Raw genomic sequence first — 57,671 nt, forward strand, 5'->3', positions numbered from 1 at the left:
GGCGAAATGTACTAACCGGATGTCGCCCATGTAGAACAGGTAAGTGGCCTCGCCGTTGACCGACGGCAGTGGTCGGCCAATGAAGTATCCGGTTACCATCAAAACCAACATGCAGCCCACTGTCAGCCAGTGCCACAAGCGTACGGGCGCTTCAAACACATAGTGGCTGACGGCGGTATCACGCGCCTCCCCGACGCGTGGGGATATCTTTCCAGTCATCGTTCCGTTCCTTAACGCTTAGCGAACCTGGACTGCGATAAGTTCGCTGCCGTCGTCGCCGAGGACGTGGGTTGAACATGCCAGGCAGGGGTCGAAGCTGTGCAAGGTGCGCAGGATCTCCAGTGGTTGATCCGGTATCGCCATTTGGGTGCCCATCAACGCCGCCTCGTAGGCGCCAATTTGCCCCTTCGGATCGCGCGGGCTGGCATTCCAGGTGGTCGGCACTACGCACTGATACACGTCGATCTTCTGGTCGCGAATCGACGCCCAGTGACCGAGTGCTCCGCGCGGCGCCTCGGTAAAACCGATCCCACGGCACTGCTGCGGCCAGCTTGCAGGCTCCCATTTTTCGGTATTCGCCGTAGCCAGATTGCCGTTTTTCAGATTGGTCATCAGCTTGTCGAAGAAATATTGCAGCTTGCTCACGGCCCACTGCGCCTCGTGCGCGCGGCATAAAATACGCCCCAGCGTCGACTGCATACCCGACAGCGGCAGTTTGAGTGCGGACATCATGCGATCGACGGATTCAATCGTGGCGGCATCCCCTTTGTGATAGGCAATCAGCGTACGCGCCAACGGTCCAACTTCCATGGCGTGTCCGCGCCAGCGCGGGGCTTTAATCCACGAGTAGCGTTCCTGTTCGTTGAGCTGCTGGATATCGGTATCGCTGCCTTTGACATCGCCGGGGTTGTACCAGGGTTCAGTAATCCCCTCGAACGGGTGACGACCTAATTGATCGTCCGGATAACGGTACCAGGCATGATCGACAAACTCCTGAATTTGCTGCTGATCGGCCAGATCCACCGGCATGACGTTGTTAAAATCACCGTTAATGACCGCGCCGCCAGGCATCAACAGGCTCTTCGCGCTGAAGTCGTTGGCAATATCCGGGAACGCGCCGTAGCTTAAGACGCATTTATCAGACAGCCCGGTGCCAATCTGGCTCCAGGGTTTGTTGAACTGGCCGATAGCCAGCGCGTCAGGAACCATGACGTTGTTGATGAAGTCGGCGGTGCGGGTGATGATCGACTGTACCAGGTTAAGGCGTTCTATATCGACCGCGCCAACCGCGCCGCTCTGATCGATATTGATAGCGCATGGCATGCCGCCGACAATCCAGTTAGGATGCGGATTCTTGCCGCCAAACACCGTATGGATTTTGATAATCTCGCGCTGAAAATCGAGCGCTTCCAGATAATGGGCAAAGCCCATCAGGTTAGCCTCTGGCGACAGTTTGTACTGCGGATGTCCCCAATAACCGTTGCGGAAAATCCCCAACTGACCGCCGTCGACAAATTTCTTCAGGCGGTTTTGTACGTCAAAGAAGTAGCCCGGGGAGGACATAGGCCAGGCAGAAAGGCTTTGTGCCAACTGCGAGGTTGCGCGCGGGTCGGCTTTCAGGGCATTCAGAACGTCAATCCAGTCCATTCCGGCTAGCTGGTAAAAGTGGACCAGGTGGTCGTGGCACCACAGCGTCGCCAGCATAATATTGCGAATGATGTTGGCGTTGTCGGGCACCTTGATGCCAATGGCATCTTCAATGGCATAGACCGATGCGAGCGCATGTACGCCAGTGCACACTCCGCAAATTCGTTCGACAAACGCCCAGGCATCGCGCGGGTCGCGCCCTTGCAGAATAATTTCCAGTCCACGGAACATGGTGCCGCAGGACACCGCGTTGGTGATGATGTTCTGCTCATCAATGTTCACCTCACAACGCATATGGCCTTCAATGCGCGTAATGGGGTCGACAACCAGGCGGCGGCCGGCATTATTGACCGTATATCCCTGGGTTTGATACGAATTGCTCATGCCTGTTTATCCTCATTGTCTGGCGACTGTTGTCCGGCGTCGGCTAATTGCTGTTTGTGGCGGTTATGTTGATTGACGGCGCTGGCGACTGCGTGGACACCGACGCTGGCGGCCACCACGCCAAGCGCGGTGAGGCCCACGGTATCGGCGGTTGAATGCGTCCCCATCTGCGGGATATCGACCACGCGGCTATAGAACGAACCGCGATCCCAGAAGCCGTTCTCTGAACATCCCAGACACCCATGACCGGACTGGATGGGGAAAGAAACGCCGCCATTCCAGCGGGTGGTGGAGCAGGCGTTATAAGTGGTAGGCCCTTTGCAGCCCATTTTGTACAGGCAATAGCCTTTTCGGGCAGCGTCATCGTCCCAACTCTCAACGAACTCCCCGGCGTCAAAGTGGGCGCGGCGGTAGCATTTGTCGTGAATACGCTGACCATAGAACATCAGCGGACGCCCCAAACGATCGAGTTCAGGCAGACGATCAAACGTCACCATATAGGTAATGATGGCGCTCATGACATCCGGAATCGGCGGGCAGCCGGGCACTTTCACGATTGGTTTATCGGTGATCACCTTATCGATCGGCGTTGCCTGGGTTGGATTAGGCCGTGCGGCCTGCACGCAGCCCCAGGAGGCACAGGTTCCCCAGGCGATAATCGCGCTGGCGCCTGCCGCGGCTCTTTTTAGCTTTTCAATAAACGGTCGCCCGCCGCTGATGCAGAACATTCCTTGTTCACCCAGCGGAGGATTGCCCTCGACGGCCAGAATGTATCGGCCGTGGTAGCGGCTCAGAATGTCTTCAAATACCTCTTCGGCCTGCGTTCCGGCGGCGGCCATCAGGGTGTCGTCGTAATCAAGAGAAATCAGGGAGAGGATGACGTCTTTGGCGAGTGGGTGAGAGGAGCGGATAAATGATTCAGTGCAACAGGTGCATTCCAGCCCGTGGATCCAGACGACCGGGATCCGGGGTTTGTTTTCCAGCGCCCAGGCTATTCTGGGCGTCATTGCGGCTCCCAGCCCAAGCGATGTTGCTGCGAGGCTGCAATATTTGAGAAAACTGCGTCGACTCACCCCTTTGCGGCGCATCGCCTGATAAAAGGTCTCCTCGTTATTCGTATTCATAACACGCGTTTCTTCCCCCGTTGAGTTCTGGCCACGTCGCCAGCGATAATCTAAAAAAGCCTATCCGATCAGCAGGGAGAAACAATGCAAAGTGTAGGGTTATGTCCTATTGCGATATTTTCGTGCCCGTTACCTGTTTTTCACTGTCCGGGAATAAAAAAACGCACAGGGGAGACCGCCCTGTGCGTCGGGTTTATTGCGGAAGAACTTAAACCCCAAGGCGATCGCGTAAGCTGTAATATGCCGCCCCCATGGCGGTAAACGGAATGCGCAGGCTGCGCCCCCCCGGGAACGGGTAGTGCGGTAGTTTGGCGAAAGCGTCAAAGCGCTCGGCATCCCCGCGCAGCAGTTCAGAAATCAGACGTCCTGCCAGGTGGGTACAGGTCACGCCGTGGCCGCTGTAGCCCTGCATATAGTAAATGTTGGTATCAAGACGGCCAAACTGCGGCATGCGGGATAGCGTTAACAGGAAATTACCGGTCCAGCGGTAATCAATTTTTACCCCCTGCAATTGCGGGAAGGTTTTCAGCAGTTTCGGCATTACCAGACGTTCAATATCGTCCGGATCGCGGGCGCCGTAGACAACGCCGCCGCCGTACAACAGGCGGTTATCGCCGGTCAGACGGTAGTAATCCAGCAAATAGTTACAATCTTCTACACAGTAGTTTTTTGGAATCAGCGAGCGTGCCATCTCCGCAGACAACGGTTCGGTGGTTAACACCTGTGTGCCGCATGGCATGCTGCTTTTTGCCAGCGCAGGCTCCAGTTTGTCGCCGAGGTAGGCGTTGCCCGCGACGATCACAAAGCGGGCCGTAACCTGACCTTTTTCGGTGCTGACCACCGCCGGGCTGGTGTGCTGGATACGGGTGACCGGCGACTGTTCGAAGACGCGCCCGCCGTTCAGACGAATGGCGTTAGCTTCGCCAATCGCCAGGTTCAGCGGATGAATATGACCACCGCTGTGGTCGAGCAGCGCACCGACATAACGATCGCTGCTGACTTCGCGACGAATTTCGCTGCTGTCTAACAGTTCAAGCTGCGTGTTGCCGTAGCGTTCCCAGTTCGACTTCTGCTCCTCCAGCGTTTCCATCTGCTTGTGGTTCAGCGCCACAAACAGTCCGCCGGGGCGATAGTCGCATTCGATCTGATAACGCTTGATACGTTCGCGGATGATATTACCGCCTTCAAACATCATGCTGCCAAGCATTTTGGCGGCGTCCGGGCCATAGGTGCGCTCGATGACGTCGATATCGCGACTGTAGGAGTTCACCAACTGACCGCCGTTACGTCCGCTGGCCCCGAAGCCGATACGCGCGGATTCCAGTAGCACTACGTCGTAACCCATCTCCGCTAAGTGCAGGGCGGAGGAGAGTCCGGTATATCCACCGCCCACGACGCAAACATCACAGCTAACCGACTCGCTAAGGGTGGGAAACGGTTCGTACTGATTGGCGCTTGCGGCGTAATAACTGCTGGTATGTTCAGTCATGATTAAGGCTCCAGGGAGATCCAAATGGTTTTCAGTTCGCTAAATTTTTCCAGCGCATGCAGGGACTTATCGCGCCCGTTGCCGCTTTGCTTATAACCGCCGAACGGCACAGTCATATCACCATCGTTGTAGTTATTAACGAAGACCGAACCGGCCTTCAGGCGACGACTCATGCGGTGGGCGCGCGACAGATCGCGGGTCCAGACCGCGGCCCCCAGGCCGTAGTCACTGTCGTTGGCCAGCGCCAGGGCTTCGGCTTCGCTGCTAAAACGGGTGACGACCAGCACCGGGCCGAAGATCTCATCGCGGCTGACGTGGGCTTGCGGGGCTGTATCGACAAAAATAGTCGGGCCGATAGCCGCTGGGTGTACGTGGCTGCGACCATCCAGCGCCAGCGTGCCTTGCGCTTCACCGTCGCGAATAAAACCGTGCACGGTGTCGGCATGCGCGTTGTCGATAAGCGTGCCCATCGTGGTTTCCGGATCCAGCGGGTTGCCCGGCTGCCAGTTTTTCGCCTGCTCTTTCAGCAGGGCGATGAACTCGTCGGCAATACTCTCTTCCAGTAACAGACGCGTACCGGCGATACAGACCTGACCCTGGTTATAGAAGATGCCTGCTGCAGCATTGGCGGCGGCTTTCGGCAGATCCGGGCAGTCGGCAAAAACGATGTTGGCACTTTTACCACCGGCCTCCAGCCAGACGCGTTTCATATTGCTGTCGCCAGCGTCTTTGAGCAGTTGCTTGCCGGTGCGGGTCGAGCCGGTAAAGGTGATCACATCAACATCCGGATGCTGCGACAACGCCTGGCCCGCTTCGTGGCCATATCCGCTCACCACGCTGAGAACGCCATCTGGCAAACCGGCTTTTTTTGCCAACGCAGCAAGGCGAATGGCGGTCAGCGGTGATTTTTCTGAAGGCTTGAGGATCACGCTGTTGCCTGCAGCCAGTGCCGGGCCAAGTTTCCAGCAGGCCAGCAGCAGGGGAAAATTCCACGGCACGATGGCCGCAATGACGCCTACCGGCTCGCGCACAATCAGCGCCAGATCGCTCACCGAGGTGGTGGCCACTTCGCCATAGACTTTATCTATTGCTTCGGCGTACCAACGGATGGCGCGTGCCGCGCCTGGAATATCATCACGCAGGCTATGGCGAATCGGTTTACCGGTGTCGAGCGTTTCCAGTAGCGCCAGCTCCTCGTGATGCTGCTCCATTAAATCGGCGAACTTGTGCAGGACTGCCTTGCGCTCTGCGGGTGATGCTTGCGACCAGTCTCCGCGTTCAAACACGGTGCGGGCTGCGGTGACCGCGCGGTCTACATCTGCTTTTTTGCCGCGGGCGACTTTGGCGAGCGGACGTTGTCCTGCCGGATCCTGCGTAATAAAGGTTTCGTTATCGGCGGCTGCGCAATATTCGCCGTTAATAAATAAACGGGTCTCCGGCGAATAATGGCTGGCTTTTTCACGCCAATATTTAAGATTCTGAAAGTTCATAGCTACTCCTTTTATATCAATAAGATAAAGTTCGTTGCTGATCTTTTTCAGGCAAAATCAGGCTGCACGATGCCCCAGGGATGTACCCTGTTAATGCGCGTTATTTAAGAAGGCCTGAGAAACTCAGGCCGCTACTTATTAGAAAGTGGTAGGAGTGTGGGCACTGATGATGCGGCAGATCCCTGCCGAGGTGTTGCTGAAGCTATGTGGTATACCGGTGTTAATGGCATAACTTTGTCCTGCAACAAGATGATACGTTTGACCGTTGATGGTCAGTATCACTTCACCTTCCAGTATTGTCCCAATCTCTTCACCCTGGTGTTTAATTCTCTCCCCGGTTGTCGTACCTGGCTGATAGGTTTCAAACATCATGGCCAGCGTACGATTCGGATTTCCGTTGTGTACCAACTTCATGGATACTCCCTGACTCCCGATCTCAATCAAATCATCCTGATTGATAACCACCTGCGGTTCGTCAGGCTTTTCCGGTTCCGCGAAGAACTCGGAGAGCGACAGCCCATAAACTTTCAATAGCTTTTGCAGCGTACTGATGGCAGGACTGACTTTATCCTGCTCTATGGTGCTGATGGCGCTATGCGTTAACCCAGACAGTTCGGCGGCACGACGCTGTGAAAGACCCAATTGCTGGCGGATCTCTGACAAACGTTTACCCGGCGCCAGGCCGTCATCGCTCATAATTGCATTTCCTTAACTGTAGTGGTCAGAGTCGCTGTTTTTCAGCGAGGTGGTTCTGACAAGCGGTGATAAAACCTTCAAGTAACAAACGCGACAGGGCGTATTCGCTACTGTTCCATTCCGGGTGCCACTGCACACCAAGCGCGAAAGGATGGTCGTGAACGCTGGCTGCTTCCACTAATCCATCCTGCGAGCGTGCTTCCACGCGCAGTTGCGGGCCAAGGTTTTTTGCGCCCTGACCATGCAAGGAGTTAACCCAAAACGTGCTGCAACCTGGTATTAGCTGAGATAGCAATCCTCCCTGTTGAACCTGGACTTCATGAGATGGCGCATATTGCTGCTCCACCGGGAGTTCCGCATCTTCACGATGTTCCAGGAACTGTGAGTGATCGCACAGGCGACGATACAGAGTCCCGCCAGTGGCGACAACTAATTCCTGTAAGCCCCGGCAGATGGCGAAAATGGGAATGCGCCTTTCGAGCCCGGCGGTAATTAGCGCCATGCTCAGAAGATCACGCCCGGGATCGGCGTCAGACTCATCGCCATTTTCACCATAAAGGTGCGGCTGCACATTGCTTGGGCTTCCTGGCAGGAAGATACCATCCAGTTTCGGTAACAGTGCGTTCAGTAATTCGGGTTCCGCAAGCGCATGGGGAATCGCTATCGGTAATCCACCGGCGTTCAATACTGCATTCAGGTACTTTTCTTGCAGAGTCTGGGTCTCGTGACCCTTAAGCCTGTTCCTACACATCACTACACCAATAACTGGCTTGTCAAATATATTGCCCATGATCGACCTCACGTTTTGGAATAAATTATTGCCAAACGGTTCCTTGTTATGCCATTCCGTTCATTATTTTCTCAATCTAGCAGCGGAATAACCTTCTAGCAAACTTAATTTAACATTTGACAAACAATTTGTTTGCATCCAGAGTCGAAGGGTGGACATTATATTTAACAGTCAAATCACAGAACAGCTTACAGGCCAACGGCGGTGAATCATGGAAACCAATATCGTAGAAGTTGAGAATTTTGTTCAGCATTCTGAAGAGAGACGAAGTAGCGCGTTTGCGCGTGAAGTTAAGCAGTATCTGGAGCGCTATCCCAACACGCAGTTCGTGGATGTGCTGTTAACCGACCTGAATGGTTGCTTTCGTGGTAAACGCATTCCCGTTGCAGGGTTACACAAGTTAGAGAAAGGCTGCTATTTCCCGGCATCCGTTTTCGCGATGGATATTCTTGGCAATGTGGTCGAAGAGGCGGGATTAGGCCAGGAGCTTGGCGAACCGGATCGGACCTGTGTCCCGGTGCCTGGCACGTTAACACCTTCGGCCGCCGATCCGGAATGTATTGCGCAGATGATGCTGACGATGCTGGATGAAGATGGCGCTCCCTTTGACGTTGAGCCGCGGAACGTACTTAACCGACTCTGGCAGAAACTTCGCCAGCGCGGTCTGTTCCCCGTCGTAGCGGTAGAGCTGGAGTTCTATTTACTCGATCGTAAGCGCGATCCCGAAGGTTATCTGCAGCCGCCGTGCGCGCCGGGAACGGACGATCGGAATACGCAAAGTCAGGTTTACTCGGTTGATAACCTGAACCACTTTGCTGATGTGCTAAACGATATCGATGAACTGGCCCGTTTGCAGCTGATCCCGGCTGACGGCGCGGTGGCTGAAGCCTCCCCTGGGCAGTTTGAAATCAACCTCTACCATACCGATAACGTACTCGACGCCTGCGATGACGCGCTGGCGCTGAAACGCCTGGTACGGCTGGTGGCGGAGAAACATAAGATGCATGCCACGTTTATGGCAAAACCTTATGAGGAGCATGCCGGTAGCGGAATGCATATCCACATCAGCATTATGAATAATAAAGGCGAGAACGTGTTGGCCGATGCGAATGGCGATGATTCCGCGTTACTAAAGCGTGCGCTTGCCGGGATGATTGATCTGATGCCCGCGTCAATGGCGCTGCTGGCGCCGAATGTGAACTCTTATCGCCGCTTCCAGCCGGGGATGTATGTTCCGACCCAGGCTTCCTGGGGGCACAACAACCGTACGGTGGCGCTGCGCATTCCCTGCGGCGATCGTGATAACCATCGGGTTGAATATCGCGTGGCGGGGGCTGACGCCAACCCGTATCTGGTGATGTCGACCATTCTGGCGGGGATCCTGCATGGGCTGGATAACGAGCTGCCGTTGCAGGAAGAGGTGGAAGGCAACGGCCTGGAGCAGGAAGGGCTACCGTTCCCGATCCGCCAGAGCGATGCGCTGTGGGAGTTCATGCAAAATGACAGTCTGCGTGAGTTGCTCGGGGAGCGTTTTAGCCATGTGTATCACGCCTGTAAACACGATGAACTGATCCAGTTTGAACGCCTGATTACCGACACTGAAATTGAGTGGATGCTGAAAAACGCCTGACAGGAAAGTGGCCCGGCGGCGGAATGTTTGTCGGGCCTGTCGCATTGTTTAGTCATTGAAAAAAAGAAGTCGCATCATGCGGTCTGAGCGGAGCCAGCCCGTCAATATTGCAGGATCACCTGCCATTTCCCGGATGTCGCGTAATGGAGCGGCTTGCGACAACGGGTCTTCAGATAACCGACAGAGTTTGTGACGAGGAAATGTGATGATGCCAATGTTTAAAAACCCGCCCCGCGTGAGCATCCATGGCTCCCGCAGTAAGTACGGACCGCATCTGTGCCGTGCAACATTGACGCCTTTCTTTTGGCTTTCCACCCCGACACGACCCAGGTCTGCAGTACCCACGTTTCGAACGCAGATCTGGGCCCGTGGCGGGGAGGAAAGCTATGTCGACTAATTCTTCTGTGGATCTCGCGGCCCAGCCGGGCAAAGCACAGTTGCGTAAATCCCTCAAGCTGTGGCAGGTGGTGGTGATGGGGCTGGCCTATCTCACACCGATGACGGTGTTTGACACCTTTGGTATTGTTTCGGGTATCAGCAATGGCCATGTTCCGGCCTCCTATCTGCTGGCCCTGGCGGGCGTGCTGTTTACCGCCATCAGTTACGGAAAGCTGGTTCGCCAGTTTCCACAAGCCGGTTCGGCCTACACCTATGCGCAAAAAGCGATCAATCCGCATGTGGGGTTTATGGTCGGCTGGTCGTCACTGCTTGATTACCTGTTCCTGCCGATGATTAACGTCCTGCTGGCGAAAATTTACCTTTCCGCGCTGTTCCCGGGCGTTGCGCCATGGATTTGGGTGGTGATGTTTGTAGCGATCCTTACCGCGGCCAATTTGAAAAGCGTTAATCTGGTGGCGAACTTCAATGCGCTGTTTGTACTGGTGCAGGTCGCGATAATCGTGGTGTTCATTGTTCTCGTGGTGCAGGGGCTGCACAAAGGCGAAGGGGTCGGGACCGTCTGGTCGCTGCAACCGTTTATCAGCCAGAATGCGCATTTGATCCCGATTATCACCGGGGCGACCATCGTCTGCTTCTCGTTTCTCGGTTTTGATGCGGTAACCACGCTCTCTGAAGAGACACCGGATGCCGCGCGTACCATTCCAAAAGCAATTTTCCTTACCGCGCTTTACGGTGGACTGATCTTCATTGCTGCCTCGTTCTTTATGCAGCTGTTTTTTCCAGATATTAGCCGATTTAAAGACCCGGACGCGGCGCTGCCGGAGATTGCGCTGTACGTTGGCGGCAAACTGTTCCAGTCTATTTTCTTGTGTACGACCTTTGTGAATACGCTGGCGTCAGGTCTGGCGTCCCATGCCAGCGTTTCGCGTCTGCTGTACGTGATGGGCCGCGATAACGTCTTCCCGGAGAAGTACTTCGGCTATGTCCATCCGAAATGGCGTACACCCGCGCTGAACGTCATTATGGTCGGGATTGTGGCACTCTCGGCCCTGTTTTTTGACCTGGTAACCGCCACGGCGTTGATTAACTTTGGCGCGCTGGTGGCCTTTACGTTCGTTAATTTGTCCGTGTTTAACCACTTCTGGCGTCGTGAAGGACGTAAGCATACCTGGCAGGAAAAGTTGCACTACCTGGTATTGCCAATGGTCGGCGCCGCCACCGTTGCCGTACTGTGGGTGAACCTGGAGGTGACATCGCTGACGCTGGGACTGGTATGGGCTGGCGTGGGGTTGGTGTATCTCGCCTACCTGACCGGACGTTTCCGCAAGCCGCCGCCGCAGTTTGACGCCGCGAAATCTGAGCAAGCCTGGGAGTGATAGAAACTTCAGGTATTAACAACAGGGCGCGCCGTCAGGGGCAACCACCTTCAGACGTCCGGTGATGGCGTGTCCTGCGGTATTTATTAATGTCGTGAAATGCGTGGGCTATAGTAAAGATGGCCGTTATTTCTCATCATTAATAACCGTGAGCGGGGGATGTGAATGAAGAAGATACTGATGCTGGTCGGCGATTATGTCGAAGATTATGAAACGATGGTGCCTTTTCAGGCATTGCAGATGCTGGGCCATCGTGTTGATGCCATCTGTCCGGATAAAAGTCAGGGGGACTACGTTCAAACCGCTATTCATGATTTTGATGGGGCCCAGACCTACAGTGAAAAACCGGGTCATCGTTTTACGCTGAATGCGAATTTTGCCGAGGCGCGGGCCACCGATTACGACGCGCTGCTGATCCCCGGCGGACGTGCTCCGGAATATCTCCGGCTGAATCCGGATGTCATTAAGCTGGTGCAAGATTTCAACGCTGCCGGTAAGCCTATCGCCGCGGTCTGTCATGGACCTCAGCTGTTAGCGGCGGCGGGGGTGTTAGAAAACCGGACCTGTAGCGCCTATCCGGCCTGTGCGCCAGAAGTTCGTCTGAGCGGCGGGCATTACGCAGATATCGGCATTGATCAAGCCCACGTGGATGGCAATCTGATTACCGCGCCTGCATGGCCCGCGCATCCGCAATGGCTGGCTAAATTTGTTGAAGTATTAATGAAGTAAGCGATGAAAAAAGTCGGTATAACCTGCCTGGCTATACCGACTGTAGATATTACCTCTGTATGAGTGCGAACACGCCCCAACCAATGTACTCCCGGGTGAAGGCTACGTGGCGTGCTGGTGAACTCCTCAGTTGCTCTCTGACTTCCGGGGCAAATTCATCGTCCGGATTTGCCTCCAGCCACCGGCGCATCGTCAGCCATTTGGCCGCCTCGTATCTGTCCCAACCCTCCTGGTCAGCCAGTACCATTTCAACCACGTCATAACCGAGCAGGTCGAAAGATGAAACGAGCTCTGGCAGAGAAAGAAAATCGGTCACTGAAGTCGCGCCGCAAGCCTGGGCGATGCTCTCCGTTGCAGGCGTCTGACGCCAGTACGGTTCGCCGATGAGTATGATCCCACCTGGTTTGAGACTTAGTTCCAGTTGTCTGATCGTTCCAGCGACGCCGCCGGCAATCCAGGTCGCACCAACGCAGGCGGCAATATCGAATTTTTCTTCGGCGATATAACCTGTTGCATCGGCATGAATAAAACGCACGTGCTCATTGACACCCAACTCTTTGGCCCGCAGGGTGGCTTGCTCACTGAACAGCCGGCTCATATCGATACCCACGCCGGAAATACCGTGATCGCGTGCCCAGGTGCACAACATCTCACCCGAACCGCTGCCGAGGTCCAGAATGCGTGTTCCCGGTGCCATCCGTAAAACCTGGCCTAACGTGGCGTATTTCTGTGCGGTGAACGGATTATGAATGCGATGTGCGCTTTCGCTGATGGTAAAAATCTTCGGGATATCCATCTCTCTCTCTCCTTTAGCGATTATCAAGTTGGGCGCGAACGTTGTTCAGGCCGGTCGTATTAATACGGTAGGGCTGACCATTGACGGATTTGATCAGTTTCTTGGTTCTGAGCTTTTTGAACACCTCGAGCGTGCAGTCGCAGAGCAGCAACCCTTCACGGCTATAGCATTCGACGGAAGTGACGCGGCCAGAGGCATCGCGGACGTGAGCAATACGGCCACCTTTGGCGAGAACGTGTAAGGTACGTTGTTCCTGACGGGATAAATTCATACTGGAAAACCTGTTTAATCATCATGTGCAAAACGTGCAAACACACAGCGGTGTCCGCATTCGAATTCGGCGCATTGATAACCAGTCCGGCCTGAAAAGGTCGGGAAGCTGATTATCAGATGATTACATTCTCCAGCATCAAAGCCTCGGGTTGAGTTGAAAGGTATTTACATGCTGAATCATACCTGCAAGAAACAGTAGGGGAACTTCCTTGTAGTGGAAGTGTGATCTGTAACGAAAAATTGTATTTCTTTTATTTAATGACTTTTTAATTCTCGTTATGTAAATCGCATTTGTTCATTAAATTAATTTAATGTTTCAGCGTCGCCAGAAACGCTATCGGTAGCCATACAGCATTGCTATTCTTTTTTTATCACCTCATTGATTAGTATGATTTACTCTTTTTGCTGGTTAATTTTGTTCTTTGATAAATGCTCCTTTATCATAATTGTGGTTTTAAATGAAATTTGCAATTTAATGTTTTTAAGAATTTTCTTAACGTGGCTAAGTGTGTATAATCGGTCCTGCAAGAAGCGCTTCTGTTATCATTAAAACTATAAGTATGTCCTTAACACCCGTATTACCTCTGCCCTGAATCTCTTCTCGGGGGAGAGGTTTTTTTTGCCTGCATATTATTTAGCTTATCGTCATAAATAGAATTTTTAATATTATCGTTATTGATGTTAAACATTATTGATTACGACGATTTAGCTCTACTGACCCCTACGGCAATATTGAAATAGTATCAGCCTGAATCTATTTCATAGTGAATAGTATAATTCTGGCTATGTTTATGTGGGTATTATATAGCTTTCCTTATAACTGCCTTTTTTTCAGCACGATAGAAGTTTTTTGCTTTTGAGGTAATTGTGATTTTGTTCACGGATTTTAGTGCGCGAAGTGGCTATTTGTAGAGAGGTGCAAACGGTTGCATGTTGCTGATACAGTATTCGTTCATTAAAAAAATATAGCGATGGTATGTCTTATGCCAGTACAGAGTACAGGAATCTAAATGATTTCTATTATCTCATAGGTATAGGGATGCCGTTTATGACTTCTGTTAGCTTAACACCATGGGAAATAGCAGTAAAAACAGACAGGGAATATGATTTTATCAATCAGAAAGGAGTTTTTTAATCGCAGGTATAATCACTGGCCTTTTTATCTTCCTTTATATAAATCGTTGTCGTAATGCCCATAAAATCAGCGTTCTGGGATGAGCGCTGATTTTATTTGGTTCTCAGATTACTTACCCCACGCTGCATGCAGAACACCTCTCGCAGTACCTCATAAATGATACATTAAAGGATCTCCTGGAATGGATATTGTTGAACGCTTTATTAACTACACGAAAATCAATACCACGACATCAAGGGAAAACGGCGCTAATGGGATAATGCCTTCTTCTCCTGGTCAAATGGAACTGGCAAAACTGCTTGCAGCAGAACTTGAAGCATTAGGAATGGAAAACATTGAGGTCAGGGATACCGCTATAGTGACGGCAACCTTACCTGCAAATACTGATGACACGATCCCGGTGGTCTCTTTTTTTGGTCATCTGGATACCAGTGCGGAACAGACGGCAGACACCAAAGCACAGCGCCTGCATTATCACGGCGGGGATTTATGCCTGAACAAAGAGCTGAATATTTACCTGCGCGAAAGTGAATTTCCGGAACTGAAAAATTATATCGGTGATGACCTACTGGTGACCGACGGGACCAGTCTGTTGGGCGCTGATGATAAAGCAGCCATCGCCGCGATTATGAATGCTCTTGAGTATCTGGTCGCACACCCGGAAATAAAACATGGGCCGGTAAAAGTGGGTTTTGTCCCGGATGAGGAACAGGGCTTGCGTGGCGCAAAAGCGTTTGATGTTGCCGCGTTTGGTGCTGATTTTGGCTATACCCTGGATTGTTGCGGTATCGGTGAGTTTGTTTACGAGAACTGGAATGCGGGCGATGCGGAAATCATCTTTACCGGCCAGTCCGCACACCCGATGTCGGCCAAAGGTAAGTTAAAGAATTCGCTGCTGATGGCGCATAAGTTTATTGCCATGCTCCCAGGGGGAGAAGCGCCTGAATATACGGAAGGGCGCGAAGGGTATTACTGGGTAAAACAGCTACAGGGTAACAGCGCCCGCACGGTACTTAAGCTGGATATCCGCGATTTCAGTGAAGAAGGTTATAAGGCGCGTATGGCGTTTATTCGCCAGCTTGCCGTCAGCACCTGTGCCCTGTGGGGGGAAAACAGCGTGGTCTGTCATTTAGCCGATCGCTACGCGAATGTGTTGAACAGTTTGCAGGGGGACGCTCACTACCCGATTGATATTGCATTCCGCGCGTATCAGAAATGCGGCATAACGCCCGCACCTGTCGCCATGCGTGGCGGGTATGATGGCGCGGTACTGTCGCAGAAAGGATTGCCGTGCCCGAATATTTTTACCGGTGCTCATAACTTCCATTCAATTTATGAGTATCTGCCGGTGCGTTCTCTGCGGGCTGCCAGTGATGTGGTGGTGGCGGTGATTGAGGAAACTTATACTGAGTTCGCGCAGCGGAGAGCTCAGTCATGATTCAGGTGTTAATCGCACTTCTGGTGATCGTGGTGGTCGCGCGTCTGATTCTGAAAGGTTACCGCGCTGAACCGGTGCTCTTCATTGCGGGCTTAGTCTTGATGATTTGCACCGCGTTAACCGGATGGGGTTCCGTATTACCGAAGGGGGTTGCCAGTACGGGAATTTCCTTTCTCGATCCTTTCGAGGTAATGCGCGATCTCTTCAGCACGCGCGCCGCCGATCTCGGCCTGATGATCATGGCGTTAATGGGATTTGCGCATTACATGGATCATATCGGCGCAAATGAGGCGGTCGTGCGGGTAGTAACGAAACCCTTACGGGCGCTGCGTTCGCCCTATGTGCTCCTCTTTTTCTCCTACCTGCTCGCCAGCCTCCTGCAGTTGGCCATTCCTTCTGCAACCGGGCTTGCCGTGTTGCTGATGGGGACGATGTTCCCCATTATGCTGGGGTTAGGGCTCTCAGCGGCCTCGGCTGCCGGGGTCATTGCTACTTCGCTTGGCGTGGCTTACACCCCGACGGCAATCGATGCTATCAGGGGCTCTAAAGCAGTGAATATGGATGTAGTGGAATATGTTGTTTACCACCAGGGACCCGCCGCGCTGGCAACGGTTCTGGTTGTCGGCGTGTGCCATTTTTTCTGGCAGCGGCATTGCGACCGTAAAGCAGGGACGTTACCGCGGGAAATCGGTAGCGCAGAAGTGACTGATTCAGGACAATCCCCGGCTTTTTACGCGCTGCTCCCCATGCTTCCGATACTGATGGCAGTAGGGTCATCCGAAATGTTCGTCAGGGGTATCAACCTGAATATTATCACCATTGTCCTCATTTCAATGACCATCTGTATGCTGATTGAATGGCTGCGGGTGCGTGATTTAAAGTCGGTCTGCGAAGGTTTCAGCCATTTCCTGAAAGGAATGGGCACTGCGTTTACCGGTGTGGTTGGACTGTTGGTTGCGGCAGGGGTTTTTGCTCACGGAATTAAAGTCATCGGTGCGATCGATCAGCTCATTCTGATGGCCGAACACGTGGGATTACCGCCGTTTGCCATGGCGGTAGTATTTGCGCTGGTGACGCTGGCCGCGGCTATCATTATGGGGTCGGGGAATGCGCCATTCCTCGCCTTCGTTGAGCTCATCCCGCAAATTGCCGCCAGTATGGGCGCTAACGCCGTTGCCATGATCCTGCCGATGCAGCAGGCATCGCATATGGGACGGGCCATTTCACCGGTATCCGGCGTCGTGATTGCCGTTTCCAGCGGAGCGAAAATAACCCCATTCGATGTGGTGAAGCGTACCGCCGTACCGCTGATTGTGGGGTTCGTTACTCACACCCTGATCATCGGTATTTTCTATTAACCGTACCAGCGACAAGCCAACTTCCGGTTCATTGAATCCGGAGGTTGGCTTTTTGAATTAGGCGAAATTTAAAAGCGTTAATATTACTGATACCTGTATAAAAAGCCTTGCCTGCTACTGTGAGGCTGACTGTCGCTCAGCGGAGGATAAAATGCGATTTCATTAGGATGTTTAATGGCTGTTTAGCGTTGAAATGGGTGTTTGTCTGGTGTGTCTGGTCAAAACTATCAGGATATTTCTTCTAATCAGCAATTTTTGAAGTTTTATGGTGATCATATTTTTAACAGTAGGTGGAATTGATAACCTGTGAGTATTATTAGTTTTTATCTTTATCGTATAATTCTTATTATTTATCGCTGAGCCACCCGGGCATCAATTATTAATAAGAGTGATGTGTTAAGTTTGCAATTTTATTACATAGGGATAAATTAATCTGGATCATATTTTGATGTTTTTAGTTGTAGTATTTTTTAAAATGAAATAATGCAAGATTTACATGTAATAATGATTTATTTGGGCAGGTTTAAGTGGTAAGGGATTCAGGAAAAGTTAGTACGTTACGACACCATTATCAGGATGACCTGGAAGCGTTTACCTGGAGTGCATTGGTAGCAATTGGTATCGCAATACGGGACCGTAAGATTCATTCTAAAATGTCAGAGCATCTTTTTATTATGCAATGGCTGGCCATCGCTAAAAAAAGAAAGCTCTTCTCAAGGAATGTAATCAATGAACTTCAATGGCTAATAGATGAAGGGAAGAAAAAAAGCCTCAATGCACAACTTAAATTTAAAATAGAATATCTATACTCGACTTCGAGTGGCGATGTATCGATGCAAAACGACTATTTTAAGTTTACTCATACGATTGAGGTGTTGAGAAATAATGGCTGGGAAAGCTTTCTGCTTACGCCAGAGAAATGGCGAGATCTGCATGAAAAGATTAAGGTAAGAGAAGGTAATTTTATTTTTATGGATGACACTCGGCTGCAGGCGTGTTTTGGCGTGCAGGGTGAGATTGTCAAACCCTTCTGTATCCGGGTATATGGCGATGTTGAGTTTGCAAAGTTAACGTTCATTAAACATAACCTTCCGGCTGAATTTGTAAAACACGTTTCAAATGAGTTTTATCACTTCCATTTTCTTCTGGTAAGTAATGCTTAACTGACGATGTGGACAATGTGCTGTTAATGCAAAGAATAGATTGATCAACTTGTAAATTTATCGGATAGAAACCACGCGCCAAGGACAGCGAATGTTTACTCGAAAGTTAGTGATTGCCAACGAATGGATAAGGTTGTCTGATATTCCAGACAGTGTGTCCATTTCTTTTCGGGGCGTTCTCGAGATAACTGAAAGTACAGGTGTGCCAGACGCCAGCACGCCGTTGTTACGTTTAGAAAATGAAATGGCACCGATCACCGTCGATTCGTTGTCCTGGGTGCGGGTGCCTGTCGATAGTCAGAAAGACATTACCGTTTATATCCATAAATAATATTAATGTTGAATAGTTTTGGCCTTATTTTTGCCAATGTTAGAGGGCTGCTGTTTATCGCAGTATGTCCCCCTGAGTAATTAATTTATTACCTAAGAATGAATGCGGAAACTTTCTAATAATTAACCATTTTACAGGTTAAGGTATTGCGTGATGTGTCGATAACAATTAAGTCGTAGAGGATTTTTATTGTTATGGAGATGTTTAAATGTTAAAAAATATGAGAATTAAAACCAGCCTGTTATTATTACTGTTGTTATTTACCTTCATGCAGTTCTTTTCCAATGGATTTGAGTTAGTTGATCTCAAAGGAAATCAAAAAAATACGTTATTACTACATAACATCATTAAGGAGCAGGATACCCTGCATAAGGTCGTTGAGGCTGTTTATAAAGTCAGAAGCGTTCGTGATAATATTCAACAACATAATGCGACCGATGCCCGACAGACAGTGAATCAAATGCAAGAGCAGATGGCGTATGCCAGAAAACAGTTCGATATTTTCTGGGGTATTCCTGGATTGACGGCTGACGATCCGCAAATCGGTAAAGTCATCAGAACGGCTTTTGAGCAACAAATGAATGCTGAGCAAAAGTCTATTGATACATTAAATCAGATGCTTTCCAGCAACAGTATTATTAATGCACAAGAAAATGCTAATGCGGAACTGCTCGCGGCTCGCAAAAATTTCGATAACGAAGTGACGAATTATTACAAATCAACAATGCTGATTGGTGAGAAGATCGTTGCACAAACACACGTTCAGTTTAATACCTCGATCCTGAAAGTATCCGTGATCCTGGTCATTACGGTACTTATCTTCTTTATCTGTAATTTCTGGTTGAACCGGACCATCATTCAGCCTTTAAAAATCGTTTCTGAGCATTTTGCGCGGATTGGTAAAGGCGATCTCAGCCATCCTGTTAAGGTGTCGGGTAACAATGAAATCGGCGTACTGTGCTTAAATTTGCATAATATGCAAAAAGGCCTGCGGGAGACTGTCAGCACTATTCGCGATGGCGTTGAGTCTATTAATATCGGTATGCAGGAAATTGCTTCCGGTAATTCCGATTTATCAACCAGAACGGAACAGCAGGCTGCGGCAGTCGTTGAAACGGCGGCCAGTATGGAGCAGATTTCAGTCACAACAAAAAATAATACTGATAAGTCACATCAGGCATCCGTCATGACCAGCGAAAGCACGGAAATGGCATTGCGTGGCGAGCGTTTAATGAGTGATATGGTTGAGAAAATTCACCTGATCAGCCGTAATGCGCAAGGCGTGAACGAAATATCCAATGTTATTGATAGTATTGCTTTTCAAACCAATATCCTGGCATTAAACGCGGCGGTGGAAGCCGCACGCGCTGGTGAGTCCGGGCGTGGGTTTGCCGTTGTGGCGAGCGAAGTCCGAACGCTTGCTCAGCGCAGCGCCTCCTCGGCGAAAGAAATCAGTGAACTGGTTGCCAAAGCGGCAATTAGCGTCAAGGAAGGGGTAGAGATAGCCGAAAACAGTGGCGCCATGATGGCGGATATTGCGAAGGCAATACGCAACATTAATGTCTTAATGGAAGATATCTCTGGAGCCTCGGGGGAACAGAGTCGCGGCATCGAACAGATCCGGGTTGCGGTAACGCAAATGGAGCAAGTGACTCAGCAAAACGCCTCGCTGGTTGAGGAGATAGCCGCCACGACAGGCAGTGTGGAAGAGCAGTCGGCAATGCTATCCCAGGCTGTGGCGGTGTTCCAGGTGGAGGAAAACCAGCCTTCAGCATAATAAATAGAGTACAAACTCGGCGGGTATCGAGGTGCGTTTGACGTGCCCGTTTATGACAGTGAGAAAGGTTGAGCTGCACACGGCTCACAGACCGCAGTTCATCAGGTGTCAATGTTGCCTGATGAGCTGCGTGAGAAAAATATCGGGAATGACGTTCTCCAACGCGATTTGAAATCGCATACGTCATGTTGATAATAATTCTCATTATTATTGTTGTGTTGTACAGGTAATGGTAATGTTGCTTCAGTTATCAACCGTTAATCCCATTTCCTGTGCAGAAGACAGCATGAACAACACCACCGCCCTGAATACGTCCAGACGCGTAGCCCGCACCTTCTCCGTCAGCGAGTTTATGGATTTTGGTGAGCGTTACGGGATCGATTACCGTTTTCCCCTGCTGGCGCAAAAGCCGGATTTGTCGTCTTGCAGCCCCGTTCTGCAGGGGGAGGTTGAGGAGATGACGCTCCCCTGCGGGATGTGTGTCACGCACTCTGATGTGCAGGTGCTACAACCCTACGAAACCACCTCCCGCCACAGCAGTCCTCTGTATATGCTGGTGGTTCTGGAAGGCTGCGTCATCCTGACGCTCAACGGGCAGGAGCATGTGGTACGTTCCGGGATGGCGTTTAGCTCACGCCTGAGCGAGCATCAGACGATGCGTGCCCGCCATCATGCTGACTGCAAACTGCGCACGTTATCGCTCGGTCTGTATCCCGACGGCGCGTGGCGCACGGGGTTGCTCGAATCGTTGATGCGTGAGTGGGAAAGATGCGAAACGCCGACGCTTATCTGGCAGGTGCCGGGGTTTTTACTCAGCGGCCTGCAGTATGCGCAGCGGAGCACGATCGGCCATGTTTCTCGCCAACTGATGCTGGAAGGGCTGATATTACAACTGTTCGGCCATGGCCTCAGCGTGTGTCAGGTTGAGAGTGGCAAGCGGCTTGCGGCAAGCGGTGAACAGCAGCGGCTGGAGGTCGTTCGTCGTCTGCTGGAGCAGAGTCCCGAAAATGACTACACCCTCAATGCCCTGGCCCAACGCGCGGCGATGAGCCCCAGCAGCCTGCGCAGCAAGTTCCGTGCGGCCTATGGCTGTTCCGTCTTTGACTACCTGCGTGATTGCCGTCTGGAACGCGCGCGCGGCTATTTACTGGAAGGATACAGCGTACAGCAGGCGGCCTGGATGTCGGGTTATCAACATGCTACCAACTTCTCTACCGCATTTCGGCGTCGTTACGGCTTTTCGCCTGGCGATGTGCTCAAACTTTGCTAATCCATTTTTACGTTTTTCGCACGTGCCTTCCCGACAATTTGGCACTGCGCATAGGCAACCTGGCATCCTGCATAGCTATCTCCGTTAGCAAAAAGGTAATAATTCTCACTTACAATTAGACATGCCTTTGGAGATATTCATGTTCGCGAAGACTCGGTTGGCGCTATTGGTGGGATGGGTGACCGGTAGCGTGGCTTTTCCTCTGCTGGCGCAGGAAACAACAAAAAACGATACGGTGGTTGTCACCTCGCAAATGCAAAGCGGGGCCACGAAGCTCGCCACGCCGGATATTGAAACGCCTCAGTCGGTATCGATCATTACCCGTGAACAGTTTGAAGAGCAGGGCGCCACCAGCGTGCGCCAGGCCGTGAGCTATACGCCGGGGGTGTACAGCAATCAGATTGGTGCCTCCAACCGCTTTGACTATATTGTGCTGCGTGGTTTCTCGGATGGTAGCCTGGACAACGTCTATCTCGATGGCCTGAAGATGATGGGGGACACCAACTCACACAGCTCGCTGGTGGTCGATCCGTGGTTCCTCGAAGATATCGAAGTGGTACGCGGCCCGGCTTCCGTACTGTATGGCCGTTCTTCTCCGGGCGGTATTGTCGCGCTGACATCACGTAAGCCGTCGTTTGATGCCGGCGGAGAAGTGAAACTGTTTGCTGGCAACAATAACCAGCGCGGCGCGGCGTTTGACGTCACCGGGGCGCTGGATGATAACGATCGCGTGGCGGCACGACTGAGTGGAATGACGCGTTACGCGGACTCGCAGTTTGGCCCATTGAAGGAAGAACGTTATGCGCTGATGCCCAGCCTGACCTGGCGCATCACCGACCAGACGCGTCTGGATCTGATGGCCTATCTGCACCGTGACCCGGAAGGCGGAAGCCACTCCGGTCTGCCGTATGACGGCACTGTAGTTCCGCATTACGGGCAAAAGATCTCCAACACCTTTTACGAAGGCGAGGATGATTACGACAAATACGATCGCCGTGAAAACATGGTGGGCTACAACGTTGAGCACCTGTTTGATAACGGCTGGTCGGTGCGGCAAAAACTGCGCTACCTGCATACCGACGTTGAGCTGAATCAGGTGTATGCGGCGGGCTGGCTGAATGAAACCGAGCTTAACCGCGGCTACTCCGGCTCCGATGAAAAAATGTCAGCGATTACGCTGGATAACCAACTCGACGGCAGCTTTGATACCTGGCAGGTCAACCACCGTGTGCTGGTGGGGATCGATTATCAGGATCGCAGCAACAATACCACCGGTTACTACGGTGCATTCCCGCCGATTGACGCCTTTAACCCGGTATACGGCGCGCAGCCTGATTACATCAACATGTATGCGCGTGAGAAGCACAAGCTGCGCCAGACAGGCTACTATTTGCAGGATCAGATGTCATGGGATCGCTGGCGTATTACGCTCGGCGGTCGCTACGATCAGGTCAGCGTTTCTAACATTGATAAGATCAACGATACCCGTAGCGATCTGGACAAAAACAACTTCAGCACCCGTGCTGCGCTGCTCTATTTGTTCGATAACGGCTTTGCGCCGTATGTGAGTTATTCCACCGCCTTTACGCCAACCAGCTTTGCCGATGAGAACGGCAATCTGCTGGATCCGATGAAAGGCAAGCAGTGGGAAGCCGGGCTGAAATATGAGCCGGAAGGACTCAACAGTCAGTTTAGCGCGTCGGTATTCCGTATCAATCAGACGAATATTGCCACCAAAGAAGAGCCGACCGATCCGTACCGCTCGATTGGGGAAATTGAGTCTGAAGGGGTGGAGCTGGAGGCCATTAGCCAACTGACGGAGAGCTTCCGTCTGCAGGCGGCGTATACCTATACCGACATTCGCTATAAGAAAAGCAGCCCGGAAGAGCAGGGTAAGCGCGCAGTGTACGCACCGCGTAACCAGGCCAGTACCTGGCTGAGCTACGATGTGAAAAGCGGTCCGCTGGATGGCCTGACGCTGGGCTCAGGCGTGCGTTATGTCAACGGTATTGCCAGCGATCGCCTGAATACTCACACTCTGCCGTCCTACACGCTGGTGGATATGGCAATTGGCTACGACTTAACGAATATCGGTATTAAAGGGTTGAGCGCTCAGTTGAACGTCAACAACCTGACTGACAAGCGCTACGTTGCGGCTTGTAATTCGCTCTCATACTGCTACTTCGGCGCCGAGCGCAGCATTGTCGGCAGCGTTTCATGGAAGTTCTAAGTATCGTTTTTTAGCCGGATGGCGGTGCTGGCGTCTTATCAAGCCTACAGATGCGTGCAAATTGTAGGCCTGATAAGCGCAGCGCCATCAGGCTGGGGGATTGCGGTTATTGTGTAAAACCGTTTTGCATACAAATCTGCGCGCTGGTTCTCAGGGTAAAGGCGACTTTGTCTGGGTACTGGCTGTAATAGTTATGCTCTTCTTCCAACCCTTTAGCCTGCGCCAGACGTACCGTTTCCAGCGAGCAGGTACGGTAGATCAGGTCTTTATTCATATTGGTCTGCTTTTCACGCTGTTTATCTGCGGACAGCGCCAGCCAGCTCTCGGACAGCGAGTAATCGTAGACCACCCGATTTCCTTTCGCCTGCACATTTTCAATGGTAATGAATTCGTCGATTTTAAGTCTTGGCTGCCCACGCATTTTTTTCTTATCTTCTGCTGCGGCATATTGGGCCAGCGCATTAATATCCATGCCTGCTATTTTCTGTTTATAGATATCGACATAAGCGGCGGGCTGTTGATAACGCTGAGCGTAAGCGTTTCTTAATTCTCCATCGCTTACCGTACAACCCGCCAGAAACAGAGGTAAAAGCAGCGCCAGTTTTATTTTAGTCATGATGTTATCCCGTTCATTATTGTGGTCCCAGTCGCCCATAACATAATAAAAAAATGATTACGGGTGATATTTAAGGTTGTATAAACGGGGGCACGATGACACAAGTGCAATAGTCTTAAAATGGCGTTACAGGCAGGAAACCCTGCCAGAATTGGCAGGGGTTTTGAGCATACTGGTAAAGCATTAATGGCCGATCATTTTTGCTTTCGGGATCAACTGGAAATACAGGTGGTCCGGTACCGGCGTATCCCAGACATTGGCATATACCGCGTAACCAATAGTGGCAAACAGAATCCCCAGCACCAGTATTGTCATGGCAACACCCGACAGTGCCGTTTGTCGCCATAACGCTTTACCGCTGCCTTTTGCACCCGGCGGTGTCTGCAGGGAAAAGCTCAGCGTTGAAGCCACCGGACAGGATTCAACACAGGTCATGCAGCCAGTGCATTCCACAGTACGCACCTGAATCAGTCTGTCTACCGGGATTTTCGATGGGCAATTTTTCGCGCATTTCCCGCAATCAATGCAACTGTCGGCGTTGCGGCGGATTTTAAACGGCGAGAACAGCGAGAACAGACCAAGCAGTGCGCCGTAAGGACACAGATAACGACACCAGGCGTTGCGAATAAACAGGCTCAGGAGACTGATAACCACCACAGAGATGAGCGTGGCGGAGCCAATATGGCGAAAGAAATCGAGCATCTTCACATCGATGATGATTCCATAGGCTGACGTCAGAAAGTACTGAATCCCCTGGGCGGGCATCGACAGGGCGATATACAAGAAAAACCCCAGCAGCAGATACTTCAGGCTGAGCAGCGGGATATCCAGCCAGCGCGGCAGCGTAAAGTTACGACCGAATAATTTTCTCCCCAGATTACCGAGCAGTTCGGAAAGCGTCCCCACCGGGCATAACCATGAACAGAAAGCTTTTTTTAACAACAGGCTAATCAGGATAAACGCAACTAACAGCAGCATAGAGGCGGCATGGATGGGCGGAAGAAAACCGGTCTCTAGCGTATAGCGGAAATTCATCAAACCCGCTATCGGCAGCCATCCCTCAATACCGCCGGGCCTTGGAATATAAACGCTGGTGCCGGCGGTTTCGAAATAGCGGACCCAATACCAGAACGCCACGCCAATATAAATATTGATAGCCAGCAGGAGAAACTGGGTGGCTTTTCGCCAGCTGCTGGCGTTGCGCCAGTCATTCCACGGCAGTTTGCCCCCGGTCGTGCCTGGGCGGCGCTGCCAGCGCGTTCTCATCTTCCCGTTCATGGTTTTATAGTATCCCTCATATTTCCCCTTCTGCATTCAGAAGGCGTCATCACCGGGATATGCTAGCGCTATTCAGATTTGGTGTATTTGATTTGCATCTTATTACGCGGCTGTTATTTTCTTCATGCCAATATGCCTGAAAAATAATAACAGCCCGATATTTATCACAGGTCAGATAAATACCCTGAACGGGGTATTTATTTCTCTGCAGGGCAACGATTATTCCTGATAAACCTCAACGCGGTCGCGGCCATTACTTTTCGCCAGATAAAGTGCGCGATCGGCTTTATCAACCAACTGTTTATAGTCGGGATGATAGTCATATTCGGCAATACCAATACTGACGGTAATAGAAAACGTTTCTGTCGCTGAGGCTGCCATGCGCATCTCGGCAATTTTCATACGTAGCGTTTCCAGAATAATACTGGCCTGTGATTCATCTGACTCGACGAGCAGAATCATAAATTCTTCGCCACCGTAGCGGAACACGTAATCGCTGCTGCGGATATGATCGTAAATGACCGCCGCGACGTTTTTGAGCGTCAGATCGCCAGTATTATGCCCGAAGTTATCGTTAATTTGCTTGAAGTAGTCGATATCCAGCATCGCCAGGGTAAAAGGCTTACGCGTATGTAACGCCAGCGAGATCTCGCGCCGCATGATGGTCGGAATAAAGCGGCGATTAAGCAACTGGGTCAGCGAATCTTTACCATTTTCCTGCTTAACCAGCGCGTCGAACATTGAGGCGAGCAGGAAATGGATTTTTGCCGATAGCTGGCGTACATCCTGCAATAAGCTCATCCGCTCGGGTTCTGTCGGCTGATGCTGATGCGACAGGGTTGTTGTCAGACGGCTGTCGATCTCTGCAATCAGTGATTCCATCTTATTCAGCAGATTGCTGTTGCCGAGGATATGTTTTCCCTTATGTGATAACCACATACCGAAGTCAGAATTCGCCAGAAACACCATCTCACCGAAAGGCATTCCGGTGGCGATGTTATAAATAAACTGGTTTTCCCAGTCGGTAAACGAACGGATTTGCCGCTCGCGCTCGACGTTAACGTCATCGTAAATAGTCTGTAGACGGTACTGCTCCTGCGTGTGCATAGAGTTTTGAAAACTGGGGGAATAGGAGACCGTCATGGCCTCCAGCGCAGTATCCATTGCCAGACTGCTGAAACAGATAGCATCGCTCAGCAAGGCGGGAGTGGAATCCGCCTTTGTTTTTAACACCCTGTACAGCTCATCTTTCAGCTTGCGCGCGCCGCGGTTGACCAGATCGATGGGCAGGCCGATACGGGCATGCACCACACCAATTTTGCGCTGTTTGGCCAGCAGTTGTGAGAGATCTTCGTGGGCGCTGCCAAGTACGCTGCGCAGCCAGTCAAACATGCTGCCGCTGAGGCGGGTACTGACCTGTTCTGTATTGAGGAACAATGCGCTCTCCGCATGGGAGAGCATATAGTCATAAAAAACGGATACTAAATGGCGGATCTCTTCATCGCTTAACGATGTCAGGAGCGTGTGAACTTCAGGTGATGTTTGACGTAACAGCGCCTGCCATTCTGTAAGGAGTAATGTGTCGTTTACCGGTTCAACCTGTTCCATCTTACTGCCACTCAACGTGCGATTAAAAATTCAGGCGGTATTACGGACAATTACCTCACGATGGTCAAGTTAAACTCTCTTATCGATGGCTAATACCTTCATAAATAAGCCTGAGCGCGAAGACACCAATAATGGCGCCAATCACCCGGCTGGCAACCCGTTGGATTCGGCCATACGCACGGCGCACGGCGGGCAACGAAAACGCCTGGCTGAGAAAAATACGCCAGATAACGGAAGACAACACAATGCCGGCCCAGGCCATCAACCTGGCCCACGTTGGCGTGTCTGCGCTTAAGGTGACCGAGAAGATACTAATAAAAAACAGCACGGTTTGCGGATTAGATAAATCCGTTAATAACCCACGGCGGAAAAACACATACCAGGGGGCGGAAAGCGGCTGCTGTAGCGTTGGCATTTGCGGTGTAGCCTGATGCCGGATGCTGTTCCAGGCGAACCACAGCAGATAGGCGCCGCCGACAATCTTAATCAACGAAAAAATCTCTTCACACTGAGTAATAAGCGTCGCCATGCCAAAGAGCCCGAGGCCGGAGTAGAACGCATCGCCTAAGGCGACGCCCAGACCGGTTATCACGCCCGCGCGTCGCCCTGACGCCAGGCTGGTTTGCACCACCACAAACAGGTTCGCGCCGGGGTTAAAAAAAGTTAAAACAAACAGGCTGACGGTGAGTACGACGGCGTGCAGAGGTTCCATAGACAACAATTCCTCAGATTCTCATAAAGTTAACACTATAATTTCAGTGCGCTGTCTGTTCTGAGGATCAACTCACACTGGCTATTGAAACTTTGAACAGGTTGACGCGCTGCTACCCGGTGACCGGTTTTTTCTGCGCCGCAAAATCTCTATATATTCCTGCTGAATGTGGATTTTTTATCCAGGCTGGACTAGTTATTAATCATCCTTGAATCGCGTTATGTACTGTTCAGGGATCGATGATGGCGTAATAACAAAACCTGGAGCTGGTCTATGAAAACTGGAATTAAAGTACTTATTGGTGCATTAGCTTTTGTCGTGACCAACGCATATGCCGCGGAATTTATGACAAAACTTGAATTTGAAAAGGTTGAGTCGCAGTACACAAAAATCGGTGATATCTCAACGAGTAATGAAGTTTCTGTCTCAGACGCTAAAGAAGAGCTGCTGAAGAAAGCAGAAGAGAAAGGGGCCGATGTGGTGGTATTAACCTCCGGTCAAACGGATAATAAAATCCATGGCACAGCCAATATCTACAAGAAAAAATAATACGCTACTGTAAAAATCGCGATACCCGCCGGTCATTGTATCGGCGGGTTTTCTTTTAATCTGCGCCAGAAGGTGGTTCGACTTACCCCGAGATATCGGGCAGCCGCGGTTTTATCGCCATTGAATTGCGCCAGCACCTGCTGCGGCGTCAGCGATGAGGATACCTGCGGCGCGTCAGCAGCAACGGCCAGTTCCGGTAACAGCTGCTGCAGGAATTGTACGTTCAGCTCCGGCTGCGGCTCGACGCTTAAAAACAGCGCCAGGCGCTCCATCATATTACGCAGTTCACGGATATTCCCTGGCCAGCCATAATTCAGTAACGTCGGTTGACTCAGACCCAGCCCTTTGCGCACAGGTTCAGAAAACGGCACCTCCAGTTCCGCCAGCGACTGTTTTAAAAAGCCTTCCGCCAGCGGCAGGATATCGGGCAATCGCTCGCGTAGCGGCGGTAGCGTGAGGCGCAAAATACTCAGGCGATAAAACAGATCGGTGCGAAATTCTCCCTGTTTTATCTCCTGCTCCAGATGACAGTGGGTGGCGCTAATCACCCGTACATCGACCGGAATCGGCTGATGTCCACCGACCCGGGTGACCTCTTTTTCTTCCAGTACGCGCAACAGTCGGGTTTGTAACGGCAGCGGCATTTCGCCTATCTCATCAAGAAACAGCGTTCCTCCGTGGGCGATTTCAAACAGGCCCGCGCGTCCTCCCCGACGGGAGCCGGTAAAGGCGCCATCCTCATAGCCGAACAGCTCCGCTTCCAGTAATGATTCGGTGATTGCCCCGCAGTTGACGGCAACAAACGGCGGCGAAGGTTTACCGCGCCGGTTCTCCTGACGGGTGAAAAACTCACGATGAATTGCCTGCGCCGCCAGTTCTTTGCCCGTGCCTGTTTCGCCCTGAATCAGCACCGGTGCACGCGAACGGGCATAAAGCATAATGGTGTGCCGCACCTGTTCCATCTGTGCCGAGTGACCGCGCATATCCCCCAGCGCATAGCGGGTGCGCAGCGTATCGCCGGAAACGTACGGACCGTTTCTGCGCAGCGTCAGACGAGTCATATCGAGCGCATCGACAAAGGCCTGGCGCACGGTGGCCGCCGAATAGATAAAGATGCCGGTCATGCCTGCTTCTTCTGCCAGGTCGGTAATCAACCCCGCGCCGACGACCGCCTGCGTGCCGCTGGCCTTCAGCTCGTTGATTTGACCACGGGCATCTTCTTCCGTGATATAGCTGCGCTGTTCAAGCTGCAAATTGAAGGTTTTTTGAAAAGCGAGCAGCGCGGGGAGGGTTTCCTGATAGGTAATGACGCCAATCGACGAGGTGAGCTTTCCCGCTTTGGCCAGCGCCTGTAGCACGTCAAACCCGCTGGGTTTAATCAGGATCACCGGAATCGATAAACGGCTTTTCAGATATGCCCCGTTGGAACCCGCGGCAATGATGGCATCACAACGCTCGGTGGCTAACTTCTTGCGGATATACGTCACCGCTTTTTCAAAACCAAGCTGAATAGGGGTGATGGTTGCCAGGTGGTCGAACTCCAGGCTGATGTCGCGAAACAGTTCGAACAGGCGCGTGACCGAAACGGTCCAGATAACCGGTTTGTCGTCGTTCACCCGCGGCGGAAGATGCGTATCAGCCATAACCATCCTAAAAAGTAAGGCACCGAGTATTAGGGTTTAGTTGTGTTTCATGAATGTTGCAATGAAACGTGAAGGAACGTTTCATGAAACGATAGCTGACACGCTTTTGTGCAACAAAGATACAAAAATTTAATTTAATATATTGTTTTTAAAGGTAAATATATAAAATAATTAAAAATTAAGGTCTTTGGCATACCACTTGCTTTAAATAAATCAACGAATGATAACAAGTTGATAACAAAGGACGGGATATGTCTCTACACTCCCCAGGGCAGGCGTTTCGCGCCGCGCTCAGCAAAGAAAACCCATTACAAATCGTTGGCACCATCAACGCCAACCACGCTCTGCTGGCCCAACGCGCCGGATATCAGGCGATTTATCTCTCCGGCGGCGGCGTCGCGGCTGGGTCTCTGGGTCTGCCGGATCTTGGTATTTCTACCCTTGATGATGTGCTAACCGATATTCGCCGCATTACTGATGTTTGCCCGCTGCCATTGCTGGTGGATGCGGATATCGGTTTTGGATCGTCAGCCTTCAACGTGGCGCGGACCGTGAAGTCAATTTCCAAAGCCGGTGCCGCCGCGCTGCATATTGAAGATCAGATCGGTGCCAAACGCTGCGGTCATCGCCCGAACAAGGCGATCGTCTCGAAAGAAGAGATGGTCGACAGGATCCGCGCCGCCGTGGATGCGCGTACCGATCCCAACTTTGTGATCATGGCGCGGACCGATGCATTGGCGGTGGAAGGGTTAGAGGCCGCCATCGATCGTGCCCAGGCGTACGTCGAAGCAGGCGCGGATATGTTGTTCCCGGAAGCCATTACCGAGCTTGCCATGTACCGTCAGTTTGCCGATGCGGTACAGGTGCCGATCCTCGCCAACATTACCGAATTTGGCGCTACGCCACTGTTCACCACTGATGAACTGCGCAGCGCGAACGTCGCGATGGCGTTGTATCCGCTGTCGGCCTTCCGCGCCATGAACCGCGCTGCGGAAAAGGTTTACAACGTGCTGCGCCAGGAAGGAACGCAAAAGAGCGTTATCGACATTATGCAGACGCGCAACGAGCTGTACGAAAGCATCAATTACTACCAGTTCGAAGAGAAACTCGACGCGTTGTATACCAAGAAGTAACCGTCGTAGGCCGGATAAGGCGTAGCTGCCATCCGGCAATAAATTTGTACCCTACATATTATAAAAATGACGAGGACAACATGAGCGACACAACGATCCTGCAAAATAGTACCCATGTCATTAAGCCTAAAAAATCGGTTGCGCTGTCAGGCGTCGCCGCCGGAAATACCGCGCTGTGTACCGTTGGCAAAAGCGGTAACGACCTGCACTATCGCGGCTACGATATTCTCGACCTGGCGCAGCAGTGCGAATTTGAAGAAGTCGCGCACCTGCTGATCCACGGGAAATTGCCCACCCGTGATGAGCTCACCGCCTATAAAAGCAAATTAAAAGCGCTGCGCGGGCTGCCCGCAAACGTGCGTACCGTTCTGGAAGCGCTGCCTGCTGCCTCGCACCCGATGGACGTGATGCGCACCGGCGTCTCCGCGCTGGGTTGTACGTTGCCGGAAAAAGAAGGGCATACCGTTTCCGGCGCACGCGATATTGCCGACAAGCTGCTGGCATCGCTCAGTTCTATTCTCCTGTACTGGTATCACTACAGCCATAACGGCGAGCGTATTCAGCCGGAAACTGACGATGATTCCATTGGTGGACACTTCCTGCATCTGCTGCATGGCGAAAAGCCGTCGCGAAGCTGGGAAAAAGCGATGCATATTTCGCTGGTGCTGTACGCCGAACACGAATTCAACGCCTCCACCTTCACCAGCCGCGTGATTGCAGGGACCGGATCCGATATGTATTCCGCGATTATCGGCGCGATTGGCGCATTGCGTGGTCCGAAACACGGCGGGGCGAATGAAGTATCGCTGGAGATCCAACAGCGCTACGAAACGCCAGACGAAGCGGAAGCGGATATCCGTAAACGCGTTGAAAACAAAGAAGTGGTGATTGGCTTTGGTCATCCGGTTTACACCATCGCCGACCCGCGCCATCAGGTGATAAAGCGCGTGGCGAAACAGCTTTCTCAGGAAGGCGGTTCGCTGAAAATGTATAACATCGCCGACCGTCTGGAAGACGTGATGTGGGAAACGAAAAAGATGTTCCCCAACCTCGACTGGTTCTCGGCAGTCTCCTACAACATGATGGGCGTCCCGACTGAAATGTTCACACCGCTGTTTGTCATCGCCCGCGTCACCGGCTGGGCGGCGCACATCATTGAACAGCGCCAGGACAACAAAATTATCCGTCCTTCCGCCAATTACACCGGCCCGGAAGATCGTGTCTTTGTCGCGATAGATCAGCGTTGCTAATGCAAAACCTCTAAATATAAAAACAGGAACCCTTGTTATGTCTGCACATATTTCGAACGTCCGCCCGGAATTTGACCGTGAAATCGTTGATATTGTTGATTACGTCATGAATTACGAGATCACTTCGACGGTAGCGTATGACACCGCGCATTATTGCCTGCTTGATACCTTAGGCTGCGGCCTGGAAGCGCTGGAATATCCGGCCTGTAAAAAACTGCTGGGGCCGGTAGTCCCAGGGACTGTGGTGCCGAACGGCGTGCGCGTTCCGGGCACCCAGTTCCAGCTCGACCCGGTGCAGGCGGCGTTTAACATCGGCGCGATGATCCGCTGGCTGGACTTTAACGACACCTGGCTGGCCGCGGAATGGGGGCATCCTTCCGATAACCTCGGCGGCATTCTGGCTACGGCTGACTGGCTGTCACGCAATGCGGTAGCAGTGGGGAAAGCGCCGTTAACCATGAAAAAAGTGCTCACCGGAATGATTAAAGCCCATGAAATTCAGGGCTGCATTGCGCTGGAAAACTCTTTTAACCGCGTCGGTCTCGATCACGTCCTGCTGGTCAAAGTGGCCTCCACGGCGGTGGTCGCCGAGATGCTTGGCCTGAACCGGGATGAAATCCTCAACGCCGTGTCGCTGGCGTGGGTTGACGGGCAGTCGCTGCGTACCTATCGCCATGCGCCAAATACCGGCACGCGTAAATCCTGGGCAGCTGGCGATGCAACTTCGCGCGCGGTACGTCTGGCACTGATGGCGAAAACCGGTGAGATGGGGTATCCGTCTGCGCTGACGGCGAAAACCTGGGGCTTTTATGACGTCTCTTTCAAAGGCGAATCGTTCCGCTTCCAGCGCCCGTACGGCTCTTATGTGATGGAAAACGTGCTGTTTAAAATCTCCTTCCCGGCCGAGTTCCACTCGCAGACTGCGGTAGAGGCAGCGATGACGCTGTACGAGCAGCTACAGGCTGCAGGGAAAACGGCGGCGGATATCGAAAAAGTGACCATTCGTACGCACGAAGCCTGTATCCGCATCATCGATAAAAAAGGCCCGCTGAATAACCCGGCGGATCGCGATCACTGCATCCAGTATATGGTCGCCATTCCGCTGCTGTTCGGGCGCTTAACCGCGGCAGATTATGAAGACGGCGTGGCGCAGGACAAACGCATTGATGCCCTGCGCGAGAAGATCAACTGCTTTGAAGATCCGGCTTTTACAGCCGATTACCACGATCCTGAAAAACGCGCCATCGCGAATGCCATCACCCTGGAATTCACCGATGGCTCACGTTTTGAAGAAGTGGTGGTGGAGTACCCAATCGGCCACGCGCGCCGTCGTAACGACGGGATGCCGAAGCTGGTCGAGAAGTTCAAAATCAACCTGGCGCGTCAGTTCCCGACCCGTCAGCAGCAGCGCATTCTGGATGTCTCCCTGGACAGAACTCGCCTGGAGCAGATGCCGGTCAATGAGTATATGGATTTGTTTGTTATCTGAAACCCGACTCATCAGGCGTAAGTTCAACAGGAGAGCATTATGTCTTATAGCGAGTTTTATCAACGTTCTATTACGCAGCCGGAGTCGTTCTGGGCCGAGCAGGCCCAGCGTATTGACTGGCAGCAGCCGTATACGCAGATACTGGACCACAGCAATCCGCCGTTTGCCCGCTGGTTTTGCGGCGGGACGACCAATCTGTGCCATAACGCCATCGACCGCTGGCTGGAGAAACAGCCCGAGGCGCTGGCGCTGATTGCGGTGTCATCAGAAACCGAAGAAGAACGCACGTTTACCTTTCGTCAGTTGTATGACGAAGTGAATATTGTGGCAGCGATGCTGTTGTCGCTCGGCGTACAGCGCGGGGATCGGGTACTGGTTTATATGCCGATGATCGCCGAAGCGCACATTACGCTGCTGGCCTGCGCACGCATTGGGGCGATCCATTCAGTGGTGTTCGGTGGTTTTGCTTCGCACAGCGTGGCGGCGCGCATCGATGACGCCCGACCGGTGGTTATCGTTTCGGCGGATGCCGGAGCGCGCGGCGGCAAGATCCTGCCCTATAAAAAGCTACTCGATGATGCGATCGATCAGGCTCAGCATCAGCCGCGTCATGTGGTGCTGGTCGACCGCGGTCTGGCGAAAATGGCGTGGGTGGAGGGGCGTGACCTCGACTTTGCCGCGCTACGCCAACAGCATCTCGGCGCACGGGTGCCGGTTGTCTGGCTGGAGTCGAACGAAACGTCCTGCATTCTCTACACCTCCGGGACAACCGGTAAACCGAAAGGCGTCCAGCGCGACGTTGGTGGTTACGCGGTCGCGCTGGCGACCTCGATGGACACCATTTTCGGCGGCAAAGCGGGCGGCGTGTTCTTCTGCGCGTCGGATATCGGCTGGGTGGTTGGGCATTCCTATATCGTGTATGCCCCGCTGCTGGCGGGGATGGCGACGGTGGTTTACGAAGGGCTGCCAACGTATCCGGACTGCGGCGTATGGTGGAAAATTGTTGAGAAGTATCAGGTCAGCCGGATGTTCTCGGCCCCGACCGCCATCCGCGTGCTGAAAAAATTCCCAACCGCGCAAATCCGCAATCACGATCTCTCCTCGCTGGAGGTGCTGTATCTGGCGGGTGAGCCGCTGGATGAACCGACCGCCAGTTGGGTAACGGAAACGCTGGGCGTACCGGTTATCGACAACTATTGGCAGACTGAATCCGGCTGGCCGATTATGGCTATCGCCCGCGGGCTGGACGACCGACCGTCGCGGCTGGGCAGTCCTGGCGTGCCGATGTACGGCTATAACGTGCAGTTGCTCAATGAGGTGACCGGTGAACCTTGTGCGGCGAACGAGAAGGGGATGCTGGTGATTGAAGGGCCGCTGCCGCCGGGCTGTATTCAGACTATCTGGGGGGATGACGCGCGGTTTGTGAATACCTACTGGTCGCTGTTTTCCCGCCAGGTGTACGCCACCTTTGACTGGGGCATTCGCGATGCCGATGGCTATTACTTCATTCTGGGCCGTACGGATGACGTGATCAACGTGGCCGGACACCGGCTGGGGACGCGCGAGATAGAGGAGAGTATTTCCAGCTATCCAAACGTCGCCGAGGTGGCGGTAGTTGGCGTGAAGGATGCGCTGAAAGGGCAGGTGGCGGTCGCGTTCGTTATTCCAAAACAGAGCGACAGTCTGGAAGACAGCGACATTGCCCATTCGGAAGAGAAGGCGATTATGGCGCTGGTGGACAGTCAAATTGGTAATTTTGGTCGTCCGGCTCACGTCTGGTTTGTGTCGCAGCTGCCGAAAACACGCTCCGGCAAAATGCTCAGACGGACGATTCAGGCGATCTGCGAAGGCCGCGATCCTGGCGATCTAACGACCATTGACGATCCCGCATCGTTGCAGCAAATCCGTCAGGCGATCGAGGAGTAACGTCGTGTGATGCCCGGTGGCGCAATGCTTACCGGGCCTACGTGTTAATCAACTTTCTTATACGGCCCGTGATAGTAATCAAACGGCGCATAAACCGTATCGGCCACGAACGATAACGGCACATCAACAAATAACAGCGCTAAATCGAAATAGTTATAATCGTAAGCGCCCGGGTTTTTTAGTTTATCAATATCATGGCGCATACCCACGTAATACGTATCTGAATCCTCGCCTGCCGTGCGCGCATCAATGCTGCCACATCCTGTAAGTAATACGCTGATAAAGAGCGTTGTTACCGCAACCGTCTTTTTGCTCATGCTATGACCTGGCTTCTCGCCCCGTTTTACCATAACGATAAAAAAGCGGCGTGTTGTCCTCGGAACTTAAACCACCAGGTCAGGACTCATCGTGTGAGGATGGCACATCGAAGGCCGGATAAAACACGTGAGTGGTGTATCCGGCAAAGAGGCTTTTACAGCGTGACGCTTTCGCGACGACGCAGCAGAGAAAACGGCCCCGGTCCACTTAGGGTAAATACGGAAATCAACGTGAAGCTTAGCGCAATTATCCCCAGCACCAGATACGCCCCCTGGAAACCAATACTCTCATACATTTTTCCGGCCAGAACTGACATGAAAATCATTGCTAACTGTTTGAAGAAACAGAAGCACACCAGGTAAATTGTGGCCGAGAAGCGCACTTCAAACTGACTGGTGATGTATTTGAAGCAACCGACGATCAGGAACGGTATTTCAAACATATGCAGCGTTTTGAGAATGACGACCTCCAGCGCAGAGGTGGCGAAGGAGGAGCCGATGATCCGCACCGACATTATCGTACCGGCCAGCAGTAGGGCGTTCTTTCCGCCAATGCGGTTCACAATCAGCGGCGCAAAGAACATGATAGAGGCATTAAGTAATTCCCCCATGGTCGTGACGTAGCCAAACACACGGGTACCCTGTTCGCCGGTGGCAAAGAACGAGGTAAAGAAGTTGGCGAACTGCTGGTCAAACACTTCATACGTACAGGAAACGCCGACCACGTACAGGGAGAGGAACCAGAGTTTCGGTTGTTTAAATAACTCCAGCGCCAGCTTCAGACTGAATGCTGAGTTGTTGGCGCCTACCGCATCCGCAACTTTTGCAGAAGAGGGGGCATCTGTTTTTGAAAAGAGCAGCAGCAATGCCAGAATGACCGCACAGCCGGAACCTAACCAGAAGACAAACTGGTTATTGATGGTGAACATAATCCCGGCAATTGAGGCGCACAGCGCCCAGCCCACGCAGCCAAACATGCGCGCGCGACCAAATTCAAAATTGCTTCGGCGGCTGGCTTTTTCAATATAGGCTTCAATCGCCGGGGCGCCGGCATTGTAGATAAAGCCAAGGTAAATCCCGCCGACAATCGAACCCAGTAAAATATTAACCTGTAATAACGGGCCAAAGACGTAAATAAAGAATGGGGCAAACATTACCAGCATTCCGGTAATTACCCACAGCAGGTGTTTACGCAGGCCAAGCTTATCGGAAAGCAGTCCGAAAACAGGCTGGAATAATAACGAAAATAGTGAAATACAGGCGAAAATGATCCCGGTGTCACCTTTACTGATATGGTTTACATCGTGTAACCAGATAGGGAAGAAGGGGAAATAGGCACCCATAATGAAAAAGTAAAAGAAAAAGAAGAAGCCGAACATCCAAAAGTTAGTGTTTTTCAAATAATACATAATGGACTTCCTTACGATGAATGCGGGCAGGGGGGAACCTGCCCGATTATTATTATTTTTGACCCCAGACCAGCTGGTAGTGGTAGCGTCCGGCACTCAGCAGGAACTCTGGTGAAACGGAAGGACTCCAGGAGTCGTCACCGCCCACGCCCATATGGAAGCCATCAATATTGACCCAGGTACCAGCCTCCGGTTGCAGCAGATGGCGGTGGCTGGTTTCCATCAGTTGCTTCTGGCTAAAGCGGCTGATGTTGAACAGGAAGTCCCCTCGCCATTGATGCGCGCCGTAGCGTAGCTCACGCGTGTTGCAGCGCAGACCGTTTTCGCCAGGGAAAACATATGGGGTGTACATCTCATCAAGCGACAAATCCCAACGATCAAAACAGGCGGCGTTCAAGCGATCCGGGTAGTTCTCATGTGGGCCGAGACCTAACCAGTTCACGCGCTCAGCGATCTGCGCCAGTTGGCAGCTCAGGCCGATGCGGGCCGGATGTGGCGTGCCGCTGGCGACGTCGACATCCACCGTTATCTGCATTTCACCATTGCCGTCAATACGGTAGCTTTTTCGGCTGACGAACAGCGTTTCGCCCTGATACTGCCACGCATGTTCGGTGGCGATCAGTACCGCATGGCTTAGCGTGTCGGCAGCACAGTGCAGTAACGTTGCTTCGACCAGATAATGACCGGCGGCTTTCCAGCGTTCGACCCAGGCGTTAGGGTCGATGCGGGTTGACTCGCTCACGCCGATGTCGTTGTCCAGCGGCGCGCGGGTGAACTGGTCAGTAAGCGGGGTTAACAGCTGAGCTGCGTCGCCAATCCAGTACTGTGTCAGCAGGCCAGACTGACGGTCGAATTGCCAGCGCTTGTCGTTGATCTCAACAGTAAAGGTGTTTTCGCTCACGTTCAGCTGTGGTGCGGTACGGGCAGTTGGCCGTGGCACCAGGCTGAGTTTCTCTTCCAGCTTCCATTGCTGCCAGGCGCTAATGTGCCCGGCGTCTGACCATGCGGTGGCCTGAGGTTGCTCTACGCGTACCGTTAGCCATAGCTGGCCGGCGGTTTCCGGCATCGGGACATCTGGCAGGGTTATCACCTGGCGACTCTGTGGGGCGATATCCAGCACGATTTCTCCGGCGGCCAGCGGGTTGCCATCCTGGGCAATCGACCAGTGCAGAACCTCGTTATCGCTGTGGCGGAACAGATATTCGCTGGTTACTTCAATCTGGCGTTTGGGTCCCGGCAGCAGCGTAAACTGGAAAAACTGCTGCACATGTTTGGCCTCGTATAATGCCGGATGCGGGGTGCGATCGGCGAACACCAGGCCGTTCATGCAAAACTGACGATCGTTAGGCGTGTCGCCAAAATCACCACCGTAGGCAGACCATGCCTTGCCGTTCTCATCATATTTAATCAGCGACTGATCTACCCAGTCCCAGACAAACCCGCCCTGTAGGCGCGGAAATTGACGGAACGCTTGCCAGTATTTGGCGAAGCCGCCAAAACTGTTGCCCATGGCGTGGGCGTATTCGCAGAGGATGAGCGGACGCTGCTCGCCGGGCATCGACAGCCACTTTTTAATCGACCATTTGGGTACCGCGGGGAAGGGCTGATCCTGATCGACGCGGGCGTACATCGGGCAAATAATGTCGGTCGCCGTGGTATTTGCGCCGCCGCCTTCATACTGTACCGGGCGGGACGGATCTTCTGATTTTATCCAGCGGTAGAGCGCGTCATGGTTGGCGCCATGCCCGGATTCATTGCCCAGTGACCAGATGATGATGCTCGGGTGGTTGCGATCGCGTTGCACCATGCGCGTGACGCGCTGGCTCATGGCTGGCAGCCATGCGGGATCGTCGGTGAGGCGATTCATCGGCACCATGCCGTGGGTTTCAATATTGGCTTCGTCGACCACATACAGGCCGTAGCGATCGCACAGGGTGTACCACAATGGATGGTTCGGGTAATGGGAGCAGCGCACGGCGTTAAAGTTGTTCTGCTTCATCAGCAGAATATCCTGCACCATCGTCGCCTCGTCCATCACCTGACCGTTGACCGGATGGTGCTCATGACGGTTGGTGCCGCGAATCAACAGCGGCTTACCGTTGAGTAACAGCAAGCCGTTTTCAATACGAACCTGACGAAAGCCGACATCACAGGCTTCCGCTTCAATCAGCGCTCCGTCAGCGGTACGTAACTGGACCACAGCGCGGTACAGATTAGGCGTTTCGGCACTCCACAGCGCCGGGTTTTCGACGTTCAGACGCAGGGTAACCCGATCATGATAAGCGCCGCGTTCATCAATAATTTCGCTGCCGAGCGGGGAAGTCGTTTCGTGAGTGAGCGTTTCACCGTCCCACAATTGCAGGGTGACGCGTAAATCTTCGCTCTCGTTGCCCGCCACTCTGACTTCTGTTTCCAGCGTGGCGCGGCTGAAATCGTCGTTAAAACGGGTGTTAATGCGCAGGTCGCGGATTTGCGTAGCGGGCTTATGCAGCAAAGATACATCGCGAAAGATCCCGCTCATGCGCCACATGTCCTGGTCTTCCAGATAACTGCCGTCGCTCCAGCGCAGCACCATCACTGCCAGGCGGTTTTCGCCGTGCAGCAGATAATCGCTAAGATCGAATTCAGACGGCAGGCGGCTGTCCTGACCGTAGCCAACCCAGCGACCATTGCACCACAAATGAAACGCGGAATTCACCCCGTCAAAAATAATGCGCGTCTGACCTTCATCTAACCACGCGTCTTCGATATTAAATGTGAGCGAGTAACATCCTGTCGGATTCTGCGCTGGAACGTACGGGGGGTTAACCGGGATCGGGTAGGTGACGTTGGTATAAATTGGCGCGTCGTAACCGTCCATCTGCCAGTTAGAGGGGACGTTGATAGTATCAGCCTGTGGCAGATCGCTTGTCAGCCAGCTTTCCGGTACGGCCTCAGGCGCGGAAAACCAGGCGAACTGCCACTTGCCATTCAGCGAGCGTAACTGAGTTGATCGCTGATTGGTGCGCGCATCATCTGCTGAGCGCCAGCTACAAAACGGCGGGTGCGCCTCCAGGCGGTTGAGCTGCGTGACGCCGGGATTTTCCCAGTCACGGCGGGCCAGTACAGCGGAGAGTGAATCTGTGTTCAGGTTCATAACGGTATCCTGTTTGAATTTGTTATTCGCTCACAATTTCAATCAAAATACGAATAAGCGATCCCAACTGTAAAGGATGGGGCGCTCAATGAGTGAACTGACTCACACAATTGTTATGCGTTCACAATTTAGGTGTGAGCTGCGAAACTTGCCGCGCTAGCTGGATCAGTGAGTCGGCCAGTACCTGGGGTGAGGGGGGTTGCGTATCGGGAGGCAGTACCGTATTGCGCTTAACCAGGGTTACGGGCAGCAGTTGGTTGCCCACGCTTGAGGTCCCACGGGGAAGTTGCAGCAGTCTGTCGACGCTGGTTTCACCCAGTAACGGAAAATCCTGCCTGATGGTGGTTAGTGGTGGGATGTAGCAGGCGCTGTCTTCGGTGTCATCGTAGCCGATCACCGAGATATCAACCGCCACCCGCAGACCGAACTCGCTGATTGCCCGCATCGCGCCCAGCGCCATTTGATCGTTAGCGACCAGCATGGCGGTGGGGAGATTACCACCATTAAGCATATGCAGCGTTTGCTGAAAACCTGACATCGCGCTCCAGTCGCCTTCCAGCTCCGCGGTGGGTTGCAGCTGGTAGTGTGCCAGATATTTATGCCACCCCGCATGGCGAAGCCTTGCCGAAACCGAAGTGTGTGGCCCGCTCAGCAGGGCGATACGCTGATGCCCATGCTGCACCAGATGTTCAACGCCGAGACGTGCGCCGTCGTCATGGGAGAAAATCACGCTGTTAATTGGCGTCTGATCTGAGACATCGAGAAACAGTACCGGCACCGTACCGCAGGCGGTAGCCACGGCAATGGCGTCTTCTTCATCCAGCGGGTAGTTGATGATAAGCCCGGTTACGCGTTGAGAAAGCAGGTTGTGGACTGCGGCTTTACATGCCTCAACGCCGCTACGTTCGACCATGGCGATCACCACGCTGGCCCCGGACTGGTCGGCGCGGGATTTTATGGCGGCAACGATTTGCGAGGGGGCGTGCAGGGCAAGATTCGCCGTCACGACGCCAATAAGCGGCGTCTGTTTGCCCGCCAGCTGCTGTGCGACACGGTTGGGGATGTAATTGAGCTCCGCCATCGCGGCCTCAACTTTCTGTCGGGTTTTTGCGGAAACGTGGCTGGCCTGATTCACGACGCGCGAGACGGTCTGGTAAGAGACTCCTGCATGGTCTGCCACATCGTATAGCGTTACCGGTTTCACGTTTATCACCCCTGTCATGACGTTATCTGCGCGCTATGATGCCACAGCGGGACGGTTTTGGGGTATTTGCGCATTGGTTCTGCGAGGCGCATTCCAGGGTTGCAGATCGTGTGCTGGAGGATTTATCGTCGTGATGCTTAACAGCATAAAAAAGTGAGGACATCGTGAGCGACTCTGCGGCAAACAACATTCTGTCCATCTACCAACGTCATGCGGAGGCCTTTGCCAGCCAGCGTTCACGCGCACTGTTCGAGAAAAGCTGGCTGGATAAGTTCATCACCGTGATGGGCGGGCAGGGCAGCATTGTGGATATTGGCTGCGGCAACGGTCAGCCGATTGCTGGTTATTTTATTCAGCAAGGCTTTCAGCTTACGGGAATTGATGGTTCTGCGGCGATGCTGGCGCGGGCCCGGCACTCTTTTCCCGCACAGCGCTGGCTGGAGCAGGATATGCGCGAGCTGGGACTTAACGAGACTTTCGATGGTCTGATCGCCTGGGACAGCTTTTTCCATTTAACTCAGCAGGATCAGCAAAAGATGTTCCCGATTTTTGACCGACTCAGCCGTCCCGGCAGCGCGCTGATGTTTACCAGCGGGACGGAAAACGGTATCGCGATGGGGCAATTTGAGGGCGAACCGCTGTTTCACGCCAGCCTCGCGCCGGATGAATACCGCGCATTGCTGTCAGCGCACGGTTTTGTGGTGGTAGAGATGGTGATGGAAGATCCGCACTGCGCCGGGCATACCATCTGGCTGGCGCAAAAACGTGGCTAATCGCCGCGAAAGGGGATGCGCTGTGTGGCGTTACGGATTTGCGTGATGTTCATAGTGTGTGCTCCACATGTTGGGTCAGTGGTGTCATCGTAGAGTGTTGCCCAGAAGATGAATGTGGGCAAATGGGCGACTAGCGATGAGATTGGGCCAATAGCAGATGGCAGAGAACGATAATGTAATTAGAATTAAAGTAATTGAATATTTCCTTTGCGACTCTTTATTTAATTCGCAGCCATTATCTCGTACTGAAAAAAACGTCATTTAAATAAGAGTAGATTTATTAAATACGAAGCGGCTCCAGAAAATAGTGTTGATATATGCAACGTATTGCAGCCAATAAAACATATCGCGAACCATGAAATAAGAATGCTATCATTCACACCAGACGCGGCAGGCAACTGCTGGCACACGCATTTACCCCGGAGCACCCGATGAACAACGACATTCCGCTAAAATTTTATGATATCGCCGACGAATACGCGACTGAAGCTGCAAAGCCGGTGAGCGATACAGAACGCGACGCACTGGCACTCTACTTCCAGCAGTTGATCACTCGTTTGATGAACAATGAAGAGATCAGCGAAGAAGCGCAGCAGGAGATGGCAACCGAGGCTGGAGTCGACGCACAGCGTATCGATGATATCGCGGAGTTCCTCAATCGTTGGGGTAACGAGTAGCCAAAGACATGGCCTGTGTTTTACACTGCGCGCAAATTGAGTAGGTATACTCTACAAGTAATAGGTTTAATCAGGCGGAAACAGCAATGAACGGAACAATCACAACGTGGTTTAAAGATAAAGGCTTTGGATTTATCAAAGATGAAAACGGCGACAACCGCTATTTTCATGTGATTAAGGTTGCTAATCCTGAGCTGATCAAGAAAGACGCGGCGGTGACCTTTGAGCCCACCACTAACAACAAAGGCTTATCTGCCTACGCGGTAAAAGTCATACCCGATAGCAAATACATCTATATCGCCGGTGAGCGTCTGAAGCTCACGGCGATCAAGTCTTACCTGGTCTACAGCGAAGAAGTCCCTGCTGAGACTCGTATCGACAAAGAAAATGCGGTGCTGTCCGTTGGTGTGCTGATGAACAGCATCCGACCGAAATCAGACGTGAAGCCTGGTGAAATGCGCACGCTGAAAAAGCTGGCCATCACCACCTTCCAGGGCACGACGCTGATCTTCTCGGAAGATGAAATCGATATCGACGAGACGGTGAAACTGCTTAAGGTCTGAAGCCCTTCAGAGTGAATGAAAACCGAAATCCAGCTCTTTTCAGAAGCGGGGTTTCGGTTTTTTTATGCGTATTTTTGTCAGAAGGGAATATCCATTTGAGCCAAATAGCAAATTCCATTCTGTTTTTTTATTTTGATGAGGCACCTGGAATTACCACGTCATCCATCAGTATGTAACGTGCTTCCTGGCGCGTGTATTGATCGATTAACGGCACAAGTCGCCGGAAATGCTCACTGGCACAATGTTCATCGAGAGCCGCGTGGTTTGGCCATTCTTCGATAAAAATAAAATGCCCCGGATCTTTTTCATCAATATAGAGGTCATAAGCAATGCATTGCGGCTCTTTCTTCGTCGCCGATATTAGCTCACGGTACCAAGGGAGAACGGTTTCAATATACTCAGGTTTGATGAAATCTTCGGCAATGACCTTTAACATGCAGCCTCCTGGCAGAAAACGAATGCACACTATGTGATGAAGATATATTTAGGGCAAGACGCCACTGTGTTATATCGGTCGGTGAGTGAGTTATCTCAGCTATTAATCCGATGATCCGCTTAACTGTGATCCATCTCACCTCCCGGCAACCAAAATCTCCTGCGACTCAACGCCATCTTCTATCTGTTTCGCCACCTTTTGTAAGGCCGGAAGATGTTTTTCCGCGGCCTGTTCGATGGTCATGGCGCTGGCCATATACACCAGATTCAGGCAGCCGATCACCCGCTGTTCACTGCGAATGGGGACGGCGATAGAGGCGATTTTCTCCTCCTGATCCCAACCGCGAAAGTTCTGGCCAAAACCGTCTTTTCGCGCACGGCTCAAAATGGCGTCGAGCTTCAGCGGTTCGCGCGCCAACTGGAACTCATCTCCCGGTCGTGAAGCCAGCATTTCAATCAGTTCCTGACGTTCATTCTCCGGGCTAAATGCCAGCCAGGTCAGGCCGGATGCGGTTTTCAGCAGCGGCAAACGACGCCCGACCATCGCCCGGTGAAACGACAGGCGGCTGAAGCGATGGGTGGTTTCACGCACTACCATCGCGTCCACATCCAGCGTGGAAACGTCGGTCGGCCAGATGACCTCGCGCAGCAAATCCCCCAACAGCGGGGCGGCGAGCGCAGAAATCCACTGCTCGTCACGAAATCCCTCACTGAGCTGACGGACCTTAATGGTTAAGCGAAAGCTGTCATCGGACAGACTGCGCCGGACGTAACCCTCATCCTGCAGGGTTTCCAGTAGTCGCCTGACCGTGGTGCGGTGCAGGCCGCTCAGCTCTGCCAGCAGGCCAACGCTGGCCCCGCCGTCGAGACGATTTAACATATTTAATAACATTAGTCCGCGCGTTAACCCGCGCACGGTTTTGTATTCGGTACTGTCGTCACTTTTCATATTTATTGACAAATCTACAGTTAAAACAAAGTTGTGCACTTAGTGCACATCCAGGCATGTTTTGATTGTAGCGCAAAAACTCACTTCTATACTGACCGCACAATAAAAAATTATTCACATTCTTTTAACAAAAAACAATTGCGCCTCACCAGGGTCTGCAATTGCATTTTGTCCGAGTAGTGAGGTTCTGAAATGACAACAATAAATCCAGATATCCAACCCGCTGTGCAGCACACCGTGCAGGTAGCGATTGCCGGAGCCGGTCCGGTAGGGCTGATGATGGCGAACTATCTTGGCCAGATGGGCATTGAGGTGTTGGTGGTGGAGAAGCTCGATACCCTTATCGACTATCCTCGAGCCATCGGCATTGATGATGAAGCGCTGCGCACCATGCAGTCCGTCGGTCTGGTCGAAAATGTTCTGCCGCACACCACGCCGTGGCATGCGATGCGCTTTCTCACCCCGAAAGGGCGCTGTTTTGCTGATATCCAGCCGATGACTGACGAATTTGGCTGGTCGCGCCGCAACGCGTTTATTCAGCCGCAGGTAGACGCGGTGATGCTGGAAGGGCTGTCGCGTTTTCCCAACGTGCGCTGCCTGTTCTCCCGCGAACTGGAAGCCTTCAGCCAGCAAAATGGTGAAGTGACGTTGAACCTGAAAGCGCCGGATGGCCAGCGTGAAACGGTGAAAGCTCAGTGGCTGGTGGCCTGCGACGGTGGGGCCAGCAACGTCAGACGTTCGCTGAATGTGCCATTTGAAGGCAAAACCGCGCCGAATCAGTGGATTGTGGTGGATATCGCTAACGATCCGCTCAGCACGCCGCATGTGTATCTGTGCTGCGATCCGGTGCGCCCGTATGTCTCCGCCGCGCTGCCGCACGCGGTGCGCCGCTTTGAATTTATGGTAATGCCAGGGGAAACCGAAGCGCAGCTCAGCGAACCGCAGAATATGCGCCAGCTTTTGAGCAAAGTGCTGCCGAACCCGGACAACGTCGAGCTGATCCGCCAGCGCGTATATACCCATAACGCACGTCTGGCCGAACGTTTTCGTATTGATCGCGTGCTGCTGGCGGGCGATGCGGCGCACATTATGCCGGTCTGGCAGGGGCAGGGGTACAACAGTGGCATGCGCGATGCCTTCAATCTGGCGTGGAAACTGGCGCTGGTGATTGAGGGTAAAGCCGGTGATGCGCTGTTGGATACCTACCAGCAGGAACGCCGCGACCACGCCAAAGCGATGATCGATCTCTCGGTGACCGCAGGCAACGTACTTGCGCCGCCGAAACGCTGGCACGGCGCGGTGCGCGACGGGGTTTCCTGGCTGCTGAACTACATTCCGCCGGTCAAACGCTACTTCCTTGAAATGCGCTTTAAGCCGATGCCGCAGTACCACGGCGGGGCGCTGGTGCGTGAAGGCGACGCGAAAACCTCTCCCGTTGGCAAGATGTTTATCCAGCCGAAGGTAACGCTGGAATCGGGTGAAGTGACGCTGCTCGACAACGTCATCGGACCGAATTTCGCGGTGATCGGTTGGGGCTGTAACCCGCTGTGGGGCATGAGCGAGGCGCAGATCCAACAGTGGCAGGCGCTGGGGACGCAGTTTATCCAGGTGGTGCCGGATACACAGATACAAACCGATCAGGATAACCACGACGGCGTTACCCGCATTGGCGATACGCAAAACCGCCTGCGCGCGTGGTTTGCCCAGCACAACGCCGCGCTGGTGGTGATACGCCCGGACCGCTTTGTGGCCGCCATCGCCATTCCGCAAACCCTGGGTAGTACCCTGAATAAACTGGCGTCGGTGATGACGCTCACCCGCGTTAATGCCCACATTCCCGCTGAAAAGGTGGCCTGATATGCACGCTTATCTTCACTGTCTTTCCCACTCGCCGCTGGTGGGTTACGTCGACCCGGCGCAGGCCGTGCTCGACGAGGTTAACGGTGTGATCGCCAGCGCCCGGGCACGTATTGCGGCGTTCGACCCTGAACTGGTGGTGCTGTTTGCCCCCGATCACTACAACGGATTTTTCTACGACGTGATGCCGCCGTTCTGTTTAGGCGTAGGCGCTACGGCGATCGGCGATTTCGGTAGCGCGGCGGGGGAACTGCCGGTGCCGACGGATCTCGCTGAAGCCTGCGCCCACGCGGTAATGAAAAGCGGCATCGATCTCGCCGTGTCCTACAACATGCAGGTCGATCATGGCTTCGCGCAGCCGCTGGAGTTTTTGCTCGGCGGTCTGGATAACGTGCCGGTGCTGCCGGTGTTTATTAACGGCGTCGCCACGCCGCTGCCGGGCTTTCAGCGTACCCGCATGCTCGGTGAAGCGATTGGCCGATTCGCCAGCTCGCTGAATCAGCGTGTGCTGTTTTTAGGCTCCGGCGGCCTGTCGCATCAGCCGCCGGTCCCGGAGCTGGCGAAGGCTGATGCCCATATGCGCGACCGCCTGCTCGGCAGCGGCAAACAACTGCCTGAAAACGAGCGCGAGCTGCGCCAGCAGCGGGTGATCAGCGCCGCCGAGAAGTTTGTGGCCGATCAACACACGCTGCATCCGCTTAATCCTGTCTGGGATAACCGCTTTATGACGCTGCTTGAACAGGGGCGTTTGCAGGAGCTGGACGCGGTCAGTAACGAAGAACTGTCCGCGATGGCGGGCAAATCAACGCACGAAGTTAAAACCTGGGTTGCTGCCTTCGCCGCTATTTCTGCCTTTGGCAACTGGCGCAGCGAAGGCCGTTATTACCGCCCGATCCCAGAGTGGATCGCTGGATTCGGCTCCCTGAGCGCCACCACACAGAACTGAAACAGAACTGAATATGCAGGAGAACATCATGACTTACCAACCGCAAACCGAAGCCGCAACCAGTCGTTTTCTGCAGGTGCAGGAAGCAGGCGAAACGCTGCGCGTGCATTTCAATGACTGTGGGCAGGGCGAAGAGACCGTCGTGCTGTTGCATGGATCTGGTCCGGGTGCGACGGGCTGGGCGAACTTCAGCCGCAATATCGATCCTCTGGTGGAGGCTGGATACCGGGTGATCCTGCTGGATTGTCCTGGCTGGGGCAAAAGCGATGGCATCGTTAACCGCGGTTCGCGATCCGATCTTAATGCTCGCATCCTGAAAAGCGTGGTCGATCAGTTGGATATTCAGAAAATCCATCTGTTGGGCAACTCGATGGGGGGCCACAGTGCCGTGGCGTTCACCCTGAGCTGGCCGGAGCGTGTGGGCAAGCTGGTGCTGATGGGCGGCGGGACGGGGGGCATGAGCCTGTTTACCCCGATGCCGACCGAAGGCATCAAGCGCCTGAATCAGCTGTACCGCGAACCGACCATTGAGAACCTGAAGCTGATGATGGAGATCTTTGTCTTCGACACCAGCGACCTGACCGAGGCGCTGTTTGAGGCGCGTCTGAATAACATGCTGTCGCGTCGCGATCACCTGGAAAACTTTGTCCACAGCCTTGAAGCCAACCCGAAACAGTTTCCGGATTTCAGCCCGCGCCTGGGCGAAATCAAAGCCCAGACCCTGATTGTCTGGGGACGCAACGACCGCTTCGTGCCGATGGACGCCGGCCTGCGCCTGCTCTCCGGGATTGCCGGGTCTGAGCTGCACATCTACCGCGACTGCGGGCACTGGGCACAGTGGGAACATGCGGATGCTTTTAACCAGCTGGTGCTGAACTTCCTCGCACGCCCTTAAGGAACGGACATGACGAATCTTAATCTTGAGCAGTTAGCCGCCGATTTACGTCAGGCTGAGGAAAAAGGGGACGCTATCGCCCCGTTGCGTGAACTGATCGGCGTGGATAACGCCGAAGCGGCTTACGCCATTCAGCGTATCAATGTGCAGTATGACGTGGCGCGAGGGCGTCGCGTCGTCGGGCGCAAAGTGGGGCTGACGCACCCGAAAGTGCAACAGCAGCTGGGCGTCGATCAGCCGGACTTCGGCACGCTGTTCGCCGACATGTGCTACGGCGACAACGACACCATTGCGTTTGCCCGCGTGCTACAACCGCGTATTGAAGCGGAGATTGCGCTGGTGCTGAACCGCGATCTGCCCAATGTCGATACCACCTTTGACGAGCTGTACAACGCCATCGAGTGGGTGCTACCTGCGCTGGAAGTGGTCGGCAGCCGTATTCGCGACTGGTCGATCAAGTTTGTTGATACCGTGGCGGATAACGCCTCCTGTGGCGTGTATGTGGTCGGCGGTCCGGCACAGCGTCCGGCAGGATTAGATCTGAAAAACTGCGCGATGAAAATGACGCGCAATAACGAAGAGGTTTCCAGCGGGCGCGGTAGCGAATGTCTGGGACATCCGATCAACGCCGCCGTGTGGCTGGCGCGCAAAATGGCCAGCCTCGGCGAGCCGCTGCGTGCCGGGGACATTATTCTCACCGGGGCGTTAGGCCCGATGGTGGCGGTGAATGCGGGCGATCGTTTCGAAGCCCATATCGACGGTATTGGTTCAGTTGCCGCCACCTTTTCAGCGGCGGTTACAAAAGGAAGTCAGTCATGAGTAAGCGTAAAGTCGCCATTATCGGCTCTGGCAACATCGGCACCGATTTGATGATTAAAATTCTGCGTCACGGCGTACGTCTGGAGATGGCGGTGATGGTGGGGATTGATCCGCAATCCGACGGTCTGGCACGCGCCCGGCGTATGGGCGTTGCCACCACCCATGAAGGGGTGACGGGGCTTCTTGCGATGCCAGAATTCGCGGACATTGACATCGTGTTTGATGCCACCAGCGCGGGCGCGCACGTGAAAAATGACGCCGCGCTGCGCGCCGTAAAACCGGGGATCCGTCTGATCGACCTGACGCCCGCAGCGATCGGCCCGTACTGCGTTCCGGTGGTGAATCTGGAGGCTAACGTTGACCAACAGAACGTCAATATGGTGACCTGCGGCGGGCAGGCGACCATCCCGATGGTGGCGGCGGTTTCTCGCGTGGCAAAAGTCCATTACGCCGAAATTATCGCCTCGATCGCCAGTAAATCTGCGGGACCGGGCACCCGCGCCAATATCGACGAGTTTACCGAAACCACCTCGAAGGCGATTGAAGTGGTGGGGGGCGCGGCCAAAGGCAAAGCCATTATCGTACTTAACCCGGCTGAGCCGCCGCTGATGATGCGCGACACGGTGTATGTGTTGAGCGAAGCGGCCTCCCAGCTTGAAGTTGAAGCGTCGATTAATGACATGGCGGCGGCGGTGCAGGCGTATGTGCCAGGCTATCGCCTGAAACAGCGCGTCCAGTTTGAAGTCATCCCGCAGGATAAACCGGTGAATCTGCCGGGTATTGGTCAGTTTTCCGGGCTGAAAACCGCGGTGTATCTGGAAGTGGAAGGTGCGGCGCACTATTTACCCGCCTATGCGGGCAACCTCGACATTATGACCTCCAGCGCGCTGGCGACCGCTGAGCAGATGGCGCAGTCACTCACCCGTCAGGCAGGAGAAGCAGCATGAACGGTAAAAAACTCTATATCTCTGACGTGACCCTGCGCGACGGTATGCATGCGATTCGTCACCAGTACTCGCTGGAAAACGTGCGCCAGATTGCCAAAGCGCTGGACGACGCGCGGGTTGATTCCATTGAGGTGGCCCACGGCGACGGTTTACAAGGTTCCAGCTTTAACTACGGCTTTGGCGCGCACAGCGATCTCGAGTGGATTGAAGCGGCAGCAGACGTGGTCAAACACGCAAAGATCGCCACGCTGTTGCTGCCGGGCATCGGCACTCTTCATGACCTGAAAAACGCGTATCAGGCCGGCGCGCGAGTGGTGCGCGTGGCGACCCACTGCACCGAAGCGGACGTGTCGGCCCAGCATATTCAGTACGCGCGTGAGCTTGGCATGGATACCGTCGGCTTTCTGATGATGAGCCATATGACCACGCCGGAGAATCTGGCGCAGCAGGCGAAGCTGATGGAAAACTACGGCGCGACGTGTATCTACGTGGTCGATTCCGGCGGGGCGATGAATATGAGCGATATTCGCGCCCGCTTCCGCGCCCTGAAAGCGGTGCTGAAGCCAGAGACAGAAACCGGAATGCATGCGCATCACAACCTGAGTCTCGGCGTGGCGAACTCGATTGCCGCGGTGGAAGAGGGCTGCGACCGTATCGACGCCAGCCTGGCGGGTATGGGCGCTGGCGCGGGCAACGCGCCGCTGGAAGTGTTTATCGCCGCTGCGGATAAGCTCGGCTGGCAGCACGGCACCGATCTGTATGCGCTGATGGACGCCGCCGACGATCTGGTGCGTCCATTGCAGGACCGTCCGGTGCGGGTGGATCGCGAAACGCTGGCACTGGGCTATGCCGGGGTGTACTCCAGCTTCCTGCGTCACTGCGAAGTGGCGGCGGCGCGTTATGGCCTGAGCGCGGTCGATATTCTGGTTGAACTGGGCAAACGCCGAATGGTGGGCGGCCAGGAAGATATGATCGTCGACGTGGCGCTGGATCTGCGCAATAGCAAATAAAAATGATTACGCGGCTGGCAACGTATCAGCCGCGACTCACCTGCATCGTGACCTCAGAGGTACATCTTATGACTACCCGTACCCCCACATCTTACCGCCTGACGTTAACCGTCGGGCTTTGCTTTTTAGTTGCCCTGATGGAAGGGCTGGATCTACAGGCCGCCGGGATCGCTGCCGTCGGTATCGCCCAGGCATTTTCGCTGGATAAAATGCAGATGGGCTGGATCTTCAGTGCGGGCATTCTCGGGCTGCTGCCCGGCGCGCTGGTGGGCGGCATGCTGGCCGATCGCTATGGGCGCAAGCGCATTCTTATTGCCTCCGTGGCGCTGTTCGGCCTGTTCTCGCTGGCGACGGCGATTTCCTGGGATTTCTCGTCGCTGGTGTTTGCCCGTCTGATGACCGGCGTCGGGTTGGGCGCGGCGTTGCCGAATCTGATCGCGCTGACCTCCGAAGCGGCGGGCCCGCGTTTTCGCGGTACGGCGGTGAGTCTGATGTACTGCGGCGTGCCGATTGGCGCGGCGTTAGCGGCGGCGCTCGGGTTTAGCGGTCTGGCCGCCGCCTGGCAAACGGTGTTCTGGGTTGGCGGAGTGATCCCGCTGCTGCTGGTGCCGCTGTTGATGCGCTGGCTGCCGGAATCACAGGTTTATGCCCAGCAAACGCAGGTGGCCGCCGAGCCGTTGCGCGCCCTGTTCGCACCCGCGACCGCGACAGCCACGCTGCTGCTGTGGCTGTGCTATTTCTTCACCCTGCTGGTGGTGTATATGCTGATCAACTGGTTGCCGATGCTGCTGGTGGAGCAGGGCTTTCAGCCCTCGCAGGCGGCTGGCGTGATGTTTGCTCTGCAAATCGGCGCGGCCAGCGGCACGTTAATTCTCGGGGCGTTAATGGACAAACTGCGCCCGGTGGTCATGTCGCTTCTGATCTACACCGGGATGTTGGCTTCGCTGCTGGCGCTGGGGACGGTGTCGTCATTGAGCGGTATGCTGATGGCCGGATTTGTGGCGGGGATGTTTGCCACTGGAGGACAAAGCGTGCTGTATGCGCTGGCTCCGCTGTTTTACAGTACGCAGATCCGCGCGACAGGCGTGGGTACCGCCGTCGCCGTTGGGCGTCTGGGGGCGATGAGCGGCCCGCTGCTGGCAGGAAAAATGTTAGCGCTCGGCACAGGAACGGTAGGCGTGATGGCAGCTTCTGCGCCGGGCATTTTACTGGCTGGGCTGGCGGTATTTTTCCTGATGAGCCGTAAATCGCAGATGCCGATCCCGACCAGTGGCTCATAAACAATCGTTCGGTTGTATGAGTGGGGAGATACGGTTCCCACTTCCGGGTGAACGCCAGCCGGCGATGACGTTGCCAGAGTTTATGTAAAGCCTGGCAACGGAGGCGTTATGAGCTGGCGGCCCTTTTTATATTTGATAATTAACCCCCACCCGATATTAAGCGCCCGGCGCGGTCATCTGCGTCTGGTGCAGGGTTGATTTTGCATTGTGTTAACAAACGCGGTATAACACACCTTCTTTGGATGTTTAGATGTCCATACGTTTGGAAGGTTATATGCAAACAACACAACAAAATGCGCCACTGAAGCGCACGATGAAAACGCGTCACCTGATTATGCTCTCCTTAGGCGGCGTGATTGGCACAGGGTTATTCTTCAATATCGGCTACATCATCTCCACTACCGGGGCCGCGGGAACGCTGCTGGCCTATCTGATTGGCGCGCTGGTGGTCTGGCTGGTTATGCAGTGTCTGGGCGAGCTGTCGGTCGCGATGCCGGAGACCGGGGCGTTTCACGTCTATGCCGCGCGCTATCTCGGCCCGGCGACGGGGTATACCGTGGCCTGGCTCTACTGGCTGACCTGGACCGTGGCGCTTGGTTCGAGTTTTACCGCTGCCGGATTCTGTATGCAGTACTGGTTTCCGCTGGTGCCAGTATGGGTCTGGTGCGTGGTGTTCTGTGTGATTATTTTTGGCCTGAACGTTATCTCCACGCGCTTTTTTGCCGAAGGGGAGTTCTGGTTCTCGCTGGTGAAAGTGGTCACTATCATCGCCTTTATTATCCTCGGCGGGGCGGCGATTTTTGGCTTTATCCCGATGCAGGATGGCTCGCCCGCGCCGGGGCTGAGTAATATCACGGCGGAAGGTTGGTTCCCGCATGGCGGCTTACCGATCCTGATGACTATGGTGGCGGTGAACTTTGCTTTTTCGGGAACTGAGCTTATCGGTATTGCCGCCGGTGAAACGGAAAATCCGCGCAAGGTGATCCCGGTGGCGATTCGTACCACCATCGCGCGACTGATTATTTTCTTTATCGGCACCGTGTTTGTGCTGGCGGCGCTGATCCCGATGCAGCAGGCGGGCGTGGAGAAAAGCCCGTTTGTGCTGGTGTTTGAGAAGGTAGGTATTCCGTACGCCGCCGATATTTTTAACTTCGTGATCCTGACAGCCATTCTTTCTGCGGCGAACTCCGGGCTGTATGCCTCCGGGCGCATGCTCTGGTCGCTGTCGAATGAACGTACGCTGCCAGCCTGTTTTGCGCGAGTAACGAAAAACGGCGTGCCGCTGACGGCGCTGTCGGTCAGTATGCTCGGCGGCGTACTGGCGCTGTTTTCCAGCGTGGTGGCCCCGGACACGGTATTTGTCGCGCTGTCGGCAATCTCCGGGTTTGCGGTGGTGGCGGTGTGGCTGAGCATCTGCGCCTCGCACTTTGTTTTTCGCCGCCGTCATCTGCAACAGGGTAAGGCATTGAGTGCATTACATTATCGTGCGCCGTGGTATCCGCTGGTGCCGGTATTAGGATTTGTGTTGTGCCTGGTGGCCTGTGTGGGGCTGGCATTCGATCCAGCGCAGAGAATTGCGTTGTGGTGCGGGTTACCGTTTGTTGCGTTGTGCTATGGTGCATATTTCCTTACTCAACCCCGTAACGCAAAACAGGAGCCAGAACATGTCGCAGAATAATCCGTTACGCGCTCTCCTTGAGAAACAGGATGTCCTGTTACTGGATGGCGCGATGGCGACGGAGCTGGAAGCGCGAGGGTGTAACTTAGCCGACAGCCTGTGGTCAGCCAAAGTGCTGGTAGAAAACCCGGAGCTTATCCGCGAAGTGCATCTTGATTATTACCGGGCAGGGGCGCAATGCGCGATCACCGCCAGCTATCAGGCGACACCGGCGGGCTTTGCCGCGCGTGGCCTGGATGAAGCGCAGTCGAAAGCGCTGATTGGCAAAAGCGTGGAGCTGGCGCGTAAAGCGCGTGAAGCGTATCTGGCAGAGAACCCGCAAGCGGGCACGCTGCTGGTGGCGGGATCTGTCGGACCTTACGGCGCGTATCTGGCGGACGGCTCTGAATACCGTGGCGATTACCAGCGCAGCGCCGAGGCATTCCAGGCGTTTCATCGCCCGCGCGTGGAAGCATTGCTGGATGCCGGGGCCGATCTGCTGGCCTGCGAAACCCTGCCGAATTTTGTCGAGATTGGCGCACTGGCTGAGCTGTTGACCGCGTACCCGCGTGCGCGTGCCTGGTTCTCATTTACTCTGCGTGACAGCGAGCACCTGAGCGACGGTACGCCGCTGCGTGACGTGGTCGCGTTGCTGGCGGATTATCCGCAGGTGGTGGCGTTAGGCATTAACTGCATTGCGCTGGAAAACACCACCGCTGCGTTGCAGCATTTACACGGCTTAACGGCGCTGCCGCTGGTGGTGTATCCGAATTCGGGCGAGCAGTACGATGCCGCGAGCAAAACCTGGCATCATCACGGTGAGTCTTGTGCGCAACTGGCGGATTATCTGCCACAGTGGCAGGCCGCTGGCGCACGATTGATTGGCGGGTGCTGTCGCACCACGCCCGCGGATATTGCCGCGTTAAAAGTTCAAGTTCAGGCTCGATAAGACGTAAGCCGCCATCGGGCATTTTTGCCAGATGGCGATACGGTATGAACCGGAAACATGGGTAACACTTTATGCCGCATCCGCCAGCACAAACATGCCGTACGGATGGATTTCGAGATAATACTGCTCGCCGACGTCCGGCTGCAGACGCGTAGCGTTGACCTGCAATAAAATCTCCTGTCCGTGCCACTCCACCGTGACCTCATATTGGGGTCCCATATACGCGACGTGGCGGATCACGCAGCGCTGGCTCTCTTCGCCGCGGTCGCTGAGGGTGATCGCTTCCGGGCGCACGCCTACCATGCCCTCGCCTTGATCGCTAAAGTGCAGTGGGCGCGGCAGATGATAGCCGTAGATATCAACGTATCTGTCGCTGAAGGTGGCCGGGAACAGGTTAGAATCGCCCATAAAGCTCGCCATAAAGCGGGAGGCGGGCTGGCGATAGAGATCCTGCGGCGAGCCGATCTGCATGATGTGTCCCTTGTTCATCACCAGTACGGTATCGGAAACCGCAAAGGCTTCGCTTTGATCGTGGGTGACGTACAGCGAGGTGATATCAAACTGCTTTTGCAGCTCGCGGATCTTGTCGCGCATGCTGCGACGCAGGTTGGCGTCCAGGTTACTTAACGGCTCATCAAACAGCAGCACTTTCGGTTTGAGGATCAACGCACGGGCCAGCGCCACGCGCTGCTGCTGACCGCCGGAGATCTGATCGACAAAGCGGTCTTCAAATCCCTCCAGATCCACCATCGCCAGCGCCTCTTTGACGCGGGTTTTCACCTCCGCGCGCGACACGCCGAGCATCTTCAGGCCATAACCGACGTTCTCCCCTAACGACATGTGCGGGAACAGGGCATATGACTGAAACACCATACAGATATCGCGCTGCTGAATAGAACGATGGGTAACGTCTTCGCCATCAATGAAAATTTGTCCTTCGCTCGGTTTTTCCAGCCCGGCAACCAGACGCAAGATGGTGGTTTTACCGCAGCCGGACGGGCCGAGCAGCGTGACCATTTGCCCCTGCGGAATGGTGAGATTGATATTGTCGATAACCGTGTTGCTGCCAAATCGTTTAGTGACGTTGCGCAGTTCAACGAAATTTTTCTGAGTCATAGTGCGCTCCATTACGCCTGGTTTTTGGCTTTTGAACGGGAGGTACGTGATTCACCGATCAGCCAGTCAAAGATGAAAATAATCGCCAGCATCACCACGATTAAAATGGAACCGTAGGCAATCGCCACGCCGTATTCGCCGTCTTCTACGCGGTTCAGGATGTAGGCCGTGGCCACGCGGGTATCCGGCGTGACGAGGAACACAATGGCGCTGACGGTGGTAATGGCGCGCACAAAGCTGTAGATCAGCGCTGAGAGGATCGCCGGGCGCAGCAGCGGCAACAGGATATGCGTAATGGTGCGCAGGGAACCGGCGCGCAGACTGAGCGAGGCTTCATCCAGCGATTTATCGATTTGGCCTAAGCCCGCAATGCCCGCCCGGATACCGACCGGGACGTTACGCATCACCATTGAGATAATCACGATGGCGGCGGTGCCGGTGAGGTATACCGGGGCGCTGTTAAAGGCCAGAATGTACGATACGCCCGCTACGGTGCCCGGAACGGCAAAGCACAGCATAGTGGTGAACTCGATGGTCTTTTTGCCTTTAAACTGCTGACGCACCACAACCCATGCGATCAGCAGGCCGAAGATGGCGGTGATCGGCGCGGCAATCCCGGCGTAGAGCAGGGTGTCGAGCAGTGAAGGCCACGCGCCGTCGCTCATTCCCTGACCGAACAGTTTGGTAAAGTTCGCCAGCGTCAGGGTGTAGTCCACGCCCCAGTTTACGGTGAAACTGCCGTAGAAAATGCTGCCATAGAGCAGGGCGTTAAAGGCAATCCACACCGCCAGCAGCGCGACCACGCTCCATACCAGCGTTACCGGCAGCGGCTGCACGTCGCCCCGATAGGATTTACCAGAAACGGTGACGTACGAGCGTTTACCAATCCACATGTACTGCACGCAGAACACCAGCAGCGAGAACAGCAACAGGAAGGCACCCAGCGTACTGGCGGCCTGGTAGTCGAGCTGGGAACCGGTGATGTAGAAGTAGATTTGCGTTG

49 protein-coding genes (2 of these 49 cut by a window edge) are annotated in these 57,671 nt (G+C 53.8%); 27 read left to right on the forward strand and 22 right to left on the reverse strand.

Annotation, left to right across the window (positions count from 1 at the left end):
- From hyaC to puuD, 7 genes are all read right to left on the reverse strand, one after another.
- Positions 1-219, reverse strand: partial view of a Ni/Fe-hydrogenase b-type cytochrome subunit gene (gene hyaC, locus OGV75_RS09860; RefSeq protein ID WP_016151908.1) — the beginning only. It extends 516 nt beyond the left edge of the window; only the first 219 of its 735 coding nucleotides appear in the window; its start codon is at positions 217-219; the stop codon falls past the left edge of the window.
- A gap of 18 nt (positions 220-237) precedes the next feature.
- Positions 238-2,031, reverse strand: a complete 1,794-nt coding sequence (hyaB, locus tag OGV75_RS09865; protein WP_286480610.1) for a Ni/Fe-hydrogenase large subunit — start codon at positions 2,029-2,031, stop codon at positions 238-240.
- Positions 2,028-3,155, reverse strand: a complete 1,128-nt coding sequence (gene hyaA / locus OGV75_RS09870) for a hydrogenase 1 small subunit (RefSeq protein WP_046276297.1) — start codon at positions 3,153-3,155, stop codon at positions 2,028-2,030. The genes hyaB and hyaA overlap by 4 nt, the downstream gene beginning before the upstream one ends.
- A 208-nt stretch (positions 3,156-3,363) precedes the next feature.
- Positions 3,364-4,644 (reverse strand): NAD(P)/FAD-dependent oxidoreductase, encoded by a 1,281-nt coding sequence (locus OGV75_RS09875; RefSeq protein WP_016155784.1) that lies wholly within the window; start codon positions 4,642-4,644, stop codon positions 3,364-3,366.
- 2 nt (positions 4,645-4,646) lie between these two features.
- Entirely contained in the window at positions 4,647-6,134 is a 1,488-nt protein-coding gene (gene puuC / locus OGV75_RS09880; RefSeq protein ID WP_016151912.1) for an aldehyde dehydrogenase PuuC, read from the reverse strand.
- A 138-nt stretch (positions 6,135-6,272) separates the two neighbouring features.
- Entirely contained in the window at positions 6,273-6,830 is a 558-nt protein-coding gene (puuR, locus tag OGV75_RS09885) for an HTH-type transcriptional regulator PuuR (RefSeq protein WP_016151913.1), read from the reverse strand.
- 25 nt (positions 6,831-6,855) lie between these two features.
- A complete protein-coding gene (gene puuD / locus OGV75_RS09890) occupies positions 6,856-7,620 on the reverse strand; it encodes a gamma-glutamyl-gamma-aminobutyrate hydrolase (protein WP_286480611.1) in 765 nt (254 codons plus the stop codon).
- A 211-nt stretch (positions 7,621-7,831) separates the two neighbouring features.
- Between puuD and OGV75_RS09895 the strand changes: the two genes are divergently transcribed.
- The 3 genes from OGV75_RS09895 (at position 7,832) to OGV75_RS09905 (ending at position 11,754) form a co-directional block, all read left to right on the forward strand.
- Positions 7,832-9,250, forward strand: coding sequence for a glutamine synthetase family protein (locus OGV75_RS09895; protein ID WP_046276299.1), 1,419 nt, complete (start codon positions 7,832-7,834; stop codon positions 9,248-9,250).
- A gap of 386 nt (positions 9,251-9,636) precedes the next feature.
- Positions 9,637-11,025, forward strand: a complete 1,389-nt coding sequence (locus OGV75_RS09900) for an APC family permease (protein ID WP_016151916.1) — start codon at positions 9,637-9,639, stop codon at positions 11,023-11,025.
- A 165-nt stretch (positions 11,026-11,190) separates the two neighbouring features.
- Positions 11,191-11,754 carry a DJ-1/PfpI family protein gene (locus OGV75_RS09905; RefSeq protein WP_286480612.1) on the forward strand — a complete coding sequence of 188 codons (564 nt, stop codon included), beginning with the start codon at positions 11,191-11,193 and terminating at the stop codon, positions 11,752-11,754.
- A 49-nt stretch (positions 11,755-11,803) separates the two neighbouring features.
- Here the strand turns inward: OGV75_RS09905 and OGV75_RS09910 are convergent, their stop codons facing one another.
- Both OGV75_RS09910 and OGV75_RS09915 read right to left on the reverse strand, forming a co-directional pair.
- The gene (locus OGV75_RS09910; protein WP_286480613.1) at positions 11,804-12,550 is read right to left on the reverse strand and encodes an SAM-dependent methyltransferase; all 747 of its coding nucleotides are present in this window, start codon (positions 12,548-12,550) and stop codon (positions 11,804-11,806) included.
- Positions 12,551-12,563: 13 nt separating this feature from the next.
- Complete coding sequence (locus tag OGV75_RS09915; protein WP_016151932.1) at positions 12,564-12,821, reverse strand: YjhX family toxin; 258 nt, start codon at positions 12,819-12,821, stop codon at positions 12,564-12,566.
- 1,318 nt (positions 12,822-14,139) lie between these two features.
- Between OGV75_RS09915 and pepT the strand changes: the two genes are divergently transcribed.
- From pepT to foxA, 7 genes are all read left to right on the forward strand, one after another.
- Entirely contained in the window at positions 14,140-15,396 is a 1,257-nt protein-coding gene (pepT, locus tag OGV75_RS09920) for a peptidase T (RefSeq protein ID WP_016155790.1), read from the forward strand.
- Positions 15,393-16,754 (forward strand): C4-dicarboxylate transporter DcuC, encoded by a 1,362-nt coding sequence (gene dcuC / locus OGV75_RS09925; RefSeq protein ID WP_279267460.1) that lies wholly within the window; start codon positions 15,393-15,395, stop codon positions 16,752-16,754. Before pepT ends, dcuC begins: the two co-directional genes overlap by 4 nt.
- A 527-nt stretch (positions 16,755-17,281) precedes the next feature.
- Positions 17,282-17,917 (forward strand): DUF2913 family protein, encoded by a 636-nt coding sequence (locus OGV75_RS09930; protein WP_016151935.1) that lies wholly within the window; start codon positions 17,282-17,284, stop codon positions 17,915-17,917.
- A gap of 91 nt (positions 17,918-18,008) precedes the next feature.
- The gene (locus OGV75_RS09935) at positions 18,009-18,248 is read left to right on the forward strand and encodes a hypothetical protein (protein WP_016151936.1); all 240 of its coding nucleotides are present in this window, start codon (positions 18,009-18,011) and stop codon (positions 18,246-18,248) included.
- A 208-nt stretch (positions 18,249-18,456) separates the two neighbouring features.
- Entirely contained in the window at positions 18,457-20,025 is a 1,569-nt protein-coding gene (locus OGV75_RS09940; protein WP_101700580.1) for a methyl-accepting chemotaxis protein, read from the forward strand.
- A 286-nt stretch (positions 20,026-20,311) separates the two neighbouring features.
- Positions 20,312-21,295 (forward strand): helix-turn-helix transcriptional regulator, encoded by a 984-nt coding sequence (locus tag OGV75_RS09945; RefSeq protein ID WP_032931274.1) that lies wholly within the window; start codon positions 20,312-20,314, stop codon positions 21,293-21,295.
- Positions 21,296-21,416: 121 nt separating this feature from the next.
- A complete protein-coding gene (gene foxA, locus OGV75_RS09950; protein WP_137367232.1) occupies positions 21,417-23,525 on the forward strand; it encodes a ferrioxamine B receptor FoxA in 2,109 nt (702 codons plus the stop codon).
- A 106-nt stretch (positions 23,526-23,631) separates the two neighbouring features.
- Here the strand turns inward: foxA and OGV75_RS09955 are convergent, their stop codons facing one another.
- The 4 genes from OGV75_RS09955 to OGV75_RS09970 all read right to left on the reverse strand — a co-directional run bounded on the left by OGV75_RS09955 (position 23,632) and on the right by OGV75_RS09970 (position 27,739).
- Positions 23,632-24,141, reverse strand: coding sequence for a hypothetical protein (locus OGV75_RS09955; protein WP_223307927.1), 510 nt, complete (start codon positions 24,139-24,141; stop codon positions 23,632-23,634).
- Between the two features lie 183 nt (positions 24,142-24,324).
- Complete coding sequence (locus OGV75_RS09960) at positions 24,325-25,419, reverse strand: 4Fe-4S binding protein (protein WP_032931024.1); 1,095 nt, start codon at positions 25,417-25,419, stop codon at positions 24,325-24,327.
- A 219-nt stretch (positions 25,420-25,638) separates the two neighbouring features.
- Positions 25,639-27,027: a diguanylate cyclase gene (locus OGV75_RS09965; protein ID WP_286480615.1), complete on the reverse strand. Its 1,389-nt coding sequence runs from the start codon at positions 27,025-27,027 to the stop codon at positions 25,639-25,641.
- Between the two features lie 79 nt (positions 27,028-27,106).
- Entirely contained in the window at positions 27,107-27,739 is a 633-nt protein-coding gene (locus OGV75_RS09970) for a LysE family transporter (protein ID WP_016151943.1), read from the reverse strand.
- Positions 27,740-28,012: 273 nt separating this feature from the next.
- Here OGV75_RS09970 and yahO point away from each other — a divergent pair, with 273 nt between their 5' ends.
- Positions 28,013-28,288 carry a DUF1471 family periplasmic protein YahO gene (gene yahO, locus OGV75_RS09975; RefSeq protein WP_016151944.1) on the forward strand — a complete coding sequence of 92 codons (276 nt, stop codon included), beginning with the start codon at positions 28,013-28,015 and terminating at the stop codon, positions 28,286-28,288.
- A 32-nt stretch (positions 28,289-28,320) separates the two neighbouring features.
- Here yahO and prpR read toward each other — a convergent pair whose 3' ends face one another.
- Positions 28,321-29,931: a propionate catabolism operon regulatory protein PrpR gene (prpR, locus tag OGV75_RS09980; RefSeq protein WP_046275626.1), complete on the reverse strand. Its 1,611-nt coding sequence runs from the start codon at positions 29,929-29,931 to the stop codon at positions 28,321-28,323.
- Positions 29,932-30,182: 251 nt separating this feature from the next.
- On the opposite strand from prpR, the gene prpB reads away from it, so the two are divergent.
- The 4 genes from prpB (at position 30,183) to prpE (ending at position 35,729) form a co-directional block, all read left to right on the forward strand.
- Entirely contained in the window at positions 30,183-31,064 is an 882-nt protein-coding gene (gene prpB, locus OGV75_RS09985; protein ID WP_016151946.1) for a methylisocitrate lyase, read from the forward strand.
- An 80-nt stretch (positions 31,065-31,144) separates the two neighbouring features.
- Positions 31,145-32,314, forward strand: coding sequence for a bifunctional 2-methylcitrate synthase/citrate synthase (prpC, locus tag OGV75_RS09990; RefSeq protein ID WP_016151947.1), 1,170 nt, complete (start codon positions 31,145-31,147; stop codon positions 32,312-32,314).
- A 37-nt stretch (positions 32,315-32,351) separates the two neighbouring features.
- Positions 32,352-33,803, forward strand: a complete 1,452-nt coding sequence (locus tag OGV75_RS09995; RefSeq protein ID WP_016155798.1) for a bifunctional 2-methylcitrate dehydratase/aconitate hydratase — start codon at positions 32,352-32,354, stop codon at positions 33,801-33,803.
- Between the two features lie 39 nt (positions 33,804-33,842).
- On the forward strand, positions 33,843-35,729 hold the full coding sequence (gene prpE / locus OGV75_RS10000) for a propionate--CoA ligase (protein ID WP_286480616.1): 1,887 nt from the start codon (positions 33,843-33,845) through the stop codon (positions 35,727-35,729).
- Between the two features lie 44 nt (positions 35,730-35,773).
- On the opposite strand, the gene OGV75_RS10005 is transcribed toward prpE, so the two are convergent.
- From OGV75_RS10005 to OGV75_RS10020, 4 genes are all read right to left on the reverse strand, one after another.
- On the reverse strand, positions 35,774-36,046 hold the full coding sequence (locus OGV75_RS10005) for a YceK/YidQ family lipoprotein (RefSeq protein ID WP_016151950.1): 273 nt from the start codon (positions 36,044-36,046) through the stop codon (positions 35,774-35,776).
- 155 nt (positions 36,047-36,201) lie between these two features.
- Positions 36,202-37,455, reverse strand: a complete 1,254-nt coding sequence (locus tag OGV75_RS10010; RefSeq protein ID WP_137379448.1) for an MFS transporter — start codon at positions 37,453-37,455, stop codon at positions 36,202-36,204.
- 52 nt (positions 37,456-37,507) lie between these two features.
- Positions 37,508-40,591 carry a beta-galactosidase gene (locus tag OGV75_RS10015; RefSeq protein WP_286480617.1) on the reverse strand — a complete coding sequence of 1,028 codons (3,084 nt, stop codon included), beginning with the start codon at positions 40,589-40,591 and terminating at the stop codon, positions 37,508-37,510.
- Between the two features lie 121 nt (positions 40,592-40,712).
- A complete protein-coding gene (locus OGV75_RS10020) occupies positions 40,713-41,795 on the reverse strand; it encodes a LacI family DNA-binding transcriptional regulator (protein ID WP_286481013.1) in 1,083 nt (360 codons plus the stop codon).
- Positions 41,796-41,959: 164 nt separating this feature from the next.
- Between OGV75_RS10020 and OGV75_RS10025 the strand changes: the two genes are divergently transcribed.
- From OGV75_RS10025 to OGV75_RS10035, 3 genes are all read left to right on the forward strand, one after another.
- A complete protein-coding gene (locus OGV75_RS10025; RefSeq protein WP_046275621.1) occupies positions 41,960-42,568 on the forward strand; it encodes a class I SAM-dependent DNA methyltransferase in 609 nt (202 codons plus the stop codon).
- Between the two features lie 431 nt (positions 42,569-42,999).
- Positions 43,000-43,245, forward strand: a complete 246-nt coding sequence (locus OGV75_RS10030; protein ID WP_019076120.1) for a DUF2543 family protein — start codon at positions 43,000-43,002, stop codon at positions 43,243-43,245.
- Between the two features lie 86 nt (positions 43,246-43,331).
- On the forward strand, positions 43,332-43,808 hold the full coding sequence (locus OGV75_RS10035; RefSeq protein WP_016151966.1) for a cold-shock protein: 477 nt from the start codon (positions 43,332-43,334) through the stop codon (positions 43,806-43,808).
- A 127-nt stretch (positions 43,809-43,935) separates the two neighbouring features.
- On the opposite strand, the gene OGV75_RS10040 is transcribed toward OGV75_RS10035, so the two are convergent.
- Positions 43,936-44,244 carry a putative quinol monooxygenase gene (locus OGV75_RS10040; protein ID WP_046275619.1) on the reverse strand — a complete coding sequence of 103 codons (309 nt, stop codon included), beginning with the start codon at positions 44,242-44,244 and terminating at the stop codon, positions 43,936-43,938.
- Between the two features lie 135 nt (positions 44,245-44,379).
- Positions 44,380-45,192, reverse strand: a complete 813-nt coding sequence (locus tag OGV75_RS10045) for a DNA-binding transcriptional regulator (RefSeq protein WP_080860313.1) — start codon at positions 45,190-45,192, stop codon at positions 44,380-44,382.
- A 192-nt stretch (positions 45,193-45,384) separates the two neighbouring features.
- Between OGV75_RS10045 and OGV75_RS10050 the strand changes: the two genes are divergently transcribed.
- From OGV75_RS10050 to mmuM, 9 genes are all read left to right on the forward strand, one after another.
- Positions 45,385-47,049, forward strand: a complete 1,665-nt coding sequence (locus OGV75_RS10050) for a bifunctional 3-(3-hydroxy-phenyl)propionate/3-hydroxycinnamic acid hydroxylase (RefSeq protein ID WP_286470143.1) — start codon at positions 45,385-45,387, stop codon at positions 47,047-47,049.
- Position 47,050: 1 nt separating this feature from the next.
- Positions 47,051-47,995: a 2,3-dihydroxyphenylpropionate/2,3-dihydroxicinnamic acid 1,2-dioxygenase gene (gene mhpB / locus OGV75_RS10055; protein WP_046275617.1), complete on the forward strand. Its 945-nt coding sequence runs from the start codon at positions 47,051-47,053 to the stop codon at positions 47,993-47,995.
- A gap of 28 nt (positions 47,996-48,023) precedes the next feature.
- Positions 48,024-48,890 carry a 2-hydroxy-6-oxonona-2,4-dienedioate hydrolase gene (mhpC, locus tag OGV75_RS10060; RefSeq protein ID WP_016151973.1) on the forward strand — a complete coding sequence of 289 codons (867 nt, stop codon included), beginning with the start codon at positions 48,024-48,026 and terminating at the stop codon, positions 48,888-48,890.
- Positions 48,891-48,899: 9 nt separating this feature from the next.
- Entirely contained in the window at positions 48,900-49,709 is an 810-nt protein-coding gene (gene mhpD / locus OGV75_RS10065) for a 2-keto-4-pentenoate hydratase (RefSeq protein WP_016155814.1), read from the forward strand.
- The gene (gene mhpF / locus OGV75_RS10070) at positions 49,706-50,656 is read left to right on the forward strand and encodes an acetaldehyde dehydrogenase (RefSeq protein WP_047416963.1); all 951 of its coding nucleotides are present in this window, start codon (positions 49,706-49,708) and stop codon (positions 50,654-50,656) included. The genes mhpD and mhpF overlap by 4 nt, the downstream gene beginning before the upstream one ends.
- Complete coding sequence (gene mhpE / locus OGV75_RS10075) at positions 50,653-51,666, forward strand: 4-hydroxy-2-oxovalerate aldolase (protein ID WP_016151976.1); 1,014 nt, start codon at positions 50,653-50,655, stop codon at positions 51,664-51,666. The genes mhpF and mhpE overlap by 4 nt, the downstream gene beginning before the upstream one ends.
- A gap of 68 nt (positions 51,667-51,734) precedes the next feature.
- Positions 51,735-52,946, forward strand: coding sequence for a 3-(3-hydroxy-phenyl)propionate transporter MhpT (mhpT, locus tag OGV75_RS10080; protein ID WP_286480618.1), 1,212 nt, complete (start codon positions 51,735-51,737; stop codon positions 52,944-52,946).
- Between the two features lie 274 nt (positions 52,947-53,220).
- Positions 53,221-54,624, forward strand: coding sequence for an S-methylmethionine permease (gene mmuP / locus OGV75_RS10085; protein ID WP_286480619.1), 1,404 nt, complete (start codon positions 53,221-53,223; stop codon positions 54,622-54,624).
- The gene (gene mmuM / locus OGV75_RS10090; RefSeq protein ID WP_094761417.1) at positions 54,611-55,552 is read left to right on the forward strand and encodes a homocysteine S-methyltransferase; all 942 of its coding nucleotides are present in this window, start codon (positions 54,611-54,613) and stop codon (positions 55,550-55,552) included. The genes mmuP and mmuM overlap by 14 nt, the downstream gene beginning before the upstream one ends.
- A 69-nt stretch (positions 55,553-55,621) precedes the next feature.
- On the opposite strand, the gene fbpC is transcribed toward mmuM, so the two are convergent.
- Together fbpC and OGV75_RS10100 are read right to left on the reverse strand one after the other, a co-directional pair.
- Positions 55,622-56,668, reverse strand: a complete 1,047-nt coding sequence (gene fbpC / locus OGV75_RS10095) for a ferric ABC transporter ATP-binding protein (RefSeq protein ID WP_016151981.1) — start codon at positions 56,666-56,668, stop codon at positions 55,622-55,624.
- Positions 56,669-56,679: 11 nt separating this feature from the next.
- Positions 56,680-57,671, reverse strand: the final stretch of a protein-coding gene (locus tag OGV75_RS10100) for an ABC transporter permease (protein ID WP_286480620.1). It continues 1,087 nt past the right edge of the window; only the last 992 of its 2,079 coding nucleotides appear in the window; the start codon falls outside the window, past its right edge; the stop codon is at positions 56,680-56,682.

The organism is Citrobacter sp. Cb028 (assembly GCF_030336705.1).
GTDB classification, from domain to species: domain Bacteria; phylum Pseudomonadota; class Gammaproteobacteria; order Enterobacterales; family Enterobacteriaceae; genus Citrobacter; species Citrobacter braakii.

What these genes read in the sequence shown, in the direction of transcription:
- hyaB (WP_286480610.1), bottom strand. Translation starts at nt 2,031, where the DNA reads ATGAGCAATTCGTATCAAACCCAGGGATATACGGTCAATAATGCCGGC.
- hyaA (WP_046276297.1), bottom strand. Translation starts at nt 3,155, where the DNA reads ATGAATACGAATAACGAGGAGACCTTTTATCAGGCGATGCGCCGCAAA.
- OGV75_RS09875 (WP_016155784.1), bottom strand. Translation starts at nt 4,644, where the DNA reads ATGACTGAACATACCAGCAGTTATTACGCCGCAAGCGCCAATCAGTAC.
- puuC (WP_016151912.1), bottom strand. Translation starts at nt 6,134, where the DNA reads ATGAACTTTCAGAATCTTAAATATTGGCGTGAAAAAGCCAGCCATTAT.
- puuR (WP_016151913.1), bottom strand. Translation starts at nt 6,830, where the DNA reads ATGAGCGATGACGGCCTGGCGCCGGGTAAACGTTTGTCAGAGATCCGC.
- puuD (WP_286480611.1), bottom strand. Translation starts at nt 7,620, where the DNA reads ATGGGCAATATATTTGACAAGCCAGTTATTGGTGTAGTGATGTGTAGG.
- OGV75_RS09895 (WP_046276299.1), top strand. Translation starts at nt 7,832, where the DNA reads ATGGAAACCAATATCGTAGAAGTTGAGAATTTTGTTCAGCATTCTGAA.
- OGV75_RS09900 (WP_016151916.1), top strand. Translation starts at nt 9,637, where the DNA reads ATGTCGACTAATTCTTCTGTGGATCTCGCGGCCCAGCCGGGCAAAGCA.
- OGV75_RS09905 (WP_286480612.1), top strand. Translation starts at nt 11,191, where the DNA reads ATGAAGAAGATACTGATGCTGGTCGGCGATTATGTCGAAGATTATGAA.
- OGV75_RS09910 (WP_286480613.1), bottom strand. Translation starts at nt 12,550, where the DNA reads ATGGATATCCCGAAGATTTTTACCATCAGCGAAAGCGCACATCGCATT.
- OGV75_RS09915 (WP_016151932.1), bottom strand. Translation starts at nt 12,821, where the DNA reads ATGAATTTATCCCGTCAGGAACAACGTACCTTACACGTTCTCGCCAAA.
- pepT (WP_016155790.1), top strand. Translation starts at nt 14,140, where the DNA reads ATGGATATTGTTGAACGCTTTATTAACTACACGAAAATCAATACCACG.
- dcuC (WP_279267460.1), top strand. Translation starts at nt 15,393, where the DNA reads ATGATTCAGGTGTTAATCGCACTTCTGGTGATCGTGGTGGTCGCGCGT.
- OGV75_RS09935 (WP_016151936.1), top strand. Translation starts at nt 18,009, where the DNA reads ATGTTTACTCGAAAGTTAGTGATTGCCAACGAATGGATAAGGTTGTCT.
- OGV75_RS09940 (WP_101700580.1), top strand. Translation starts at nt 18,457, where the DNA reads ATGTTAAAAAATATGAGAATTAAAACCAGCCTGTTATTATTACTGTTG.
- OGV75_RS09945 (WP_032931274.1), top strand. Translation starts at nt 20,312, where the DNA reads ATGAACAACACCACCGCCCTGAATACGTCCAGACGCGTAGCCCGCACC.
- foxA (WP_137367232.1), top strand. Translation starts at nt 21,417, where the DNA reads ATGCCTTTGGAGATATTCATGTTCGCGAAGACTCGGTTGGCGCTATTG.
- OGV75_RS09955 (WP_223307927.1), bottom strand. Translation starts at nt 24,141, where the DNA reads ATGACTAAAATAAAACTGGCGCTGCTTTTACCTCTGTTTCTGGCGGGT.
- OGV75_RS09960 (WP_032931024.1), bottom strand. Translation starts at nt 25,419, where the DNA reads ATGAACGGGAAGATGAGAACGCGCTGGCAGCGCCGCCCAGGCACGACC.
- OGV75_RS09965 (WP_286480615.1), bottom strand. Translation starts at nt 27,027, where the DNA reads ATGGAACAGGTTGAACCGGTAAACGACACATTACTCCTTACAGAATGG.
- OGV75_RS09970 (WP_016151943.1), bottom strand. Translation starts at nt 27,739, where the DNA reads ATGGAACCTCTGCACGCCGTCGTACTCACCGTCAGCCTGTTTGTTTTA.
- yahO (WP_016151944.1), top strand. Translation starts at nt 28,013, where the DNA reads ATGAAAACTGGAATTAAAGTACTTATTGGTGCATTAGCTTTTGTCGTG.
- prpR (WP_046275626.1), bottom strand. Translation starts at nt 29,931, where the DNA reads ATGGCTGATACGCATCTTCCGCCGCGGGTGAACGACGACAAACCGGTT.
- prpB (WP_016151946.1), top strand. Translation starts at nt 30,183, where the DNA reads ATGTCTCTACACTCCCCAGGGCAGGCGTTTCGCGCCGCGCTCAGCAAA.
- prpC (WP_016151947.1), top strand. Translation starts at nt 31,145, where the DNA reads ATGAGCGACACAACGATCCTGCAAAATAGTACCCATGTCATTAAGCCT.
- OGV75_RS09995 (WP_016155798.1), top strand. Translation starts at nt 32,352, where the DNA reads ATGTCTGCACATATTTCGAACGTCCGCCCGGAATTTGACCGTGAAATC.
- prpE (WP_286480616.1), top strand. Translation starts at nt 33,843, where the DNA reads ATGTCTTATAGCGAGTTTTATCAACGTTCTATTACGCAGCCGGAGTCG.
- OGV75_RS10005 (WP_016151950.1), bottom strand. Translation starts at nt 36,046, where the DNA reads ATGAGCAAAAAGACGGTTGCGGTAACAACGCTCTTTATCAGCGTATTA.
- OGV75_RS10010 (WP_137379448.1), bottom strand. Translation starts at nt 37,455, where the DNA reads ATGTATTATTTGAAAAACACTAACTTTTGGATGTTCGGCTTCTTCTTT.
- OGV75_RS10015 (WP_286480617.1), bottom strand. Translation starts at nt 40,591, where the DNA reads ATGAACCTGAACACAGATTCACTCTCCGCTGTACTGGCCCGCCGTGAC.
- OGV75_RS10030 (WP_019076120.1), top strand. Translation starts at nt 43,000, where the DNA reads ATGAACAACGACATTCCGCTAAAATTTTATGATATCGCCGACGAATAC.
- OGV75_RS10035 (WP_016151966.1), top strand. Translation starts at nt 43,332, where the DNA reads ATGAACGGAACAATCACAACGTGGTTTAAAGATAAAGGCTTTGGATTT.
- OGV75_RS10040 (WP_046275619.1), bottom strand. Translation starts at nt 44,244, where the DNA reads ATGTTAAAGGTCATTGCCGAAGATTTCATCAAACCTGAGTATATTGAA.
- OGV75_RS10045 (WP_080860313.1), bottom strand. Translation starts at nt 45,192, where the DNA reads ATGAAAAGTGACGACAGTACCGAATACAAAACCGTGCGCGGGTTAACG.
- OGV75_RS10050 (WP_286470143.1), top strand. Translation starts at nt 45,385, where the DNA reads ATGACAACAATAAATCCAGATATCCAACCCGCTGTGCAGCACACCGTG.
- mhpB (WP_046275617.1), top strand. Translation starts at nt 47,051, where the DNA reads ATGCACGCTTATCTTCACTGTCTTTCCCACTCGCCGCTGGTGGGTTAC.
- mhpC (WP_016151973.1), top strand. Translation starts at nt 48,024, where the DNA reads ATGACTTACCAACCGCAAACCGAAGCCGCAACCAGTCGTTTTCTGCAG.
- mhpD (WP_016155814.1), top strand. Translation starts at nt 48,900, where the DNA reads ATGACGAATCTTAATCTTGAGCAGTTAGCCGCCGATTTACGTCAGGCT.
- mhpF (WP_047416963.1), top strand. Translation starts at nt 49,706, where the DNA reads ATGAGTAAGCGTAAAGTCGCCATTATCGGCTCTGGCAACATCGGCACC.
- mhpE (WP_016151976.1), top strand. Translation starts at nt 50,653, where the DNA reads ATGAACGGTAAAAAACTCTATATCTCTGACGTGACCCTGCGCGACGGT.
- mhpT (WP_286480618.1), top strand. Translation starts at nt 51,735, where the DNA reads ATGACTACCCGTACCCCCACATCTTACCGCCTGACGTTAACCGTCGGG.
- mmuP (WP_286480619.1), top strand. Translation starts at nt 53,221, where the DNA reads ATGCAAACAACACAACAAAATGCGCCACTGAAGCGCACGATGAAAACG.
- mmuM (WP_094761417.1), top strand. Translation starts at nt 54,611, where the DNA reads ATGTCGCAGAATAATCCGTTACGCGCTCTCCTTGAGAAACAGGATGTC.
- fbpC (WP_016151981.1), bottom strand. Translation starts at nt 56,668, where the DNA reads ATGACTCAGAAAAATTTCGTTGAACTGCGCAACGTCACTAAACGATTT.